The following is a 57,671-nucleotide window of genomic DNA, read 5'->3' as shown; positions in this document are numbered from 1 at the left end:
GTGCTCGGCCTGGCCATGAAGCAGCACCACCCGCCAACGCCCACAAGGATCCACCCCAAGACCTGGCGGATGCGTCCTGGCCGATCGGGTAGGAGCAAGCCGATCATCACGATCAAGAGCGATTGAAAGGTAAGTGCGTAGTAGCCGGGGGTGAGCAACCAGGTGCTAAACTGGACTAATGCCAGGCCGGCGATCCCTGCCGATAGCACCGCCGCATGTGGCCAGCCCGCTGTCCAGAGGCGCCGGATCATAAGGAAGCTGAGAATCCAACCCAGTGTCATGGTAAGCGTGACGTTCGCCATGCGAAGCACTGCGATGTCGCCACCCACCCACTGATATGGCCAGTGATAGACGAAGCCAAAAAGCGTCGGTGGACTATTGATTGTGTAGGCGAAAGGGTTTGCGATGGAGTTGAGGTAGAAGCCTTCGCCGCTGAGACGGAAACCGCAACTACTGTAGTATAGTAGCCAGGCGAAAAGGATCGCTGTAGTTGCGGCGGACAGAGTCAGCAAAGTCCGATCCAGCAAAACTGACAACGCCATTGCGTCGGTAGAGCGGTTATTTCTTGGCATAGGCCCCTTCCAGCTAGCCTCATAGGAGGAGACCCATTCCAATGGATACCTCGACGAGCTCTTAACTGACCTGAGCCCCGCAATCTCCTCCAAGAATTGGTGGAGCCCATCACTAGGTAGGGGATGAACTTGAAGTTGAGCGGGTTCACGGACGAGACTAGATGTTCCGTCCCGATCACCTGATCTATTTGCCGAGCGGCCTGACGATCACGTACCGATTCCATCAAGGGGAGGAAGGTCATGCGCCGGCCTCGATGCCTCGCTGAACTCCGTTGCGAGATGCGGGGTGGACTAGACCGGAAGGCTTGTTCTGGAGGAAACGACGTTGGCGGTGCGCCACCGACTGAGACGACGCGTCGGATCGTCGCCGTTGGTGAAAACTGGTTGGTTCAAGCCTGATCACGTCAAGAGTAATGTTGTGGACCATGCGGACGCCGGCTAACGGTTAGATAGTTTAGCCCATTGCGATCGAGGCGGCTTTGGAGGCCGAGCGCATGCACGCGAGCGACAAGCCGAACAAAGGCGCGTTTTGGATCTGAAGCTGCATCAGGCGCGTTACGAGGCCAATTTGGCAGAACGTCGCCAGGGCGCCTACGATCCCGACAATCGGCTCATGCGAAGTTGTGCTCGTCATTCACTGGCGCGGTGGCCAGCATTGCCTCGCGCAGTGGTTTGATTCCGGCGACGACCGTATATTTCGTCCGCCCGTAGAGGATCGCCCGGATGCCGGCTTCGCAGATCGCAGGCGGCGTGTTGAAATCCGGTTCGGCGTCTTACACCCAACGCTGACCAGCTGTTCATCATAGATGTTTGATCAACATGTCGAACTGTCCGGTTCGATCTTGGCTAATAGACGAGAACGCCTGAAGATTTGGAACCCGCAACCTGTCGACAGAGCGAGGCGCTGCGATTCACCTCCATTCTATCCCGCCCGGCGCATGCGCCGGGTGGTGAATAGGATCGTGCGCTCGGCGACTGCGTCGCCCAAGGCGGAAGTCGGTCAGTTCGCTGTTTTCGGCCGGCGAGATGGCGATTGACCGAGCGCCCGGTTTTTGTCGAAGGCCCGTGTGCCTCCGTTAGCGGACGATCTGCACAGGAGGCCGCTTTAGACGAAATTCGTCTCCCCGGGATGCCTTGCTCGGCAAGCTCGCACGTCATCGCATCTTGCATGAGTTTGTATCGAGTTATTCGATTGGTGTCATCCAGCTGTAGCGTTGCTGGTTTTGAAACTCTCTTGCCCCAACGCATCTCGCGAAAGAAATTCATCCTGGCAGGTAATGGCGCATGGCATGCGTTTTGATCGATAGCATCCGAAAGAATTACGGCCCGACCTCGGTCTTGCGTGGTGTTTCGCTGTCCATAAGGGATGGTGAGTTCCTGACGCTGTTGGGCCCATCGGGGTGTGGGAAGTCGACATTGCTGCGTGTCCTAGCGGGGCTCGAACTGCAGGATGGAGGTTCAATTTCGATCAGCGATGGTGTCGTGGATGGACTGCGGCCGAGGCGTCGAGACGTCGCCATGGTGTTTCAATCCTATGCGCTCTATCCTCATTTGACGGTCGCGTCCAACTTGGCGCTGCCGCTTCGGATGCGCCGGCTTTCCGCCTTTCAGAGGTTTCCTGTTCTCGGCCGCCTGTTGCCAGGAACGACGCGCATCGCCGCCGAGATCGACGTGGAAGTCACGCGCACGGCCAAGTCGCTGGGCATCGGGCACCTGCTGACCCGCAAACCCGGGCAGCTCTCCGGCGGCCAGCGCCAGCGCGTGGCGGTCGGCCGAGCGATGGTGCGCCATCCGGCCGTGTTCCTGATGGACGAGCCGCTGTCCAACCTCGATGCCAAGCTGCGGGTGCAAATGCGCGCCGAGATCAAGGAACTTCACCAGCGGCTCGGGGTCACCTTCGTCTATGTCACCCATGACCAGGCCGAGGCCATGACGCTGTCAGACCGGGTCGCGGTAATGCTCGACGGCGAGTTGTTGCAGGTCGCTCCTCCGCAGGACATCTATGCCGATCCCGACGACCGGCGCGTCGCCGAATTCATCGGTTCGCCCAAGATCAACATGCTCGACGGTGTAGTGCGCGAGCACCGGCTGATCGATGTGGCCGGATCGACGCTCGCGATCGAGACTGATGCACGCGCCGGCGCGCCTCTCACGCTTGGCATTCGCCCGGAGGGTTTTCATCTCTCCGACCACGGCGGGCAGGGCGCACTGACCGGTTCGGTGCGCATAATCGAGCATATGGGCTCCGACCTCTTCGTTCATCTCGATCTGGCGGGCGTCGATCATCCGCTTATCGTGAGGCTGCCAGCCGAGCGGACACCTCATATTGCCCTCGGCCAGACATTGCATGTCGGCGTCAGGCGAGACCGCGTGCTTCTCTTTGCCCGTGATGGGCGGCGTTTGCGCCCGGAAGCGGAATCCAACCGGGCATCGGTTACTCCCTTCCGGGAGGTCGCCCGATGAGCGATCCGCTTGCGCTTTCCAGCGTCTCCGACGGGGTGTCCGTGACCCGTGGAGTTCGAACAGCGCCATCGCCCACGGCTTCACCGGTCCGCAGACGCGCCTTTGCGGAAGTGGCGGCAGCCTGGACGCTGGCCGGGCCGGCAGTCCTCTGTCTGCTCGTCCTGTTCTTCCTGCCGGTGATCGGCGTATTCGTCATCGCGCTCACAGACTGGCAGTTCGGAGCGCGTTCACTGTCCTTTGTTGGTCTCGCCAATTTCCGCGAGGCATTCGCCGACACGGGTTTCAGGACTTCGCTTCTCAACACCGTTATCTACGTTCTGATCGTTGTGCCTGGCACTGTCGTCTTCGGCCTTCTGATCGCGCTTCTGATCGAAACTGGAAAGTCCTGCCGCTCCTTTTATCGCGCCATCCACTTTCTGCCCTTCATGACGACGCTCGCAGCGATGGCGATCGCCTGGGAGGCGCTACTGCACCCCACTATCGGCCTCGTTAACCAGACGCTCGCGGCTATCGGCCTTCCGACTGCCAACTGGCTGCGTGACGAGAATACGGCTCTCTCGGTGCTGGCCGTCATCGGCATCTGGCAGAATCTCGGCTTTGCCATGGTGCTGTTCTTGGCCGGCCTGAAGAGCATCCCGCAAGACCTCTACGATGCGGCCGACGTCGACGGTGCTGATCGTTGGTTCGACCGGCTGCGGACTGTCACCCTGCCCATGCTAGGACCAGTTTCTATGTTTGTTGTTATCGTTGTCGCGCTGAGGGCGTTCGATTCGTTCGACACCGTGAAGGTGCTTACCCAGGGGGGGCCTGGCCATGCCTCCGAAGTGCTGCTCTATACGCTGTACCGAGAGAGCTTTGTGTATCTGCGCACCGGATATGGTGCCGCAGTTGCCGTTGTCTTTCTCGCAATCGTCGTGACGCTCGCACTCGTCCAGACCAGCGTCATGGACAGGAAGGTGCATTACCAATGAGCATCACAAGAAATCGTCCGCATGGGTCCTTCTCCTTCTGGCTGGCCCGCCCAATTCTATGAGACAACTATACGAAGGCGCGGGCGGGCGAGATTTGTGAGCGCCGCGGCAAAGGGGCTGATTGCGAGTTGGTTACACTCAGAGGTCGAGGAAAAAGGGCCACCGAATGTCAGATGATGTCATGGGGCTCGAACGATCTCGGAGCGCCGCGCAGCCAAAAAGAACAACCCCCAAACGGGCGCTTATTCTATCGAGGGCCGGATAATGGGACGAATGCGAAATCTAGCTATCTCCTTTCTATTCCTAACAGTGTTGGCGCCCAGTGCGATGGCCGGCGACATCCCTTCAGCCCGGTCCGACGCCAGTTCGGAAGTCGTGAGCATGAGGCAGCTGACCCAAGCAGAGTATCGCAACTCCATTGCCGATATTTTCGGTAGTGAGGTTGAAGTGCGTGGATTCCTCCAGCCCACGATCCGCATTGGTGGATTGCTGGCAGCCGGCACTTCGGTGCTTTCGGTCACGCCTGTGGGCTTTGACTTCTTCACCAAACTGGCGGACAGCATCGCTACCCAGGTGACGGGCGCGAAATACCGCGTCAAGCTGCCTTGCGCGCCCAAGGCGCCCAAAGAGCCGGATGATGCCTGTACCGCGCAGGTGCTAAGCCACTATGGACGATTGCTGTACCGCCGGCCATTGACCCAGGACGAGATCACAAGCGCCGTCAATCTGAGCAGCGGCTTGGCAAAGTCGCAGAACGATTTCTATGCCGGCTTGCGCTTTGGTCTGGCCAGCTTGCTTCAGGCGCCGGAATTCTTGTTTCGTATGGAAAACGCTGTGCCCGTCGGTAACAAGCAATTTGCGCTGGACTCCTATAGCCGAGCGACGCGCCTCAGCTACCTGATGTGGGATTCAACGCCCGACGCCGAGTTGCTCCAAGCAGCCGAGCGGGGCGATCTGAACACCGCTGCCGGACTTGAGAAGCAGGTCGACCGCTTGATGTCTTCGCCGCGCCTGGACGTTGGGATGCGGGCTTTCTTCAACGACATGCTGGAGCTCGACAACTTCGATACGGTCTCCAAGGACAGCATCCTTTATCCCAAGTGGAACTCAGGAATTGCCGCTTCGGCGAAGGAAGAGACGCTGCGTACCGTCATCGATCTGGCATTGCATACCAATGGCGACATGCGCGACCTGATGACCACGCGCAAGACTTTTCTCAACCGCAGCCTGGCGGCCGATTATCAGCTGCCGTTTCAATTCACGGGCGAATGGACACCGTATGAGTTCGCGCCCGATTCTGGGCGCAGCGGCGTTCTTACCCAAGCCAGCATGCTGGCAATGTTCTCTCATCCTGGCCGCAGTTCGCCCACCAAGCGCGGTGTCGCAGTGATGGATATCCTGCTGTGCGAGCCCACACCCACACCGCCGGCCAATGTGGATTTCTCGGTCGTTAATGATACGAGTGGCCCATTGAAGACCGTACGCGAGCGCCTGACGGCGCATGCGACCAATAGCGCCTGCGCCTCGTGTCACCATCACAGCGATCCGATCGGCCTGTCGCTGGAAGGTTTTGACACAATCGGTCAGCGCCGCACCACGGAGAATGGAGAGCCGGTTGATCTTTCGGCCACGATAAAGGGCAGGCACTTTGTTGGCGCCGCGGGACTTGGGCAATTCCTGCACGACGATCCCAAATACACGGCGTGCCTTGCACGCAAGGTCTACGCGTATTCTCGTGGCGTGAACAGCGATGATGTCCCCGCCTCGGCCTTCAAGGCCGGCTATCAGGCTTTCGCGGACTCCGGTTTTCGCATGCGTTCCCTGCTCGAGAGCATAGTCTTGGACAACGACTACTTCAGCGCACCTCCGCCTTCTCCCGAAGCAACCAGCTCCGCGCCCAACGTCCCGGCCCAGTAGATAGGAAAGTCATGAAGATCGATCGCAGATTTCTGCTCCGGGGCACATGCCAGGGCGCTCTGGCCGTCATGGGGCTGCCGTTCCTTGACTGCTTCCTCGACAGCAAGGGCGAGTCGCTGGCCGCGACGGGAAGGCCGCTTCCCACCCGTTTCAACACCTTCTTCTTCGGCTGTGGGCTAACCCAGCAGTTGTGGATCCCCAAGACGGGCGGCAAGGACTATGAGATGACGCCCCAGCTGAAGCCGCTGGAGCCCTATCGCGCTAAGCTGAACGTGTTCAGCGGGCTGCGGGTCCCGCTCGATGACAATCCTAATATCCAGCATTGGTCCGGCGCGGCGGCTGCCGCCACGGGCATCTCACCCACCAAGCCAAACGAGTTCGGTTCCAAGACCATCGACCGCCAGATTGCCGACGTCATTTCGCACGGGGCCCGGTTCAAGTCGATTTCCGCATCCGCCGCCGGCGATCCGAAGCAAAGCTATTCCAGCTTGGGCGGGGCTAACACTTTGCCGGCTGAGGCTTCTCCCCTTTCGCTCTATACCCGCCTGTTTGGGCCGGGCTTCCAGGATCCCACCAAGGGTGACTGGAAACCGGATCCCCAGGCCCTGATCCAGCAAAGCGTGTTGTCGGCAGTGGCAGACAACCGCAAGCGGGTCATGCAGAATCTGGGTACTGCCGATCGCGCCCGCATGGATCAGTACTTCACCTCGGTGCGCGAGGCCGAATTACAGGTGGCCGCGCAACTGCAGCGTCCTGAAATCCAGGCTGAGGTCGCCATTCCCGCTGCGCCCGCCGAGATGGTGTGCAACAATTCCCTTCCCAACCTTCGAAACGTGACGCCGTTGATGGCGCGGCTTGGCGCTCTTGCGCTCGCAACCGACCAGACCCGGGTGTTCAACCTCAGCATTTCCGAGCCCACATCCTCGATGTTCGTGCCCGGCGACTCCTTGGGGTATCATCAGTCCACCCATGAAGAGCCCATCGATCCAGTACTTGGCTATCAGCCGCAGGTAGCGCAGTACAATTTGGACTCCATGGAGCTGTTCGCCATGCTCTTGAAAGAGCTGGATACGGTTCCTGAAGGCGACGGTACGGTTCTGGATCACAGCTTGGTCTTTGCCTTTAGCGAATCGGGCAATGCCAGAGTCCATGACGCCAACGGTCTTCCCATCTTCCTGGCCGGCGGCGCCAGCGGCCGCATGAAGGCGGGTTATCACGTCGCGGGCGACAGCAGTCCCGTATCGCGCGTCGGACTGACGATCCATAGGGCTATGGGCGTGTCGCTTGACGTCTGGGGCAAGGGCTCCATGGAAATCAGGCAACCGTACACGGATTTGTTGGCGTAAGGGCGTCCGCCAAATCGATGACATCAACGGTGCATCGGCCGGGAGTTGTTGTTCGTATGTTTGCGTTGGGCTTTCGCTGTGTTGCCGCAGGTATGTGTGTAGCAATTGGTCTTGCCGTCCTGGACGCTGCCGCAGGTCCGGCAGAGGTCGCTCAAATCAAGTCCCGCCAGGGCAAGTTCCGTGACATGGGCGGTGCACTAAAGGCGATCAATGACGAGCTGAAGAAGCGAACGATTGATTGGGACAATACGGTCGCGCCTAACGCTCAGACGATCAAGGATCGCAGCGGCTACCTGCCGAACTGGTTTCCGAAAGGGAGCGGTCCGGAGTCCGGAGCCAAGACATATGCGCTCCCGGCCATCTGGCAGAACAGTGATGATTTCGTAACGTTGGGCAAAGTAGCGCAGGTCGAGGCAGCGAAGCTGAATCAGGTTGCGATCAGCAAGGACGCGAACGCACTGAAGGAGGAGGTGGAAGCGATGGGCAAGGCCTGCAAGGCCTGCCATGACAGCTATCGTTCGCCCGACTACGCAAAACAAAACGACGACTAGAGTGGCCTATGACTTCCTCTGAGATGAGCCACATGCAATCGGCCGTCGCCGACACGACGGACCTGCGAGTCTGGGACCTTCCGGTGCGCGCCATGCACTGGCTGCTCGTGATCGGGATCGGGATTTGTTGGTGGACCGGCCTTCACAATGAACTCGAATATCATCTCTATAGCGGCTATGCGATCCTGTGGATCGTGCTGATGCGTCTCTATTGGGGGCTGGTCGGCTCCTCGACCGCGCGCTTCGTCAATTTCGTGAGAGGGCCTAAGGCCGTTCTCGACTATGCCAGCACGCTGCACCGGCGCGATACGCTCCACGCCCACGGCCACAACGCGCTAGGGGCGGTCAGCATTGTTCTGATGGTGGGCTTGGTGCTGGCCGTGTTGATTCTTGGCCTGTTTGCGGTCGATGTTGACGGGCTCTATTCGGGACCCTTGTCCAGCTACGTGACCTTCAAGCAAGGCCGTCATCTCGCGCATTTGCACTACTATTGGTTCACCATTCTTCTGTGGGTGATCGCGCTGCATCTGGCGGCCATGATCTTCTACTTCATCTACAAGCGCCAAAATCTCGTTGCGCCCATGATCTCCGGCAAGCGCCGACGCAATGCGGGCGACACCGAGATGGAGATTGCACCCCTGTGGCGATTTGCGATCGGCGGGGTGATCGCCACAGCGATCGTATGGGCGGTGTCGATCGGCTTCTATTTCTGAGGAATTGAAGGACGGAACAGGTAAGGAAGAATGAAACGCAGTTTTGCTATTGGCTTTATCCTCGCCGAGTTTTTCGCTTCAGCAGGAATTAGTATTGCTGCTGACGCGCCGCCCGCCGCGGCCGCTTCGGGACCAGCCAAGCTGGCCCAAGCCTCTGACAACCTTCCAATGGTGCCGCCGGCCAAGCCGGGGGTTTTTACGGCGCAGAAGAGGGATGACAGCCGGTTTCACCTGGTAGTCGCCGGCCACAAATTCACCACCCGCAGCGATATCGAGAAGTATCTCGCCTATCGCGCCGCCGAGCTAACTATGGAGCAAAAGGCGAGCTGGTTCACACTTGCTGAATCCCGCGCCAATGGCGACACGGCACCGATGCCCAAGCGCGATCCCGCAGGTCTACGCTACAGCTTCCGCATGGACTATTTCCGGCCCGTCTGGCGCTACAAGACCAGCAGCTCCTCGGCTTGGAAGACTTGGAGCCCTTTTGCGGGCGCGGCGTTCATTTCCGATGACGCCAAAAGCATCACCGATTTCGAGGTGAGCGCCGACATCGTGCTTCACAAGGGACAGATGGACGACGCCGACCCCCTGGCTTTTGAAGCCGGAGCGGTCTCTGACCTCTTGATCAACCAAGTATCTCCGCCGGAATAACCGCAAGGACGTTCCAATGAAGATTCATCGTCGTGCCTTTACCGAAATGTTCGCCGGTCTGGCTGTCGTCGTCGCGTCACCCGCGCTGGCCCAAGGCAAGACCGTCGAGGTCTCCATGAAGAACAGTCCGAAGGGCGCGTTCGTGCCCGCGACGGTCAATATCAGCGTAGGCGACACGGTGAAGTGGACAAATCCCGGCGTCATCACCCACTCCGTCACCTTCGATCCGGGCAAGGCGACCACAGCTTCCAACGTCCTTCTGCCGGCCGGCGCGGCGCCATTCGATTCCGGCGACATGGAGGAAGATGCCACCTTCACCCATACCTTCACGGTGAAGGGCACTTACAAATATGTCTGCAAGTTTCACGAGGCAATGGGAATGGTTGGAACAGTCGTCGTGTCCTAGATCCTACCCTTGGGAGGAGAATGTTAATGGCCCCGAAAACACGTCTCATGGTTTGCACAGTGGTCGTAGTCTTGACCGGCGGGACGGCGCTGCCCGTCGCTGCTTCTTCCTGGACTCGCGGTTATGTTGTCGGGACCTACCAATATGCCTTCCGCTATGGCGGGCGGCCTGATTTTACTCGCGGCGCGGAGATCGAGCCGGGCGTTGACTGCCCGCATGGAAGCACCACTAATTTCGCGAATCCTGACCAAACCAGGATCGCGCTGGCGCGCCAGAAGTGGCGTTCCAAGCAGGAGATCGATTGGATCGTTGCCCCCCCTGGGTTGGACCAGGTCCGAGATCCGGGATTCACGCGCTTACTTATCTGGGACCGCGCCATCTCGTATCGCGGCTACAAGCCCGGCATCGAGACCTACGTCAATCCTTGGGCCGCCGATGATCCCGGCCAGCCGGAAGTGACTAGCCGCATTGCTGAAGGTTTCAATCTCGATGGCAAGATCAATCCTACTGATTTTGTCAGTCCCGATGGCGAAAAGGGGATCGACAACGCGCTGTATCGTGCTGGGGGCTGCTATGCGTCCTGGCGCGCGAGGGATCTTACCAACGCATTCTCCGCCGCCCTCCACCAGCGCTATCTGGAGGGGGGCCTCTACACCATGGTGATCCGGATTTCCGGAAACCAGGACCCGATGAACGATAGTGACGCCACCATGGAGATCGGCTATTCGCCGGACAAGATCGTTAAGGATGCCCGCGGCGGCATCGCGGTGGATTATTCTTATCGCATTTTGAAGTCAGCCCAGTATACCAAGCTCAAGGCGAAGATCAAAAACGGCGTGGTGGAAACCGAGCAGGTGGAGCATCTGCACACGCCGCGCATCGCGCGGTACTATCACCAGACCGGCGACACTAACCTTACCAAGGGCAAGATCCGTCTCAACATCGTGCCCAATGGTCTCAGCGGCACCGGTTTGATCGGTGGCTATCGCAACTGGCGCGACCTATATGTCGAGAATTCGTTTCCTTCACCCCGAGGTGCCGGTTTCGCAGACATCCAGCTTCATGAGGATCATATCGCTCTTTACTACGCCTTGCGCCGCAAGGCCGATGGTATGCTGAACCCAAAGACAGGCCAATACGATGGCATCTCGACGGCGTACCGGATCACGTTGAGTTCGGCTTACGTGGTGGACGCCGACAAGTCTGTGAAGATTCCACTACAATCCGATTTTTATCCTCCGGAGTTGTGGCGAAGGAAGGCCTTTGAGTCCCTCAAGGCCAACATTATCAAGGGCATCGAGGCCCGGATCCCGCAGGCGGTGCCGCCCGGCATACTCGAAGCAGGCTACCCTCAGTTGGAGCAAAAATTTCCCGTCGGTCTTCCCGGCAAGGACTTTTTCCTCAAGACGCTGGATCGTCCACACTATCCGGACGGCGTTGGCAGGGACGACGACGGTAACCCGATTGATGACCAGGGTGAGCGCATCGACAGTCGCGGCGACAAGCTGGATGAGGAAGGTGATCCCCTAAAGCCTCCTCAAGCCCGACAGCAAGTCAGCAACGGCGCGCCCGCCACGGCAACCATGGCGCAAGAACAATGATGGTTGGACCAGCGCCCGGATGTCGGTCATGGCTCTGTTGATACCAACCGGCTTGGTCGCAAGTGCAGACATGTCGTTGTGGGCCGCTTCGCCGGAATGGGCTAACGGATGGGCCACGGCAAACTCCGATATGCAGAGCGTTCATGAAGTAATGGCCACGGACAGCACGCCCAGCAAAGCTCTCCACGACACTCCGATCTCTGTCACGGTCTTTGGGGAGGCCAGCTGTAAGACGAAGCCTACGTAACTCAAAGGAATTCGAAATGACACCCGTAATATTTGGCGAGAGTTCGCCAGCAGCGACGCTGTGGACGTCCGTCTGGCGGACAGTGTTAGCGGCTTTGGCCTACATTGTGCTCGTGACGCATACCGCGGTGGCTGATCCCTCACAAACTGGCGGAGATGTTGTCCTCCGCACCATCTCAAGTCGAGCAGACTCAGCGAGTGGTGGCGATGTGCTGATAGAATTGCGCTCTCCGAATTCTTCTACTTGGATTGCTCACTTCAATGGGCGTGATGTCTCGTCATCGTTCCGCCCGACTAAAGCGTCGCACGCCTATGTGGCCCTTTTGGACGGACTCAAGAATGGAAAAAACATCCTTGAGATTCTGGTCGATGGAACAGTCAGGTCGACCCTCGAGATTGTTGGCCATCCTTTGGCTGGTCCCATTTTTTCAGGTCCTCACCAACAGCCGTTCATCTGTGAGACCGATGTGGATGGGCTCGGTCCTGCGATAGACAGGGACTGCAACGCGAAGACCATTGTTCAGTACTACTATAAATCCACGGAACCGGTGTCCCAGAAACCTGATATCCAATTGATACTGGCTACAATCAATCGAACAACCTCCAAAAGCCTTCCGCAAGGATTCAAGCCATACGACACCTCGGCACCGCCTCCCGCGGATATGGCAAAAACTGTTACGTCGGAGGGTAACACGGTCAATTACGTTATCCGACGGGAGTTGGGTGTGATTAATCGTGCAGTTTACGAGATACAATTCCTACATCAACCGGGCGATCCTCTTCCGACGCCGTGGGCGCGGCCGAAAGGCGGGTGGAATGGCAGGCTTGTCTATGAATTCGGTGGCGGATGTTCAGCCGGGTATCGTCAAGGCACGCTGATCCCTTCGGGGGACAATCCGCAGCTTGTTCTTGCTCAAGGATACGCGTTGGCAACCTCTACGCTCAACATCGCTGAAAACAACTGCAATGACAGAGTCTCTGCGGAGACCTTGTCGATGGTAAGAGAACATTTCATAAAATCATACGGTATGCCGGTTCACACCATTGGCTTTGGTGCATCGGGCGGAGCGATACAAGTGCACATGATTGCGCAAAATTACCCGGGCTTGCTCGATGGAATAATCCCGAAAATGAGTTTCCCGGACATGCTAACAACCGATTTGCGGCGTACCGACTGCATATTGCTCGATCGCGCTTTTAGAAACTCTGGGGATGCCTGGTCGGAACAGCAAAAAACCGCCGTATCCGGTTTTGCTACTTGGCACGACTGTCTCGAAATCGCAAGGCGCGCGCCTTCTGAAACCGCAAAAGGCAGATACACTGAGAAATGCGACGCGTCTATCCCACCGGAACTCGTTTATGATCATATCACAAATCCGACGGGCGCACGTTGTGACTACTTTAGCACTGAAAAAAACGTTTTCGGCTTTGATCGTGAGACTGGGCTGGTTCGTCGGCCGCTCGACAACATCGGTGTTCAGTATGGCCTGAGGGCCTTCAACGATGCAAAGATCAGCGCCGAGCAGTTCATCGACTTGAATGAGAACGTCGGGGGAATTGATGGCGATGGACTGATTGTATCTGCGCGAACACGGGCAAACACCGATGCGCTCAAGATTGCATATACCCAAGGGCTCGTCGTTACAGGCGGCGGAGGTCTGAGTCAGATTCCGATCATCGATTGGCGCTATTATGTCGATGACCGCGCGAACCTGCATGACGCCTTTCGATCCTACGCTATGCGTGCCCGCCTTAGCGCTGCGAATGGGGACGCCGACAATCAGGTTATACTTGTCGACCCCGCATTTGATTACTTTCATATTTCTGGAAGGCTGGATCCTAACGATGGTCAGTATTCGCGACGTGAAGGGGAGCTCATTCGCCAGATGGACCGCTGGCTGGACAATGTCTCCGCCGACGCGAGCTCCCGGACGGAGCATGAAAAGGTTGTGGCTAACAAGCCTTCAGACTTGGTCGACGGCTGTTGGACGTTGGAAGGAGAAAGAATTAGTGAGCCTGCGTCCTACGGCGGACACCGCAAATGCAACGATATCTATCCGTCGCATGCGGATCCGCGTATTGCGGCGGGCGGTCCAGTCTCTGATGACGTGTTGAAGTGCCAGCTCAAGCCTATCGACTCGGCTGAATATTTACAACCTCTGACTGCCGATCAGCTCGCCCGACTCAAGGTTGTTTTTCCATCAGGTGTTTGCGACTGGGGTCGGCCGGGCGTGGGACAGGAAATCACGAAGTCTACTTGGCGGTTCTACTGAAACGTTTCGTTTGCCCCGGACAGCAAGGTACATTACCAATGAGCGCCACCAGCAACCACCTGTCGCCGCCCGTCGCCATTCTTCGACATGCCGTGCTGCTCGTCACCGGAGCGCTCGTTCTCGTTCCCTTCATCTGGATGGTGTCGCTGTCTATCAAGCCACCGGGCGAGATATTCCGCGCGTCCTTGTCCTTCTGGCCTGCGCAGTTCTATGGCGTCGAGAACTATACCAAGGCACTGACCGAAGCGCCGCTGCCGCGCTATCTGGGCAACGGCCTGATCGTTTGTTCTTCGATCTTGGCACTGCAGATTCTCGTCGGTGCCCCGTGCGCCTACGCGCTCGCCAAGCTCCGGTTTCCCGGACGCGATCTCCTCTTTGGCCTCGTGCTGATCGGTCTGCTGCTGCCGCATCAGGTGCTCTCGCTGCCGCTCTTCATCCTCGGCTACCAGCTCGGCATCCTCAACACCTATGCAGCGCTCATCTTCCCCTATGTCGTCTCGCCTTTCGGCATCTTCCTATTCCGCCAGTTCTTCAAGACCATTCCCGACGATGTCGTGCACGCCGCCCGCCTCGATGGTCTCTCAGAACTTGCCATTGTCTGGAGGATCATGGTGCCAATGGCGCTCCCGGCTGTCATCGCCTTCTCGATCTTCTCGGTGGTCAGCCACTGGAACGATCTGTTCTGGCCGCTGATCGCGGTGCGCGACCAGTCTCTGATGCCGTCGCCGCTCGGTATCATGGCGTTCAAGAACGAGGAGGCCGGCAACGACTACGGGCCCCTCATGGCCGCGTCTACTCTCGTCGTCCTACCGCTCGTCATCGCGTTCTTCGCTGCACAAAAATGGTTTGTCGAAGGAATGACCGGAGGCGCGGTGAAATAGGAGATGCCGATGCCTCTGACATGCGGAGATGTCCTCATCGAGGGCATCGACTCGGCGGTTTTGCCATCGTCGCGCGCCGCTGCCGCCAGCAAGGCAACATTGAAGATCAGCAACCTAATCAGCTCCAACAATACGACGCTTGATGGACTTAGCGCCCAGCTATCCTCCACAAACTCGATATCGTTCCGGCCGACACAGATAGAGATTGCCGAAATTTTGACTGACGTCATGCGGCAGGTGGTCATCTAACAAAACCGAAGGCCGCATTCGCTGTTATGGCCGAACAGACCCGCAAGCGGCCTATCCCCTGACCACCCGACTAATCACTAGGAAGACACCCATGAACGCGTCGCTTCAGTCGAACGCCCTATTTCTCAACATGAGTGGCAATTTGCCGCCGAAGGTGCCCCACGTCTTTAACGATGCCTATCGCGGTGCCGTTGGAGGGGTGCTCGCCGACTTCGAGCCGAACGACCTCATCGGTGCTCACCAATTCCGCGGCAGCGAGCGCGACCGCTGCGCCGGCGCGCGTTTCGTCGCCCGTCGCCTGTCGGAGATGCCAGCACCTGACCGGATTGTCGTCGCGAACGGCACCCAAAGCATTCTCTTGATGTTGCTCGCCAGCCTCGTCGGTCGGGGCAGGCGACTGGCACTAGAGTCGCTAAGCTATCCCACGCTTCGTTCATTCGCCGACCATCTCGGCTTCGACCTCTCGCCCGTACCCATGGACGAGGAGGGCGCTCTGCCCGACGCCTTCGAAGCGATCTGTCGCGCCGATCGTCCGGCGGCCTACTACGCCATGCCCACGCTGCAGAACCCGACCACAGGGATCATGAGTGTCGTGCGCCGCCAAGCTATCGCTGAAATTTGTCGCCGGTACGGCATTGCCATCATCGAAGATGACATCTATAGCCTGCTGCCTCGGGACATGCCGCTGCCGCTATCAACCTTCGCGCCGGAGCTCTCCTGGTACATTCTCGGCACTGCCAAGTCCTTGGCAGCGGCGCTTAAGGTCGCCTATGTCGTGGCGCCGACCGCTGCTGCTGCGGCGGAGCGGTTCTGGCCCGGTGTACGCGCCACTTACTGGATGTGCGCGCCGATGAACGGCAGCGTCGTGTCGAAGCTTATCGAGATCGGCCACGCTGACCGCATCATCGAGGCGGTTCGGGCGGAGACACGCGCCCGCCAGGCAATCGTTGCCGAGCGCCTCGCCGGTGCCGACCTCCGCACCCGGCCGGACTGCCTGCATGTCTGGCTTTCGCTGCCCGACAGCCGCCCTGCAAGTGACTTTGTCTCGGAGTTGCGTGCTCTCGGCGTCGAGGTGAGCACGAGCAGCACCTACGCAATGGGAGACACGCGCCCGCCTAACGCGATCCGGTTCGGTATGGGCACGCCGCGCGACCGGGCTGATTTCGAGCGCGGGCTGAACACTATCACCAAGGTGTATTTTAAATGAGGAGAAGGGTTCCATGAAGCAGTCGACCAAACAAGCGTCCAAGATCTGGACCGATCTTGATCTCGACGCGCCTGGCAAGCAGGTCGGATATCTTCGACTGCCGCTCGCGGTGCATGATCGCTCAGGTGATGACACAGGATACAACTACGAGCCGATCCCAATCGTAACGATTCGCAACAGCGAAGGGCCAAGTGTCTTGCTGATGGCTGGTAACCACGGCAACGAGTACGAGGGTCAGGTTATCCTCATGAATCTTATCCGCAGCTTGCGCCATGAGGACGTGCGCGGACGGCTCTTGATTCTTCCGGGAGCAAACGCTCCGGCTGTTCGCGCCGATCGCCGTAACTCGCCGCTCGACGATGGGAACCTCAACCGCCAGTTTCCGGGGGACCCGGACGGCGGTCCAACATCGATGATCGCCCATTTTATCGAAAGTGAACTGTTGCCGCGCGTCAACTACGCATTTGATCTGCATTCTGGCAGTCTCAGTACCGAGTATCTTCCTTGTGCCGTGGTCGCACAACCGTCCGATCCAGACCGGCTCGACGCCGTTGTTTCCCTGCTGCGTGTCTTCGGCATGCCAACCGGCATGGTCATTGACCACTCGACCGGCGGTGATAGAGCGCTGATCGGCGCCTGCCGACGTCAGGGAGTCCAACATCTATCGACCGAGTTGGGTGGTGGAGGTTGGGTGAACGCCTCCGCCGTGGAAATGGCCGAACACGGATTGGCTCGGCTTCTCCACCATATCGGGACTACGATCCGCCCTTTAACCGACCGTTCGCCGTCGGAATGTCGCGTGGTGCACCGCGTCCCTACGCCCGACTATATTTACGCCGACACGAGCGAGCGAGGCCTGTTCGAGCCGCTCGTCGGGCTCGGTGATGACGTCGTCGCCGGACAGCTTGTCGGCAGGATTCACTTCACCACTAGCCCTTGGCGTGAGCCGGAAAGAGTCGTTGTCAAAACTGGCGGCATCGTGCTCACCCGCCGGATTCCTGCCCGAACCGGTCGCGGCGACTGCCTCTTTGCACTCGGTCGCGACTGGTCATCGACGGCTTCAACATACAAGAACTGAATAGAAGAGGACGAGCATGAAGACTCAAGATGGAAATCGGACGCGGTCGTGCGGCGGTACCCCGGCTTGACCCAAGGGGGCCCGACCTGCACCCTCCTTGCGCAATCGCTGCCGTCAGCGAGGTGGTTATGGAGACCGTCACAGTGTCATCCGCGCGCGGGCCAACGCGCTTACGCGCTTAGGGCGAACGCGCGAGTGCAATAGGAGCGGATGAGACTGTCATGTGCTTACGAGACTTGCTGTCGGCGTGCACGCTGCTGTTGGCCCTCCCAGTAGCGGCCGGCGTCACGTCAATTGATGTCGCGCCGTTCATTTGTTGATGCCGGATGGCAACATCGCGGGCTTTCGCAAGGAGCATCCTGAGATCGAGGTTCGCAGTCGCCAGCGCACGAGTACGACGATCTGACCAAGTGCCTTGTGCAAGGTGCCGTTATCGGCTCCGTGTCGGACGTGATCTTCCAAGGCTACAACCAATCACGCTTAGCCACTCAACGTGGTGGTCTGCTGGTGTCACTCACGCTACTCCACGCCACTGACAAGGAACTGGGTCAACCAGAACTACCGCGCGATCTCGGACGCACTCTGCCGTCATGACGGCGAGTTCTACGGTCTGCCGTTCATTGTCGCAATGCCGATCATTAATCCGAACCTCGTCCGGGACGCAGCCGGTGATCCGAACGCGTGCCGCACAACCTTGCATTGAAACCCAGCTCGCGACGAAGATCACGCTTCGCCCGGTTGCAACCGAATCGGCGGCTTCTTGGATTACACGGCGCCGGCAATTGACCTTCATACCCATCGCTGCTCTTTTGGTTGGCCGCATGTGCGCGATCTGAAATACTCGGTGAATGTCATCCAACTGTAGAGTGCGAACTCTTCTAAGGCACCGCAAATTACGAACACTCCAAGCGAGATACGCGACCTCATACCGTGCTTGGCAAAGCCTACGTGTTGATTGACAGCATCCAAAAGAATTGCGGTCAGATATCTGTGTTTCCCCTGGGGACACGGGGAGTCAGCAGGATTGCGCATCCCGGCCGGGCTCGAGTCACAGGATGATCGGCCGACACGTTCAGCGACTGGTGCAGCGGGCACCTTTGGCATCGGCTTCGGCAAACACGCCAAAGTAGCTAATCCAACTCGGCTCCCACCACGGAGTCTTGTCTTGGCCAACTTGCTATACGGTCGCTCCGTTCGGCTTTGACTCGAGATAGGTCTCAGGTCGCAAGACAACGGCTGGTCGAACTCCGGTGATCAAGGCCCTTGCCAACGGCGTTACGGCCAATTCGCGCGCGATCTCCGACTGAGTGCCCGCCACAATCACCGAACGCGGAACGAATCATCGCATCCGCGCAACCTCGCATCCAATTATTCGATGAGCGTCATCCAACTGTGTAATTCCAGAGCCAATAGGACGGTCCAACGAGGCTTTGGACCGTTGAGCACGAGGCGGTTCAGTGGGAAAACAGAGGGGCTACAGATGCGAGTGTCGAGTACCGCAGACCGGCGGCGGATCAAGCGCCGCTTTATCGACGCCGCTCTTTGGTTGGCTGCGAGCGTTCCACCGGTGGCGGGGGTGACAGGTGCGCATGCGCAGACGACTGATCTCGGGACTGTCCAGACGTCCGACAGTGCTAGCGATGTCAATTCGGCGGTGTATCAAGCGCCGACGACAACGCCGTTGACGGTGACACAGCCGACCTCCGTCATCGACAAGCATTATATCGAGAACAACATTCCACAGACCGCCAACTTCGATAAGGTCATTAGTGTTGCGCCGAGCGTGATGGTCCAGCCGAGCGGAAAGGGCGGCGACGATGCCACCATCTCGATCCGCGGTTTCCAGAACGGCCAGTTCAACGTGACGCTCGATGGAATTCCGATGCGGTCCTACAGCCAAACCAATCGCAGCGGCACGTTCATCATGACGAACGATCTGGGGCAGGTCTCCGTCGACCGTGGCCCAGGTACGGCATCGAACGTGGGTGACGCGACGTTCGGCGGCACCGTGGCGCTCCAAACCAAGTCGCCAATGTCGACCTCGGCAATAACGGCGACCACGAGCTACGGCAGCTTCAACACGCAGCTCTATGGCCTCCAGCTCGATTCCGGCAAGATCGCAAGTACGAACGGCGCGTCGCTCTTCCTCGACACACAGTTCACAAAGAGTGACGGCTATTACACGAACACTGCCAAGGAGCGGGAAAACGCGGCATTGAAGTTCGTGCAGCCGCTCAGCGACAACACCACGCTTACCTTTGTATCGATCTACAATAATGAGACGCGAAACTATTTTTCGGGCGCGTCGCTCGCCCAGATTGCGGCCTACGGCCCGAACTATGGACTGTCCTCCTCCCCAAACCAGCAGAACTACGCGGGCTACAACTTTTGGAATATCAAGACCGATTTCGATTACCTCGGCCTCCAGTCCGACTTTGGCGACGGCTGGCATCTCGAGAACAAGGTCTACACCTACGGCTATTACCAAGCGCCCTACCTTGTGGGGGCGGATGTCAGTGGCAATTCCGGTCTTGGCACGGTCCTCGGCGTCAACGATGTTCCGGGCAATTCCGGTCCTGTAAACTACCGCTCCTATGGCGATGTGATCGCGATTGCCAAGGAACTTCCTGACGGAGCCGTGAAGATGGGGGCCTGGGCGGAGCACCAGCCCAGCTATCGCGGGTGGTTTAACGTCGACATGACGCTGGCGCAGAAATACATCTCCACCAACTTTAGCCAGAACCTCGCCTTGGACACCGTGCAGCCGTATGTGGAAGGCGACTGGAAGCCGCTGCCTGGCCTGACGATTACGACCGGCGCGAAATATGCCTATGTCAAGCGCAGCTACGATTCGCTCGTCGATCCGAACACCCACGGGCCGCTGGATTACTCCCAGACTTGGGCGAAGGCTCTGCCTTCGCTCGCCGCGAACTACAAGCTGTCGCCCAACTGGTCGGTTTATGCGCAGGCCGCGGAGGGGTTCTTGACCCCACCCGCTGCTTTGCCCGGCAGCGCCAATGTCCAACCGCAAACGACTTGGAACTATCAGGTTGGCACGAGCTATCAGAGTCAGAGTTTCACGCTTGCTGGCGACGTCTATTACATCGACTTCCAGAATATGATCGCATCGCGGAGCATTGGCGGCGTCACCAACTACTTCAACCAGGGGGGGGTAACCTACAAGGGTATCGAACTCGAAGGAACGGTTCACGTCGGCAACGGCTTCAGTGTTTTCGGCAATGGCAGCCTTAACAGTGCCAAGAGCGTCCAGACTGGGCAATGGATTGCACAGGCGCCCAACGCGACCCTTGCAGCCGGCCTGATCTACGAACAGGGCAACTGGCACGCCTCGCTGACGGACAAATGGGTCGGTTCCCGGTTTGGTGACGTCGGGCAAAAGCAACCGCTGTCACCGTTCAATCAGCTCGACATGGCTGTCACCTACAAGGTCAAGAACCCTCTGCCCAATCTGGCAGCGGTGACTGCAAAATTCGGGATCAGCAATATCCTCGATAGTCGAACGATCGTAGATTTCGGCGGCTATTCCGGCAAGTTGCTGACGCCGCTGTTCTACACGCAGATCGGCCGGAACATCTATAGCAGCCTGACCGTGCAGTTCTGACGCCAATCATCATCGAAGGAATTAGACATGACTCTGGATCGTCTCACCGAGCTCGCGGCGCAGTCCGACGGCAATCTCTATGTGATGGCCGTCCTGTTACTAATCGCGCTCACCGTGATTACCGATCGCTTCTGGTACCTTGGCCGGACCATCCGGTGCGGAAAGTACGTCACCAGAACCGTCTCGCGATTCACGCACCTGGACCGGAAGACGCTTGCAGACCTCGTCGAGGAATCGCCACGGCTGCCACACTGTGCCTTGCTAAAAGTGCCGCTGCATCATTCCGAGCTGAAGGACGCGCATCGGCCGACAAATGGGTCGGCAGGCGCTTTGGCGATGTCGGGGAAAAGCCGCCGCTATTACCGTGCAATCAGCTCGATATGGCCATGGCCGTCACCTACAAGGTCAAGATCCCCTTGCCTAATTTGGCCGCAGTGACCGCAAACTTTGGAGTCGACAACATCCTCGATAGTCGTTCGATCGTAGACCTTACCGGTCGTTCCGCCGTATCGCTGACGCCGCCGTACTACACACAGATTGGCTGGAACATCTACAGCAGCCTGACTGTGCAGTTCTGACGCCAATCATCATCGAAGGAATTAGACATGACTCTGGATCGTCTTACCGAGCTCGCGGCGCAGTCCGACGGCATTCTCTATGTGATGGCCGTTATGCTGCTCATCGCGCTCACCGTGATCATCGATCGCTTCTGGTATCTCGGCCGAACCATTCGCCACGGAAAGCGCGTGACGCGCATCGTTGCGAAACTCGCCCATCTTGACCGGAAGTCGCTCGGAGACCTCGTCGAGAAATCGCCTCGGTTGCCGCACCGCGCCTTGCTGGAAGTGCCGCTCCAGCATCCCGAGCTGAAGGATGCGCATCGGTTGTCGGAACTCTTGGAGGAAGCGATCCTCTGGCAGGTGCCCAGCCTGGACAGCCGGTTGTGGCTGCTCGACACCATCGTAACGCTAGCACCGCTGCTGGGCCTGCTCGGCACCATCGCCGGCATGGTCAAGGCGTTTGCGGTTCTCGGCGACGCCGGCAGTGCGCCCGCCCAGATTACTGGTGGCGTGGGAGAGGCACTGATCGCGACGGCGTGCGGGCTGCTCATCGCCATCATCGGTCTCGTCTGCTTCAACAGTCTGCACAACTGGACGCGACTCATCGTCCATCAACTCGAGACCTTGAAGGTTTCGATGGTCAATCGCCTTGACGCACCCCGGGTAACAACTGCGGAAAGGCGCACTTCCGGTCATGCGATCCACCCTGTCGCGAATGTGGGACACTGACCGATGCGTTATCTGGAGATGCGGAAAGCCCGCATAGAAATCATCCCGATGATCGACATCATGCTATTTCTGCTGGTGTTCTTCATCATGATCACGCTGCGGATGATTCCCGCGACGGGCATCGCCTCACAACTTCCTCAAAGCAGCACCACGCAAGACCTGCCCCACCCGAAGATCGTCGTCACGTTGTTTACCGACGGCAGCATTGAGACGGATGGCCAAAAATTGTCCATCGACGAGCTGGCGGCCAAATTGGCCAACGAGCCCGACCGCGAGAAGGCCGCCGTCACCATCGCGGGAGCGGGCACCGCCACGCTGCAGAATGTGCTCGCTGTCATGGATGCATGTCGCAAGGCGGGCATCGTCCAGGTCGGACTCGCGGCCAAGGATGCCCGGTAGGGGTACAATAGTTATGAGCATTGCGACGGCCGATCATTTCAACCCACCACACGAGCGCTCCGCGCTGCCCGTTTCGTTTGCAGCTGCGCTCTTGGTCGAGGGGCTCTGTGTTCTCGCCATCGTGGGCTGGTTGACCCAGCACCCGGCACGGCAGGAGGCGGCAGCGTCGACGATGCAGATCTCGCTCGAGACTGTTGCGCCCACGGCGAGCGAAGCGCCGGCAGATCCGCCTCCCATGGTTTCTGAGGCTCCGCCGGCGCCTGAAGATCCGCTGATCCCTCCACCGCCGACGGAGGTTCCGCCGGAACCGACTCCCCCGCAACCGGAAACGACTCCGCCACCGGAAGCTCCTCGACCGCCTCCGAAGCCAGAGGCACCGGCCGCGCTGCGGACGCCGAAACCGCCGCCGCAGGCCCATCGCAAACCGGCCGCGCGCCCGGCGCAGCAACAAGCAGCGGCTAGCGCGGCGCCGAGCGCGGCCGCGATGTCGAGCTTTCAAGGCCAGCTCCGGCGAGCCGTCGAAAGCGCGCTGATCTATCCGACATCTGCGCGCGCCTCAGGCCAGCATGGTCGCGCGCGCGTGACGTTCGATTATCTGGACGGACGCGTATCGGCGGTCAGCTTGGCCCAATCAAGCGGCTCTCCGGTTCTCGATCAGGCGGCAATAGCTACGGTCAGGAGCGCGCACTATCCGCTACCACCGCCGGAGATGAGCCACCGAACGCTTCATCTCGGCATCTTCGTCGAATTCAAAGGAGGGATGTGATGGCGAGCATAGCATTGAGCGAACGCTGCAGTTTAGCCTTTCGTCGTTGCAATGGCCTGACGCATTTCTGTTGCTTAGTTGCATCGCACGAGAACCCAAGACGATCACGTCGATCTCTTTGGTGACACTGCGACTGAGTATCCATGGGGACAGATCGAGTTCGGCCGGACGCGGAGGGAATCAGCGGACCACAGAGTCGCCGCTCGGCCTGTCGTTTACAATTGTGACGTAGCGCGGCAGGCCGCAACGCGTACAGGATTCAGCGAGCCCACCTCAAGGCAGAAGGCAGCGCGGATGCAGAGCTAAGTTATCGCGCATCATGCACGCGGCCAAACGCAATAGGCAAGCTCATAGCGATGCTCCTGCAAGTTCTGATGAGGACGTTGAAGACGTTGAAGTAACGACGTTGGTATCCGTGTTCATTGACAGCACCCGAATACGCTCGGAAAGTTGCGGTTGTTCTGCCCGCGATCTGCTTATGGGCATGCTGCTCATAGGCCTGCGGCCACGACGGCAAAGCGGCGGACGTTTGCTTTGGTGGGGACGGCGGCAGCGCATATAGCGTCAGTTTATCCTGGTGCAGCTGATCCGTGTCGCGTTGTCACCTGGATGTACCTGTCCACTGCTTAGATTGGAATGATAACGATGCCTGCGTCCGAGCACCGCTTTCTCATCGTCAGCTTCGACGGCCTACGTCCCGACTTGATCAGTCCGGAACTGACCCCCAATCTTTGGCGTCTGAAAGCAGCCGGGGTGACGCTCGAGAACCATCGCACCGTCTATCCGAGCGAGACCCGTTCAGCTTTCCCCAGCCTTGTCACCGGCGCCACGTCGGATCGGCACGGCATGGTCGGTAACAAATACATCGATCGGGCCGTCACACCATCGCGCTACATCGATACCTCTGACGCGGTTTTGCTGCGTCGGCTCGATATCGAGAGCGGCGGCCGGCTTTACTCGGCTCCCTCGCTCGGCGAAATCTTGGCAGCGAGCGGACGGTGCCTCGCCGTGCTCGCCACCAACACGCCGGGTACGACCCGGCTTTTCCACCATAAGGCTGAAGATTTCGGCCATGTCCGCCTCTCGGGTCATTTCCGCGAGGCCTGCACGCCGAACGATCTGCTCGACGAGATTGAAGCACGTGTCAGTCCATTGACTCCTGCTCAGCCAAAGACGGAGCCAGACCGTATCGGGCAAGATTGGATCACGTCGGCCTTCCTCGACGTCGTCTGGCCGAAACATCATCCTGATGTCACTATCCTTTCCTATGGCGAGCCAGACGTCACCTCGCATTTCCACGGCACAGGTGCTGAGGCGACGCGGTCCGTCATCGCCCATTGTGACCGCCAGTTTGGCCGTGTGCTCGACTGGTGGGACACGGAGGGAAGGCGGGCCGGCGTTCAGATTTTTGCGATCTCGGACCATGGCCATATCACTGGCCATACGCGCGTGTCGGTGGCCGACAGCCTGCGTGCGGCCGGTTTCAGTCCCGGCCTCGCGCCGGCTTCCGATGTTGACGTGGTGGTTGTGCCGGGCCAGGTCGGCGCTCTCTATCTCGCCGATCCGCAAGAGGCGAAGATCGCCCGGTTGGTTGCGATTATCACGTCCGAGCCGTGGTGCGGGCCGGTGTTCACGCGTGCGAAGGACGAGGTCAACGGAATCGCGGCCGGAAGTCTCTCGAACCGTCTCGTGTTCGCCAATCATGTCCGAGCGCCGGACGTTGCTTTTTCTTTCCGCGCCGACGATACTATCGACTCCTTCGGCCTCCTAGGCGGCACCTTCTACGACAATGATCGCCGGTCCGGCCTCGGGCTTCACGGCGGGCTGCATCCGAAAGAACTCGCAGCAGTGTGCATTGTCGCTGGATCAGCTTTTCCAAATATTGGATCCGTATCTTTCTCGCCGTCGGGAATTTGCGACGTGACGCCGACGATCCTCCATCTGCTTGGCGTTCACGCGCCGCCAACGATGAGTGGACGGGTGCTTGGCGAGCTTGTACGCCCAACAGCGAGCGCTGAACTTGCCTTTCGAGGCGAAATCTTCGAGGCACGACTCGGTAGCTACGGACAGGTTCTTCGTCGAGTCACGGTAGACGACACCACCTACGTTGAGAGCGGAACGGCAGAGAGCTGACACTCGTGACGCGAGCGCTCCCCTGGCGCCCTCAAGAAGCCAATTCAGGAACGACCGTCGGTGCAAATAAATAAGCTTTCAGGAGATCACTTGATGCGTAATGCACGTAGAACACTGCTTCGGGCCGGCGCTTCCGCGATCGGTCTACTCGCAATTCCAGCAATCAGCCGTGCTGCGAATAACGTAAGGCTGAAGATTAGCCATGGGGCACCGCCCTATGCGAAGATGCTGGCCGAGTTAGGCCAGAGGTTCTCCGGGAAGCACCCTGGGACTGAGGTGGAATTCATCGCAAATGGCGAAGGCTGGGACCCACTCTTACAAAACACGTTTCGCGGAGCAATAATTGGCGACTTGCCAGACGCTACGTGGCAGTCGCTTGCCTATACTCCGATCCTCGCCAAGCGCGAAATCTCACAACCACTCGATGAATTTTCAGGAGGTGTTGAAAGGCTTTCGATGATGGGACTTTCCCGCCCGTTGATCGATGCAACCTTGGTGAGGGGAAAGAACTATTCACTGCCGTTCGGAACGACCATTCCGGTCGTCTACTACAACATGAACCTTTTGAAGCGGGCGGGGTTCTCGAAGCCGGAGTTGCCGGAGTCGTGGGACGAGATCATCCAAATTGGAAAGCAGGTGGCATCCCTCGGCGGAAAGGTCAACGGCGGATATGTCGAGTATACAGCCACGAACGCTTGGATGTTTCAGAACATACTCGGAACGCTTGGCGGGCGCGTGATGAACGCAGAGCAAACGGATATTGCTTTCAATGGGTATGAGGGACTGCTGACGCTCGAGATCCTAGCCAAGTTCGGCCGGACCAGCAATTCCGATATGACGCTGGACCAAGCTCGTCAGGCTTTCAACTCTGGAATTAGCGGCGTTCATATTCGAACTGCCAGCGGCATCAACTCGGTTGCGAAGGCGGCATCAGGCCAATTCGAATTGCAGGTGGGGCAGTTGCCTGTCCCGAGTCCGAATGGGCGGCTCGTCGGAGCAGGCCACGGCTTCTTCATGTTCGCCAAGGATTTGGAGCGACAGAGGCGTGTCTGGGATTTCATCAGTTTCGCGACGGGCCCCGATGGTCAGGCCATCCTGGCCAAGCATACCGGATATTTGCCCATCAACATGATCACGCTGAATGATCCGAAGTTCCTTAAGCAGTATTTCGCGGAAAATCCGTATCACCGCTCGATCGTCGAGCGGCTGCCCATCACCGGTGATCAGTTTTCGTTTCCAACTAACAATACAGTGAAGATCGCCGACATGATGTCCGAAGAGATGCGCAAAGTGGTCACCCAACGATCTGAGCCGAAACAAGCGTTGGCTGAAATGGCTGAACAAACTCGAAAGCTGCTCTAGACCCTATGTTTGCCCTCTGAGGTGACGGGCGGCCCGCCCCGCGGCAAGCTCCTATCGAGGGTTGCGCCGGATGGTCCGGCGCCGAGCCTCAAGCATGGGGAGCGGGCCTGATGAACGATAGCATTTTCGTGGGGCTGGATGTGCACAAGGCGACGATTTCGGTTGCAGTGTCTGAAGCGATGCGCGGCGGGGAAGTTCGTAACTTGGGGATCATCCCTAATCGCGCCGATCACATCGACAAGCTGGCGAAGAAGCTTGGCAAGGGTGACCGGCAGGTAAGTTTTTGTTACGAAGCCGGCCCCTGCGGATATGGCCTGCATCGGCAGCTGACGGGGCTGGGGCACAACTGCATCGTGGTGGCCCCCTCGCTGATCCCGATGAAGGCCGGGGATCGGGTAAAAACCGACCGGCGCGATGCGGCGATGCTGGCCAGGCTGCACCGGAGCGGCGAGCTGACAGCGGTGTGGGTTCCGGATGCGGCGCATGAGGCCATGCGCGACTTGGTGAGAGCCCGCGCCACGGCGATGCGTGTGCTCGGCAAGGCGCGGCAACATCTCCAAGGCTTCCTGCTGCGACATGGGCGCATCTATGCCGGGAAGAAGGGATGGACTCTGGCTTATCGTCGCTGGCTCACCACGGTGCGCTTCGATCACCCGGCGAGCCAAATCGTTCTGCAGGACTACATTCATGCCGTGACCGACGCTGAGGCCCGTGTGGACTGCTTGACCACGCGGATCGAGGAGCTGGCGCCACAATGGTCGATGACGCCATTCGTAGAGGCCGTGCAGGCCATGCGCGGCGTCGCCTTCATCGTTGCCGTGACGGTGGTTGCCGAGGTCGGCGACTTCTCCCGCTTCGACAATCCCCGCCAGTTGATGGCCTTTCTCGGCCTCGTGCCATCGGAGCATTCGAGCGGCGCAACCATCCGACGCGGCGGCATCACCAAGGCTGGCAATGCTCTGGCCAGGCGGGCTCTGATCGAGGGGGCATGGACTTATCGCATGCAAGCCCGCGTCAGTCGCAAGCTCCATGACCGTAACGAGCGGCTGCCTCAAGCTATCCGCGATATCGCCTGGAAGGCTCAGGTCAGGCTGTGCGCCCGCTATCGCCGCTTGTCGGCGGCCGGCAAACCCAAGGTGATCGTCACCACCGCCATTGCACGCGAGATGGTCGGCTTCCTGTGGGCGATCACACGTCAAGTACGACTCAGGCCAGCCGCCTGAAGAGCGCTGCTCGACCATATCGGTGCCCAGGGCAGGAGGCAGGGCGCGGTGGGGAATCCTCGTGGCCTGTTATGAGCCGGCATTGCCGACGCTCGCCCCCTAGACCGAGGCAGCCCCAAGACGAAACCACGGTCATGCGGTACCCAACCCGCGCATGAGAGCTTGATCAACCGTCGTTTTTGGCCCTGCCTCCTACCGTGGGTACCTTCGAAGTCCAGCGTCCGGGCGCTCAGCCGGAAGCGGCTCCGCTTGATCGAGTCCCTTGACAGCAAACATGAGAGCAGGCTGTTGAAAAAGGCGCTCGCCGACGACCGGTGGCCGTGATTCATTGGTTCCGACGAGATTCGGAGATGGTGCGTGCGCGGCGGCGACAATCCAACGGGCGAACTGTTCAGCTACGTCGATCTGGAGGCGCGGGTGCGGCGCGATCATCGCATATTGCGTGAGTTCATATCTAATTATTCAATAGGTGTCATCTAGCCGTAGCAGTGCGGGTTTTGAAACTCTCATCCCCCCAACGTGAGCACACGGCGCCGGATCGTGAGACGTTCGAGTTCGTCCTTGATGCCATCGTTCGGGCATACGATGCGTAAGACCAACGCTTCAAGGCGAGGCTCTGCATGAATTCGCGGCACCAGTCCAGAAACGATCGATCTACCTTTTTTCCACGTGAGCGTTGCTCGAAGATCGAAGACGTCCCGCTCTTGGCATATTGCAGACCGGGAGATGTCAAGAAGCCGCTCGTGCTTTTCCTCACAGGTGGCGGCGTCCTGGCGCGCATCGTCTACGGTCATCCACGGGGCGAGGCGAGCGACTTCCTCGACTACTGGCTCGACAGACAAGGGTGGGGGCTGGTCACCGCTACCTACCCTGGCGACCACCCGGTGCTCGCAACACGGAAGCCGGACCTCCGACTAGAGGAATGGGCATCGGCGCTAGCAGGACTTGTAACGGAAACAGTGGGTGAAAGCGGTAAACGTCCGATCATCGCCTGCGGCTGGAGTATGGGCGGCAAGTTGGTTTTTGCCTTGACCCGTGCACTGCGCCTTCGCGGCCACGCGCTTGAATTCTTCGTCTCCTTCTGCGCGACTCCGCCATACCCGCGGATCGACGGTGGGTTGACGCCACCCGAGAGCCTTCTGTCGAACGGGCTTTGGAATCTTTCGGCTGGAAAGCGGGATGGTTCCGTGAGAGACCAGCGCTGGCTGGAAGAACTTTCCACGATCGCGCAGATGGAAGGGCGCAGCATCGTCGAGCCAGAAGCCTTCCGGGATCTTTATCGCACGAATGCCCCGTCGGGACTGTGGGGGCCCGAGATCGACCCGGTTTTTGAAGGCGAACAGCCGCAAGACCTTTCTCGCGCATTTCGCGCGGCATGCGTCTTTTCCGGCGACGACTATCCGATATGCGCGGCAATCATTCCAGTGGATGCGCTGGACTATCGGCACGCCTTGGCGGATGAGGCGATCTGGGGAGGCATCACGATCAAGGGTCTACTACACAATGTCCTGCCAAAATTGGCGCCATCCCAACTCTCTATCCATGACTGGGTACGCTTGCGCGCCTGCGTTGTCGAAGCGCCGCGACGTCTGACCAGACATCTGCCGGGCGGGCATTTCTTCTTTGTCGGAGCTCGTGGCGCGAGAGCCACCGTGACTCATCTCCTCGAGCTTCGTGACGAGGTGCAACGCCTTGAAGCTTTTTTCACCACACTCAGTGGCCCCGACGTTGCGAAAACAGCGCTTCCACTATAGTGGGTTTCGCGCTGTAGCGGACCCCCGCTCGAACCCCGATGTCCTACGCTTCGCGAACGCCGCCAACGCATGTGAAGCAACGTCGTTGGCCACCAAGCCTTGCCTGCTCCGAATTAGCGGTCTGGACGACTGGATACCGTTACTGCGTAGTCCGCACTGCAGTTGTAAGTTCGGTGCTGTAGGTCACATCTATGGCCCCACAGGCATCACAATGACGGGACAAGATCGACCGTAGCTCGTTGATGATGGTCTCGTTACCGTGTGCGGCCCGTGCCATTTTGAGTTGGATTGTGGATGAAGCGAATGCCTCAAAGCTCTGGGTGGTGAAAGTCCTTGGCCAGTCCCATTTCTGTACCATGACCGTTGAAAATCGATTATCTGAGGCAAGCTCAGCATCGAAGTTGGCGACCGAGTGTCCGCCCTGAGCATCCGCGTATGTGCCTGTTCGATAGCCGGGGACGAACGTTTCGAGGAACAGCTCGAAGGATCGGAAGAAGCCGCCCTCATGTCGCCGCTTGTTCTGCAATATTGCAAGGACACCATTATCTACCAGGACGCGGTGCGCTTCTACGTAGAAGCGCATTCGATCGAAGAGTTGTGCCGCACCAGCAGCCGTTATCAACCCAACGCTTCGATCGCTGAACGGAAGCTGCTCGGCCGGAGATTGGACGAATCGAATTGGCCGAATAGTCTTTGTTACTTCAATAGCGCGCTCGATCATGGTCGAGCTTGGCTCTAGGCCAATGACTTCAAAAGACCGGTCGAGCGCATCGGCCAGCATTCGTGTGAAGATGCCCGTCCCGCAGCCGGCGTCGACTACTCGGCGGGAAAACTGACGCAACGGCAGAGCCTGTGCTGCAATCTTATGAACTGCGCTGATAGGATAACCCGGCCGTTCATTGTCATAGTGCTCGCCAAGCGTCTGATAATGTTCGTATCCAGCGGATTGTGTTGAAACGTCTGTCGCCATCTGAGTGCTCCAAAGAAAGTTTTCGTTCGCTTCGACACCGATCCAAGGAGGGACTTACACAGCGCAGGCTAACTTCTGCGTACTGAGCTAAACCTGAAAGGAGTAGTAGCCTGCGGGACCGGTGCTAGCTTAACGGATTAGGGGTGACGGGACTGTTCGATGACTCGTCTGAAGCGGAAATGGGGTTGAAGGTCCGGCAACTGCCTCTCGCCGCCCATCTGTTCGAATTTGTGATATCGGTAGAAGGAGCTTGCCGTTGTTCGCCCGTTGCACCATACAAGTAGCCCACCACGCTGGCGGATTTCACGTAGACCATGGTCGAGTACCGCACTGGCAAACCCAAGGCGACGAAATTCTGTTGCCGTTGCCATTCCACGAATTCTCCAGCTGCGGCCGGATGACTGACTTCCCTGATCCGAGTCCATGTCTTCGAGCGTAAACGTACCGACGGACGCCAAGACCGATCCATAGTAGGCGCCGACGTGAAACAGGGCCTTGGCGTCAGGATAGGCGGGCACTGGTTTCGGAGGTGCGGGTGCCAATTCCGAAGTCCGGAGATCAAGGCCTGCTTCTTCGGAAATCAGGCAAACGTGCAGGTCGGTATCGTTGGTTGGGAACTGGCCTGTTGCGCGGGCTTGGGGTAATTGGCCCTTCATTGCTGCAACTCCTGATCCGAGGGCGCATCAAGAAGTGATGCAATTACCTTCAATCCGCAAACAAGTTCGCCTTGATCCTGCGGCACGCCCAGACCAATCCGAAATTTGCGGTCGCCTTTTTGATTGTTAACGGCGAATGAATTGCCGGGCCCGACAGCTACTCCAGCTTCAAGAGTCGCCTTGACAAACAGGTTAAGCGGCCATGTGTCGGGCAAGTCGATCCAAAGATGATAATTGAAGTCGCTTGGGGATATCTCGACCCGGGGTAACATCGACGCAGCAACGGCCCGGCGTCTCAAGGTTTCTGCTCGCACCGTTCGCAGTATTTCTGTGCCGATCCCATTCGTGAGCCAATGAGATGAGACCTCCGCCACCAACGGGGCGACCATCCAATTCGTGGTCCGCACTCCCGGCCAAAAAACATCTTGCGAGATGTCGGAATTTGGCCCGACGACATAAGCCACCCGAAGCTGCGCGGCGAGAGATTTGCTAAGTCCTAAAATGTACCAGCTCCGCTCGGCCGCATAGAGAGAAAGTGGAGGAGGAGCCTCTTCTGGCAGCACGCCGTATATATCATCCTCAAAGAGCCAAAGATCATATCGGCGAGCCACTGCCGCAATGTCGTCGCGCCTTGCCTCAGACATCGTTGCAGACGTTGGGTTATGCAGTGTGGGCATGCAATAGAGCGCCCGGGCATCGTTGCCCAGCTCGATGCAGGCTTTGTCAAGACTTTCCGGATCAATCCCCTCGACATCCATCGACACACCGCGGAGCCCGATGCCGAATAGGCTCGAAAGTGGCTTGATTGCTGGATAGGTCAGCTCTTCCGTTAGAAGGACACCGCCGGGTTTGACGAACCGAGCCATTAACATCGCCAGAATGCTCTGTGAGCCGTTTGCGAGTACGACACGCTCCGCATTCGGCTTCTGGCCAAGCCGTTGACTAAGCCACGTTGCTCCCGCTTCTCGGTCGCCTACAGTTCCTGTGAAGCGCGGAAAGCGAATGGCATCCGCGATATTTGCACGTCCAAGATCGGCGAATGCCTCCGTCAAAGCGCGTTGAACCACGGGGCTGGGAGGCGGAAAGTTCCGGCTAAAATCGATCGGTATCGCTTTGGGTGACACAGGTTGCATTTGCCCAATCTTATTCACGTCGTCATTTCGCTCTCGGTGGTCACAAGCTTATGAGTTGGCTTCTGATCCCATTATTGAAGGCCGGATTGGGAAATCATCACCAAAGCGATAGAGCCCGCGATCGCGAAGGCGGTGGCGATCGGGACTGCGGTACCTCGAATGGCCGGAACCCGTATCTCAGTCGCGACATGAAGCAGTGCAAGCAGGATAAAGGCGATCGCCACGATGATCGGAAAGACATCGTCAGGGAGTTGCGGACGTGCAAGCAGGAGAACCGCAAGAAGCGGCGTATCGTACGAAACGGGGATACCCATGAACCGAGCGTCGGTAGTAAGACCCACATTCTCGAAATAGCTGAGTCTGATGGCACCCGCTAAAATGAGAAGTAAACTAGCCAGGAGCGACAGGACAGTTCCTCGACTGATAAGTATGATCACCGCAGCCGGGAAGACGACCCCGTGAAAGAAGTCGGCAAAGCCATCAAAGCTCTTTCCGAATTCCGCAACACCTGGACGGCGAACATGGCTGGTGTTGCGAGCAACATGCCCGTCCCAATGATCCAGAAACCAGGTCCAGAGCATTGCCGCAACGCCTAGCTCTATCTTGCCGTTTAGAGCCAGAAACAAGCCGATGACGGCAAATAGATAGGCGAGGGCGGTTATAGCATTTGCATAGTCGCGCAGATATTCGATCATCGCCTTGCTCCCTGCTGCCAGCGATATTGACGTTACCGTGGGAAGTGCGCGGCCCATCGGCGGTGTGAAAATCTCCTCCGCCAGGCGCACATGATCTTCGCTATCGTTATCAAACCGGCGGATATCGCTGCGATGCGCCGTCGTTCCTGCGGCAAGCATCGCGGCCCGCATACTATTGAGCATTTCAAGGTCTCCTTCTGGTGAGGTTTAGGCGGCGGGTCTCCTGGTCTTCAGACTGTTCAGAGTCTCGACTACCCGTTTCAGTCCGAGCTCCAGCAGGTCTGGGGTAGCGCCGAAGGAGAGACGAAGGCCATTTACGTCGCCAAAGGTGCTGCCGGCAACGGATGCCACACCGGCTTCGTCCAGAAGCAATCGTGCAACGTCGTCGGTCGATCGAAGGCGACCGGTAGCTGGCTGAGCGGAAACAAGCCTACTCAGATCGAGATAGAGGAAGAACGAGCCTTTCGCGCCCGGCGTAGCCACGTCATGTAGACCAGAAAGAAGGAGAAGACCCTTGTTGCGAGCCACGGAAAGGCGCTGATGCATCTCTCGTTCAAAGCTTCCGTCACCAACTTGAAGGTGGTGTAGGATCGCGTGCTGCGCGATCACATTAGCGTTCGAGGTCGTATGGCTCTGCAATTTCTTAGCGGCAGAAACGATCTCCGAGGGTGCCGCCAAGTAGCCCAGGCGCCAACCGGTGATCACCAGTTCCTTAGAGAAGGCATTGACCAGGATTGTCCGTGAACGTACGCCGGGATGCGTCATGACGATCGACTCATGGCGTGTACCGGTGAATACGAAGCTGGAGTAGCATTCGTCGGAAACGATCCAGAGCTTATAGTTGATTGCGAGATCGCCGATAGCTTGAAGGGTCGTTCTATCATAGACTGCGCCGGTCGGATTGTTCGGCGAGTTGATGATAATGACCTTCGTGCGCGGGGTGACAGCAGCGCGGATTGCGTCCATATCGGGAACATATGTCGGGGAGTGAGCATCAACGAAGGCGGGCTTTGCGCCGGCGAGAAGGACCTGATACGGGAATGTCGGCCAGCAGGGGCGGATGATAATAGCCTCGTCACCCGGATCGAGCACGGCCAAGGCAGCGTCGAGCAGGCCTTGCTTTGCACCCGCAGTGATAGCAATTTCATCCGCATTCCAGCTGAGGCCTGTTTGCGCTGACAGCTTCTCGGCGACAGCCTTGCGAAGCGGCATCAGGCCGATGGAATCGGTATAGCGGCTCGTCCCAGCATTGATGGCAGCGATCGCGCCTTCGCGCACGGATGACGGTGGCTCGATGATGACTTCACCGGACGCCAGGTCGATGATCTGGCGTCCCGTCGCGACAGCCGCCGTGGCAGCTTCCCGGGCAGCGGCAGTACCCGAATCAGCAAGCAAAGACATCCGTTTCGCCAACATTTGCGCTACCCCTGAGCTGATTGTCGCGTTTTAAGGTGATCCGAACAGCTTGGCAGCCGCTAGGCGGTCTCAACCCCGACGATGCCGCCAAGTTCACCTGTAGAGATGAGCGCCCATCATTTTGGCTAGGGCGACGCCCAGCGCTTCGACCGGGGCCCTTGGCGAGAAACGTTAACGTTGCATTGCCGAACACCTCCAAGTGACGTTTTGACGAGCGCGAAGCCTCACCAGCAAATCTGTGACATGCTTCTGTCATCTAGATCAATCGCTAGCGTTGGTAGTTGACGGCAGCTCAAATGCTTGCACGTCAAATATAGAAGTGGCGTTCGAGCTGCGGCGACCGTGATTACGATCGTGAGACTCGGATCGCTAGGTTGCAGGAGCTCGGAAGACGCGTCCGTTCGGCCTAGTCAATGAGCCGATCGCGAAGGTCGCTCTGCATTAAGCAGGATTTTTCAGTCTTTCGCGCGTCGTTGGATCCCCTGAAATGGTGATCTCGCATTCGTTCGGAGACGGTGTCAGCGCCGCTGGCGCCGAAGCAGCGATATATTTGGTCACTGACGTGGAAGGGGGCGGGTCGCCATCTTGCACATTTGACGACAGCTCGGTTGAGGGAGACGTTACGCAGGCACGCCTACATCTATGAGCAACTCGCAATGTCGCTCCCGCGGCCTCGTCGATGCTTCCGGGAATGTCTCGGTCGACGCGTGCTCGCTTCAATACCGGGACCGGTCATGTCAACTCACCATCCGCTCAGAAGCCTCGGCGCCAAAATTGCGTCTTGCCGCATCCCAAGTTGCTGAGGGCCGCGCAAAGGAAGGATTACGACCCTGCGCGCGGTCGCAGTCTCAGGGTGAGAGGGCGAGCGTAGCTGAGCTGGATCACAATAACAGCGGACAAGACGGCTCCGTAAATGGGACACCGAACCAATCAAGGCTCCTCCCCGGTTTCACAACATCCGAGCCGCGCTTCTTCGTGCGAGCTGCGGCACGCCACCGAGGTGGTCTGCCCGGCCCCGCCCATCACCAGCTCAATGCTCCGACAGATCGAGAAATGGTTTGCGGAAAGATAGAGGACCTCCGGCAGTTGCGCGTTCCAGAGGATCGTGATCACCAATTCCAGGCCATCGTGATCACTCATTCCAGAGCATCGTGATCACTGTTTCCAGGGGATTGTGATCGCCAATTCCACGGGATCGTGATCGCTATTTCCAGCGGATCGTGATCGGGGACAGCGAGCCGGACACCACTGACAGTCTGCAACCCAGGTAGCTTGGTCTTTTGCCCGACAGCAGAGGATCGAGATGCCGACAGAGAGACTGTCCATGCGCCACATTTGCGAAGTTTTACGCCTGCATTACAGCGTCGGCATGTCGCAGCGCGCCGTTGCCCGCAGCCTCGGCCTGGCCCAGGGCACGGTCAACAAGTACCTCAACCTAGCGCGCCGGGCCGGCCTGACCTGGCCGTTGCCGCCGGAGCTCGATGACGATGGCCGGCTCGAGAACCGCCTGTTTCCGCCACCGTCCGATCTGCCCAGCGATGAGCGTCCGCAGCCGGATTGGGCGCTCGTGCATCGCGAGCTGCGGCGGAGGAACGTCACGCTGATGCTGCTATGGGAGGAGTACAGCGACTCCCGCTCCGACAGTTTCAGCTATTCCTGGTTCTGCGAAGGCTACAAGGAATGGGCCGGCCGCCTCAAACCGACCCTGCGTCAGGTTCACGTCGCCGGCGAGAAGCTGTTCGTCGACTATTCCGGCCACACGCTGGAGGTGGTCGATGGGCTCACCGGCGAGGTGCGCACGGCGCAGATCTTCGTCGCCGTGCTCGGCGCCTCGAACTACATCTATGCCGAGGCCAGCCTCACACAGAGCCTGCCGGACTGGATCGCCTCGCACGTTCGGGCATTTGCATATTTCGGCGGCGTGGCCCGGCAGACGGTGAGCGACAATCTCAAGGCCGGCATCACCCGAGCGTGCTTTCACGAGCCAATGGTCAACCGGACCTATGCCGATCTCGCCCGCCATTACCGTACCGCCATCGTCCCAGCGCGGCCGTATCGTCCGCGGGACAAGGCCAAGGTCGAAGTGGGTGTCCAAATCGTCGGTCGATGGATTCTGGCTCGTCTACGCAATCGCCGTTTCTTCTCGCTCGCCGCCCTCAACGAAGCGATCCACGGGCTTCTCGTCGATCTCAACAACAGGCCGCTCCGGAGCTGGGGACGAAGTCGGCGTGAGCTGTTCGAGGAGCTCGATCGTCTGGCCCTCATCCCCTTGCCGGACGAACCCTACGAGTACGCGGAGTGGAAGCGGTGTCGAGTGAACCTCGACTATCATGTCGAGATCGCCAAACACTATTACAGCGTTCCCCACAACCTTGTGCATCAGGAGGTCGAAGCACGAATCACCGCGCGAACGATCGAGATTTTCTTGCGCGGCAAGCGCGTCGCCTCGCATCTGCGCAGCACCCTGCCGCACCGTCCAACGACGATCGCCGAGCATATGCCGAGCTCGCATCGCCGCTACCGCGACTGGACCCATGAGCGCATCCGCTCCGAAGCCGCTAAGGTAGGGCCCGACGCCGAGACCCTGATCGAGGTCATCCTGCGCTCGCGGCCGCATCCGGAACAAGGCTTCCGCTCAGCCATCGGCATTCTCGGACTGGTCAAACGCTACGGCGAGGAACGTGTCGACGCCGCCTGCGCCCGCGCCCTTTTGCTCAACGCCCGTTCCTACAAATCGGTCGCTGCCATCCTCAAGAACGGCACCGACAAAACCGCGCCTCCGACCCAGGAGGCGCCCATCCTCTTCCACGCCAACATCCGCGGCCGCAATTACCACAACTGATCAGGAGATCATCGTGCTCATTCATCCGACCGTCGAACGCCTACGGGCACTCGGCCTCACTGCCATGGCAGACACCCTCATCGAACTGCAGAACAATCCCGAGGCCGCCGAGATGCCGCACCCCGATTGGCTCGGCCTCCTTGTCGATCGCGAGGTCACCTCGCGCGACAACCGTCGCCTCGTACGGCGCTTGAGCAATGCCAAGCTCCGCCAGGCCGCCGCCATCGAGAATGTCGATTATCGCGCCGCTCGTGGTCTCGACCGTTCGCTGTTCCAAAACCTCGCCACCTGCCAATGGATCCGCGAGCACAACCATCTGGTCATTGTCGGTCCGACCGGCACCGGCAAGTCCTCGCTGGCCTGCGCGCTCGGCAACAGAGCCTGCCGCGATGGCTTCTCCGTCCTCTACAAGCGCGTGCCCCGCTTGTTCGCTGATCTCGCCCAGGCGCGCGGCGAAGGCCGTCTCGCTCGCCTGATTGCCGCGCTGGAGCGCATCAATCTGCTCATCCTTGACGACTGGGGACCCGAACCGCTCACTATCGACCAGCGCCGTGATCTGCTCGAGATCGTCGATGATCGCTACGACAAGGGATCACTGTTGATCACAAGTCAGGTCCCGGTGTCACAATGGCATGACGTGATTGCCGATCCGACGCTCGGCGACGCCATATTGGACCGCATCATTCACAACGCCCACCGCATCGAGCTCAAAGGCGACAGCCTGCGTCGCCGGGCCGACGATAGGACAAAAGCATGACCACCGCGCGCCCGATCGCCCCACCGGCCCACAGGTCCCTCCCGCGCGCGCCGCTGCGTCGCTCGTCGGGGCCACTCCGCGCCGCGCGCGGGGCCCTCCCATGGACCGCCGGAACGATCTCCAAACCCTCCCGCCCGTCTTGACCAGGAAGACCATTTCCAGCACACATCAACACGTCAGTCGTGTTCGCCTCCGCAAGTGATCACCATCGTCTGGAATCCCTGATCGCGATGGCCTGGAATCGCTGATCACCATCCCTGGAATACGCAGGCAGTTATAGGGCACCGGGGTATTATCAAGATCGGGGCTAATTAGCCTGCAACTTGTACGGTAGAACCGAGGAGGGCGAATCTGTGAAAATGCGCTCGGCGATGCGCAGATCCTCTACGCTGTCGATTTCGTACCACCTGAGCCCGTCGCATCTCGCCGCTGCGAGCTGTAGGCCACGCCTTTCCACGAGATAAGCAAGAAGCTCCTCTATGTAGCCCTGCGTTGCTCCAGCCCCGATGATATCGTCCAGAGCTGGAACGATTGTGGTTCTGAGGGTCGGCGCCGAGAGTCGTAGCAGGTTCATCGTCTTGAAAAGGCTTGGGCCGTTCGCGGCAAGGTTTGCCGCTGTTTGTTTCAAGCGGAAACTTGAGATAAATCCATCATCCGACAACAGAACTGCCGACCCTTCCATCAATTCACCGAAGCTAGCTACTGCGGCGATATCCGTCGCTTTGCCGATCGTCAGATAGTGCAACGCGTCCTCCTCGAAGAATACGTCGCCCTCAAGAAGAAAGCAGTCTCCGGAAAGAAGCGCATGGCGTGCCAGCCATAGCGAATATGCGCTCCCGGTACGGTCGAAAACGGTTGACTCGACATAGTTGATGTCCAACCCACTAAAGCGTCTGCCACAGGCATATTGAATCGCGTCCTTGCGGTAGCCGACGACGACCGTTACCTGTTCCACACCGATGGCTTCTAGGTTTCGCAGGGCGTTATAAAGTATCGGAGTGCCGTTGACCTCGACTAGCGGCTTCGGACGCAGGTCGGTGAGCGGACGCAGGCGAGAGCCGCAGCCGGCCGCGAGAATGACGGCGTTCTTGGGAGTATTAGTTGCCATTTCCTTTCCTCTCATCGTCGCAGAAGTGGCCACCGCTGCTCCCGGGCGACGAGGACGCCGACGAGTAGCCTCTGGCTGTTGCAAATAGTTGCGGAAGTGGCGGAAGACCTGCTGAAGCTCTTGAATGCATCCCACGAGCCACGGAGACAAAGACCCGTGGGTCTTCCTTGCAAGAGAAGCGGGCTCGTGTGTTTTTCTCGATATCTGGCGATCTGGATATGTGAATAGATCGGCTTGTGGGGGACGATAGTACGGTACGTTTCGGCCGCGTGAATGCTGTCGCGCATTTCGTTAATCTCCACGCGGACGTTTTAGGTTGCTGTCAGCTGCAAAAGGATCGTCCAGAGCAGCGCTGGGATCGAGACTGAATATGCTATTGTGGGACGAAAACCTATTGTCGTAGATCAGTGGGGTGAGGCAGGTATCGCGCTTCGGCATGGGCGAGTTCGTCGTACTTCAACAGCTCGAACACCTCGTCGAGCGTCGCAATATTTGGCTCAATGCTGGCAGTGCTCTCCTCAGCGAGGATACGATCGCAGACCTGTCGCATTGCCGCCATTGCCGCGCGCATGGAGTGGTTGGCCCAGATCACCGTAGAGATGCGGGATTTGCGATAAGCAGAAACCGGTGTTCGATAGTATTTCGTTGGAACGATCACGACTGGCAACCTGTCCTGCCAGACGCGCGTGAACGCAACGATCTCGTCCGCGGCGGTCCTTCGCGAGTGAATGAGGATCGCATCGGCTCCAGCGTCGGCGTAAGCGTGAGCGCGCAAAATGGCTTCGTCCATGTCATGCCCGGCGATCAACGCCTCGATACGTGCAACGAGGATCAAATCGTCCGCGGTTGAATCCTTTATGGCGCGCAAGCGGCCGGAGAATTCCTCGATATCGGCGAGGGGATGCCGATCACCAACAAACGAATTCATCTTCGGAAAGCAGCTGTCCTCCAATGCGACGCCGGCAGCGCCACGCTGACGGAGTTTGCGTGCCAGTAGGCGAGCATTGTTGAAGTTCCCGAAGCCGCCATCCCCATCAACGAGCACAGGAAGCGTGGTCGAGTCCGCGATGCGTTCAACCACGTCGACGAGTTGGCTCCAGGACGCTTCGTTGGCATCGCGGTATCCGAGGGAGCAGGCAATCGACAGACCCGATGCCCAGAGACCTTTGAACCCTGCGCGCTCGGCGATCGCGGCGGAGAGGCCATCATGCGCTTCCATGAGAAATGAGAGTTCGCTGCTGGAGCAGATCTGAGCGCGTAGCATGTCGGTGAGTGAGCTATCGGCGCGTGGATCAGAGCCACTGGCGGGAACAGATTGTTGTGATTGGTTCTGCATGCCGAGTCCCTGCCGGTGCGTTTGATCGGCCAACGTTTATCGGTCAATAGGTGACATCGTTCTGTCATCTAGATCAATGACCGTGGTTAGTAGTTGACAGGGCGCAAAAATGCTTCGTCTCCAACAGACGAGCAGGAATCATAGCCAAGTCAAAACGATCACAAGCCGGTCAATTGTTGATGGCGGAAATTAAAGGCGCGCGTGGATCCCACACGCCAATTGAGTTCTCCTCTCCTGCATCGTTGATCTTGTATTTTGCGCGGCTAGTGACCGACGGCGAGCCCCAACCCAAAGGAAGCGCTCTTTCTACCATCGGTGGCTGTCACCGCAGTGTCGATGGCGTCTACCAGGCCTCCAAATCCGTTTGCGATCGGCCACCAGATGGGCCAGGCGACACTGGCGACGACTTGCTTGGGGCCCATCGGGACCTTGCGATCACGGTAGAAATGGCCCGTCGCGCAGAGAAACCCAAGCATATAAACAAAGAGAAACGGCGAGGGTGCCTCGGCAAATTCCATAGCTTGCCCTTCTGAGCATAGATGATTGTGGTCGACGACCATGAATTCATTATTCGAGGCGGTACGTCCTGCCGTTGGTGTTCGGGTCGGTGTTGTCGCTTGAGGAAAACATCAGAACGGGCGCGGTTTCATCAATCTCTTTATATAGCCTGTAAAGGCCGCTACCTTTCACCCAGATCTCTTGCGGGTCGCTGTTCGGCGGACCAAGCAGTTTGTTATCTTCGTAAAGCCGCGCCTCCCTGAGGTGACGGAGCGGGTACTTGACCACGATGACATAGGCGTTCCCTTGCCAGCGACGAAACTCGCTATGAAGGCTGCGATCAATCGGTTGCGTAGGCAGCAGGTAAAGAAACCCGCTTGATGCGAGCGCGAACAGAATTGCGGCGCACGTGATGCGCAAGCTGACATTCTCCTCGCTCTCTGCTCTATCCGGCGCACGATCTCCAACTGCGCCGGCTGTCACGAAGAGGCTGTAGGCCTCCGACTGGCCTTGTCCGCGACCGCTATGGTAGCCCGCCGGTAGGCGATGTAGACGCACAGCAGAAGGAGCGCGCCGCCTGCAAAAGGAATGAAAAGAGTAGTCACAACGAACTACCTTTTGATTGCTGCTGAATATTTCAGCGACCCATATAGCCGTTCGCGGCGGTAGGTAAGCTGCGCGCTTCGTCATTGCAGCAGTGTTTTTGATCATTCTTTGTACGTTGCGTACCTATGCGGGAGGCGCTGATACCTGCCCATTTTGAAGAGTTGATCGTGCAGCGCGGTTAGGGTCGGGACGGTGAGTAGGGGCTTGCGGCCGGCGTGACAGACAGCTCATGTCGGCCGCGAACTGCTCAGGGCCGCTTTGGCGTAGCCATCGGTTCGCCATGCACATTCACCTTGGAAGTCGGGACGTTCTTCCCGTCACAGTATTCGCAATTTCAGATTATCAGAACCTCCATGCGGAGAAATCGCGCAAATTGACGGCACTGGAACGGCGCGGGGCTAGAAGGATCTTGGTCTTGGACCAGTCATCATCCTCTCCCGCGCACCCCAATGATCGACACGCAGGCGCACGATTTCCTCGACGCGTTGGCCGGCAGTCATGATCAGTTGCACAGCGCGAGGATAGGAGGGATGAACCGGCGTATCGGGGCGTTCCAGCCAACGATAGAGTTGCACGAACTCTTCCTCGTTGAGCCAGCGCGTGCTCTGGACCTTGGAGTCGGTCGGAATTTCCGAGGCCGGATTGGAGGGGACACGGAAGCGGCGCGGGGACGTATTCCGATAATCGTTGTCGGATTTCATCCCCCAAACTCTAAGCCGCGTGGATGTAACATCCACGTGGTCGGCCACTAGTGGAACTCGAGCCGCCGCAGGATCCGTCTGGCTTCGGCAGGCGGGAACCCAGATACAGGGCGCCGGCGGAGCGGGTCGATAGATTGTCTTGGACGACCTGGGGTCTCGGCGTCGGGATAGTGGATGTCGACGAGTTCGCGCCTGCATTGAGCGCAATCGTCTGCTGCACGTCGCTCAGTGACTTTGACCTTGCGCGAGGGGCAGTGCATCAGCGCGCCCTTGCGGTCGCTATTGGCGCATTTGTGAATTCCTCTGAGACCCGTCAGCTTCTCGAAAGCTAACCCTCCTACCGTGGAAACGTGGAGGTCTGAGGACTCAGACCTGTGAACGTCCCTCAAACTGAGGAATAGGGATGGATCCACTTAACAATATCAACCCATTGGATAATCCAGATTTCGCCCGGACATACGTCAGCAGACCGCGGACGCGCTTAGCTCGCTTGCGCGCGATCACGATTTCCAAAGCCGCCTTTGCGGATGAATTCGTGGCGCGCCCAGTCGGGTAACACCTGTCACAGGAGCATAGATGGGCGGCTGCATTTCACGACTGAGCGTACGGCACGAGAGCTGCCAAGACCATGAACCCGCCCAGGAAACCGAGTTTGCTGCTCACCTTGAGTCCGCGCGATCAAGTCCGCCTCGATCCAGTGTTGAATGGCAGCATTTGCGAGAGCCATCTCGGAACACCGACGTCGGAGACGCGTCGAGCAGTAGCCGCTCTCCACGCATTAACGAGAAACTCGAGTTGCTTGCTCAAGCTCTGGAGCGTGCCGGGCAAGCGGGAATTCCATCCAGTCTGATGGAATACGGTCAGCAGGTAGCTCACCATCTGTCCGCCAACATACAACCTGACGAGAAAATGTTGTCGCTCGACGTCAACAATTTTCATCACCTGGCGGACAGCTACAACAGGCGCTACCCGGACCTTGACCTTAGGCATATGGATTCACCTGCCACGTTTCTTGACGCATTGACTTGCCGGTCATCGGATAGTGCCTGGCGTGCAGTCGTACGGTTGTCAGACGGCGAGAAGCACCACTTTGCCGCCGACGTTCGGACGCGCGCGGGAGCAGCTCCGACCGTTATCGTGATGGAGGGGGCCAATTTTTACACCTTTGTGACCGCCTACTTCAAATTGCGGCGAGAATCGCCACGGCTGCTGGGAACTGAGTCGAAGTGGGCCTTTATCGAGATTGGCGCGCAGAAGTCGGCTGCTGATTGCGTGATATTCGGTTTACAGTTTGCGCTCGCCGCATACCGAATGTCATCGACGTTCGATAGCTGGCATGACAATCTGCGTCAGTATGGAACGATTGCGCACGAAGGTGACTACTCCAGCGACTATATGCCCTCGCCCGACGCCATGCTGGAATATGCTCAAATAAACCTGTTTCACGGGGAGAGGTTCCTTCCAGCGCCTTTTTACAAGCACTCCCACTCCAGCGGCGTGATTGAGGAGGTGGCAGGCCACCAACCTAGCCTCAAAGAAAAAGACCTGAGCACGAGCAGCCGCGATCCAAAAACGGAGTCGTTGGCCAAACGCCTCGAAGCGTTTGCTGTCCAGCGAGGCTCCCTTCAATACAGCGCATCGATCGAGACCTCGAGGGCTACCAAGATCCGGACGGCACTGGACACAATGCTGCGCGACGACTGATAGATTCTCTGTGTTAATTCGAGCGGAAGCTCCAGTTTTTCGCTCGGTACGTGCAATCGGACGCCAAACGCGCCGAGCCGGCCCCTACATCACCCGGCGACTTGGTGATGCGGCCGTGAACGGAGCAAGCAGCGTGCCGAACCGAGGCTGCGCCTACTGCAAGCATCCCCACGCGAGGACCGCCAAGGGGCTTGAAGCTTACGCAGCGTCAAGTTGTACATTCTCAGCCCTAGTGTTCTCCGAGTGAGCAAAATGGGCCGGGAATGGTAACAAGCGCAGGTGATGGACAAGACCGACCGCATACGATGCTCAACTTCGTCACCGAGCTCGGTCCGCTGATCGTCTTCTATGTTATCAACGCGAAATTCCGGCTGTTCGCGGCTACCGCCGCATTCACGGCTGTGACCGTCCTGGCAGGGATTGCATCGCTTGTAGTGAAGGGTCACATGTCGATCATATCGCTGATCACCAGCATCAGCGTGCTGGTGTTTGGTACGCTGACGCTGGTGTTGCATGACGAGAAGTTCATCAAGGTCGATGCAACCATCGTCAGCGGACTGCTTTCGACGCTTCTCGGTGGCGGACTTCTGTTTGACCGCTCCTTCATTGTGGTGATATTGGATCGCATTGTCAATCTGACACCGCAGGGCTGGCGTATCCTCACCTTCAGCTGGGCGATGTTCTTCGCAGGCATGACGATCTTGAACGAGGTCATCTGGCGAACCCAGACCACGGATGTCTGGGTGACCTTCAGGACGTTCGGTGTGACGATGTTGAGTCTGCCCTTCGGTTTCGTTCTGATACCGCTGACCAAGCGCTACCATGCCGCGCCTGTGTCGCGTTCCGCTCAATCATCTTATGTTCAAGTCCACCAGCAATTGCCCGATTCGAAATTCAGGATAGATGTCGAGGGCGTGCCAGTCGAACAAGAGTCGATAGAACGACGCGGCGAACATTGAATCGAGCGGCACACCGTTTAGGCATGATCCAGAGCCTGATCGATCTGGATCGAAAAAAAGGATGCACTGGCCCACAAAGCCGCAAGCGTCGGGCATCACCTTCCCGGTGAAGTTATCGCCCTGCGATCCGCTCGGCATTGTCCGGTCACAGCGATTCGCAGATATGAGACGCGTCAATGCCTGCAATTCGCGGCGGCGTTGCTGACCCAACCGGCACGCAGCGACTTAATGGCTGCTCCTGACTGAACGGCTCCGGCAGAGTGAGCGTCTGCTGGGAGCAGTACACCGGGACGTGCGGGAAGCAGGTCACCTTTAGCAGTCAGCGAAATAATGTGGAGGAGATCGTCAACCATCGCCGTGCAACGGCTGAAATATGGCGATCCGTCGCACTATGAGCGTCTGCCGATGACTTGAGGGCCTACGGGAGGACAATCGCGCCGTGGTCCGTGCCGCCTCGCTGGCCAGCAAGGTGGTCGGTTGGCTTCTGGGCGTCCTGCCGCCCGATGACCAGGCCCATCTCATCATCGACAGGAGGGCGGTATGATCCTCCTGCCGCCGAGATGCGCGAACACCTACTCGCTGACGGCCGTGAGCCTGACACTGACCATGCGCCAGTCGTCGAATTCTTCAACCCGCTCGTGCGCGGGAGTCTGGCTCGCCACCGAGCTCGACTCCAGTAGCGATACTCTGTTCGGCTTGGTCGATCTGGACGAACCCGAACTGGGGGCGTTCGGCCTGGCAGAGATGATGGCGGTCCGCCTGCCGTTTGGCATGGGAATCCATCTCGACCTGCTCTTCGAGGGCATGGTCCCGATCTCGGCCTGGGCCGAAACCGCCAGGACATCTCGTCGGCCTGGGCTGGGAGGTTTCCCAGAAACTCTCCTGGCAGCTCGGCAATCTGCTGCTGTTCCGCCACCTTGCGGCAATCCGATCTTTCTGATCAACGTGCGATGATAGCGAGAACCTGGCTTCGCGTGGAAGCCCGCGAGCAGAGGCGTGAGACCCGCCGGTCAGCTTGTTGTCAGCTTGGCTGTCTAACATTCTCCAGGGCCGAACCGGCTCGAACTCCATGCGAGAGAACAATCGCCGACAGGAGCGCCGCTCACCATGCACAACCGGACGATCAGCTCATCGAGTATTGAGCCGCAATCGGACGCATGGGAGGTTGATGAAACGAGACGCTCAGTAACCAGTGACGCGCAGCCTGATCCAAATGCCGACCGGTTTGCGGAAATGCTTGCAGGCGTTCGGTTGACACCGGATTCGAACGCTAGCTCGTCTTCGGCGGCTGAGCGGCCGTACTCCCTCGTTGGCCGACCTCCCGTGATCGAGATCAAAAGCTCCTCATTCAAGCAAAAAATAAAAGATTTTCATGGCGCCGAAATCAAGCATATCGCCGCGAACTCACAAGAGTACTCGCCTTTCGTATCCTCGAAAGCCAAACGTACAGCAAGTCTGGCTGAAGGCTCCGGGACCGCCAGAAGACATACCGACGACGCGCGATATTTCAGCTATGAGTTAGGCAACGTAAGTGTCGGGCTTCTAAGAACAGAATCCGGATTTCGCTTGAGTGATGTGTTCGAGGGAGAAAAGTGGCGAGAACTGTTGCCCGGGCGAACTGAAATCACATCCACCACAGTTCTTCGGATTACTCATCCGCTTGTCGACAACGCAGGCGATATTCTGCTGGAACATCAACTTCGGCTGGACGGCGAACGACCATTAATCAATTCCACTCCAGCCAGCCTCGAGGCGCAATCCCGCCTCGCAGCGATGGGTTTTGTTGAGGTGGATGACGCGAACATGGTGCTTGACCCTACCCAGCATCCCGAAAAGTGGACGAAGAATAGCGACGGTGAATGGCAGCGTGCAAACAAGCCTGCATTTTATCTTTTTAAAATTCGGGACGGCAAGGACAGCGATGCCGAGAGTGCAGCAAGTATCTCGACCGATTCGTGCGACGATGATTTTGATATAGACCGGCTCACTCACGCGCTCGACGATATTCTCGCTGAACAATAGATCGCTGAAGGCGGGTCGTCCCGGCCTATAGCGCGGCAAACTGGTTGACGCTCCACTTCCATCGAACTGCCGGAGCTTGCCGACATTGAGCCGGATCGCGGTGATGTCGAAGCGGGCTGGTCCGGCATGCTGAACCCATCAGCTTCCGGCCTTGCCGCCAATCGCCTCGTTCTGGAACGCTCTCCCGGAGATATTCAGTTGGCTCCACGGCCAGGTTGCGGCGCCGGTCCTGCCGACAATGGTGCTTATCGGTGGCGCGACCGCCGAAATCATCCGCGAGCGCATCGTCGGCCTTCCGGCAGGATAACGTGGCCAGACCTTCATCGAGACCACGGTTCGCCGCCGCCAACCGGCCACTCGTCAACCTTGATTGTCGAGCCTGAAGGGCAAGCGGTCGACGCGCACAATCGAAGCCAATTCGCTTCGCCGATCCCGCGCCAGCGATGTTCTGTTGATGGCGGTTCGCGTGGATAATGGTCGGTCGCGCAGCTATCACGTCGACAGCATCCGGGGGGCTCCTCAACACAAGCCAGCTTTTGCCTCGTTGTCCGCTCGAGCTGATGCCGACCGGCCCGCAATCGATCCCGCCAACATCGCGCCCCGCTGGAACTGTGGTGCCGCGAATCTCGACACATCGCCAATCGCGGCACGAGCGATCGCATAACTTATGTCTTTCGCTGCGCGGTTTGTGGCAAGCCTTTCGAACTCAAGAACGATGACGGGACGCCGCGAGCCCGTGAAAGCGGGACGGCTACTAGTGTTGCGGTGGGTATGCGACGCATGTTCGGGCCAGATATCAGCTCTGGAAGCGCATCAGCAGATTTCAAAAGGCATTTGCGCTTCTTGGCTGGTCGTCTTGCGAACATCTGCGTGAGTGAGAGGTTTTGCGCGCCCGGCAACAAACGAGCCGTCTATTGCGAATCTGAAAAAGCGAGTTTTACAGACACGATGAAAAAGAGTGGTTCTTGGACTCGCAGGATCGTTTTGTCTCTGAGAGTATTGAACGTCAATCAATGGTAATTGAGAGAAGGGAGCCCTGATGATTTGCAATATTCTCGTCGATGAGGCGGGAAGTTTCTGTGCGCTGGCGATGTCCTGTCGTGCAATGCACGCGTCACTCTGTTGACGATCTCAATCCTCCGTTCCTGCGCTCACACCGCAGATCGCGAATAGATCTTTTGCGTCTGGCCTGGCGTCGAATCCTGGCAGTCGCGCGGCGCTCTTCTCGAGCAGCGGGCGAATGCGACGCGCTACCTGCTTCAAGCTGCCGACCGTTCCATTCCGGCCAATTTACGAGGTGACAGCATGACCACGAACAACAACCCTGTTAAGTTCGCCTACTGGGTCCCGAACGTCTCTGGCGGCCTTGTCATATCCTCGATCGAGCAGCGCACCAGCTGGGACATTGACTACAATCGCAAGCTTGCGCAGATCGCGGAGAAGGCCGGCTTCGACTACGCCTTGAGCCAGATTCGGTTCACTGCAGGCTATGGCGCCGACAAGCAGCATGAATCCGTCAGCTTCTCACATGCACTGCTTGCCGCAATCGAAAAGCTCAAGGTGATTGCCGCTCTTCTTCCCGGGCCCTGGAATCCGGCCTTGGCTGCAAAGCAGATCGCGACGATCAGTCAGCTCACCAATGCGCGGGTCGCGGTCAACATTGTCTCGGGCTGGTTTCGCGGTGAATTCCATGCCATTGGCGAGCCTTGGCTCGATCACGACGAGCGCTACCGCCGCTCGGAAGAGTTCATCAACGCGTTGCGCGGCATCTGGACCGAGGAGACCTATACCCTCAAGGGAGACTTCTATCGGTTCACCGATTATTCGCTAAAGCCCAAGCCGCTCGACCCGCTTCCCGAGATCTTTCAGGGGGGCTCCTCGCGTGCCGCTCGTGACATGGCTGGTCGCGTGTCTGACTGGTATTTCACTAACGGCAACACGCCTGATGGCCTGAAGGCACAGGTCGACGATATCAGGACCAAGGAAAAGGCCTTCGGCAAGAGCTGGCGTACCAGGATCGGTATCAATGCATTCGGCATTGTCAGGCAAACGGAAAAGGAAGCCAAGGACGTCCTGCAGGAGGTCCTTGATAAGGCGATCCCGGAAGCGGTGCACGGCTTCCACCATGAGGTCCAGAATGCCGGCAATGCCAGCCCCGAGCGTGCAAGTCTACCTTTCAGGATCTCGTTCAGTACAATGATGGCTTCCGCTCGAACCTGATTGGTACGCCAGAGCAGGTCGCCGAACGCATCATCGAGCTCAAGCGCGCCGGCGCCGACCTGATCCTGCTCGGCTTCCTGCATTTCCAAGAAGAGGTCGAACATTTCGGTAAGCACGTGATCCCGCTGGTGCGCGAGCTCGAAGTAAGCCGGTCGCCGCACGTTCTGGCGGCAGAATAGGCCGGGGCGAGGGCGACGCATGAGCCTGATTGCGACATCGGGCGGCGACGCCCTGATCCTGGCGCGCGCGCCTGAGCGTGCTGAGGCCACGTGGGAGGCGGGCGCGACGCCTCCCACGGCTGAGGTGGTGCTGGCGACCGGCCTTGCCGTGCCGGTCCTGCGTCTTGAGGGCATCTGCCTCAGCTTTGACGGGATCACTGCGCTGGACGGCATTGATCTTGCAGTCGGGGACGACGAAATCCGCGCCATCATCGGTCCCAACGGCGCCGGCAAGAGCTTTCGCGGTGCCGTCGGCGATCTTGCGGCCGTAGTCGAGAACCGCGATCCGGTCGGACATGCCGATGTCGTGCTCCATCCTGATCGCAGGGCAGATCGATGGTGGCGCTGAGCTACGCCGACCGCGCCGTCGTGCTCGACGGTGCTGGCCGGAGACGCGGCCGATCTGCGCGGGGGTGTCGAGATCAGGGTGCTCTACCTCGGACGTCCCGAGAAGACCACGGCGCATCCTTCAGTGTCGCGTGCTCCTCACCAACCGATCACGCCGCCGCCTGAACAGTTTCATCGGATAGACGGAGGAGAATGGCAATGAGCCAGGACAGTCTCGCGCTGCTCGCACCGGATGACCTTTATTCCCGGCTCGATGCCGTCATCGAGACCACGGTCAGCCAGCATGCCGAGCGCAATGATCTTGAAGGCCGGTTTCCGCGAGAAAATCTGCAGGCGCTGGCGGCCGCGGGCTGGACCGGGGTCTTGAGCGCGCAGCGTTTCGGCGGGCTCGGGCTCAGCCACAGTGACTTCGCGGAAGCCGCCTATCGGATCGGCCGGCAGGATGCCTCGACCGGTCTCGTCTATGTCATGCATGTCGGCGCCGCGCAGACCATCAACCTGTTCGGTAACGAGGATCAGAAGGAGCGCTGGCTGAAAGCAAAGGGCGGCAGCCTTCTGGGCACCTATTCGACCAGCGAGCGGGCGAGCGGCGGGCATTGGTGGTATAATTTCTCCGAAGCCGCACGTGACGGCGAGGACTATGTTCTCAACGCGGAGAAGTCGTTCACGACGAGCTCGGGCCAGGCCGACTTCTACGTGGTGCAGACGCGCTCACCAGGCGCCAAGGACCAGGCCGATATTTCCTTCTTCATCGTCGACGGCAAGGCATCTGGAATCTTGCCCGGCCGCTGGGACGCGCTCGGCGTCAAGGCAAACCACTCCGGACCGATCCGATATGCGGGCGTCAAGGTTCCGAGCCGCGATCGGCTCGGCGCCGAAGGGCAAGGCAAGGAGCTCATCTATGACGGCGTCTCGCCGGTTTACCTCATCGGTCTTGGTGCCGTATGGGAAGGCGTCGCGCGCGGCGCGCTGAATGCGGCGGTCGCACATACCTTAAGCTTTGTGCACAAGGACAGGAACAAGAACCTGTCGGATTACCAGGCGATCCGCCAGGAGCTTGGCGCTGCCAAGGTGCTGGTGGAAGCCTTGCGTCCATGGCGCAACGAGCTTGCCGCCAGGCTGGACGAGCTGTGGCGCGCCGGCAAGCCGCAGAGCGAGATCTTGATTCCGCTCACCGAGTTCAAGGTGCACGCCGCCGAGGTCGCCAACAAGGTGGCGGCAACAGCCTTGACCGTGACCGGCGGTCACGGCTATCGGCGCGGGCCGATCGAGCGTTCATTCCGCGATGCGCGCGCCGCGATCGCGATGGGACCGTCGAACGTGATCGCGCGGGACTGGATTGGAAAGTCGTTGGTCGGCTTGCCGCTCGAGCTGTTCTACGAGGGCGGGGAATAGGTCGGGCTCTGTGGCTGACCCGTGGTTGGGCTCGTTACCGTGGCGTGCCCGATCACGAGAGCTTTTCGCAGTCGAATTCGCGCTCTTTGCGAACCATCTGCTCCAGAGCGGGGCCGTCGGCATCAGCGGCGCGGGTGCAAACCCGGTGATTTGCGCTGGCGCTCGTTCTATCGTCGTCATACCATTGCGCTAAGCCCTACAGGAGTGAACGAAACCGCATACGAGCCCCGAGTTCACTCATCCAAATGTCTATCCCGCTACACGCTGACACATGATCATTGTCGAGGGATTGAGGGCGTTCGAATGGTCGATTCCGAATTGGCAGCCCTGTTGCGCGCGGTTCTGGACGAGGTGTGCGAGGGTATATCGCGTCATGAGACCGGCGCTCGAACTCATGTCGCCTGCAAACTCCTGGAAGCCGCCACCCGCGAAGAGACGTCGGTCGATGACCTAAGGCAAATTGGCCGAGCGGCGTTGGCCAGTGCGCCCACGATGAGGCGTTAGTCTTCCCCAGCCGATTCCGACCGCAGAGTTCTATGAAGGCGTAGTTCTGCGGGCGAGCGACCGCAGGTACGGTCTGTACGTTTCGTACAAATATCGCGCTTTAACTCATTGCCGTTTGGGCTAGCTTACACAGCTAGCTGTGCGGTTTCCTCACTCAAACAGATGAGTGTCTGGAGATTGATCGTCGTTCGGTAAGAATCAATGGCGGGGTCAAAAGACCTTATGCGTTTTCTTCCGTTCATGGTTGTTGTCGCATTTTCCGTCTTGGTCGGCCTTGCATCGGGAGCGACCGCAGCCGCGCAAAACCGCTCAAAGCACATGCCGCCGCCTCCACCAGACCTTTACTGTCTGCAAGGGCGGAGCTGGGGCTATCCAGGCAATTGCCAGTTCTCAACCTACAGACAATGCCTGGCCACAGCATCGGGCACGTACGCATATTGCGGCATCAACCCCACCTATGCTTTCGAGCATGGATGGCGCCCGCGCTGATGGGGGGCTTTCTGCGGCCTGCGTCAACTCGGCCGCGAAGACACGAGGTCGTCGGCTGCTCGATCGCAGCGCGCACTATGCCAAGCGCGGAGAATTGTCATCAACGTCGTCTTGCGGTGCTTCCTGCGGCCCCGACCAGCCGCAGGATTGATCGTTACGCGGCCATCGAGACTCAGGGCAGAGCTTCGCGCGCTGCAGGCAAATGCCCCTCTTGGTTGGCATAATACCACCCAACGCCAACGCGGCAATCAACGCGAATTGCTGTCTGCCGCCGGTAGGTCCCGCTTAAACGAAGTCAGAGCCTGGGGCCGCTCTAGCAAAGGCGGGCTGGCTCGAGCGGAGCAGCGCGAAATAGACGATGCCCCTACTGTTGGAGCAAGCACGCTCACGGCCGAATGCCATGCCTGCCGAACCTTCGTTGAGCCTGATCGATCTCGCACCGCCTGGCCGTTTCATTCAGCTTGGTACTGAGGCTATCCGCATGCGGGTCAGCTCAAACTTTCGGTCTATTGGAGCACTAGATCGGTACGCAACGGACAGAAATGGTCTTTAATTCATAAGCGGTCCAGGCCTCAACAATGAGTCCGTCGCGCCATGCTGCGGACGCGAACTCATAGGTGTTGGCAGGCGGTCGGTACAATCAAGAGTTTATCTTTTGTCAAAGATTTGCCGCGAACCTCCACCGCTGGCGCCAACGTCGAAGCCAGCCTTGCGGGGTCCAAGAATGATGGCATATCTGAACTCCTATCTTTCGAAGCTGATAGCCGGAGACCTGGCGGCATTCGGCGGGCCGACCACCGATGAAGCGGTCGCAGGATACATTCGTGCCGAGCAGCTCTCCCTCGTGTTGGGCCATTCGCTGGCCATCATGCTGGCCAACGCCTGCAATGCGACCGTGCTCGCAATTGCCCTTTGGCATTCGCCCGACCGAAACTTCGCTTTGGTCTGGGCGGTGACCGTCGTCTGCGGCGCGCTATCGATCGGCCTGAAGGCACGTTCATCACGACGGATGACGAAGCCGCAGTTCGTGTCGCGCCAGGCCATGCACCGGCTCGTACGGAATGCGTTGGTTCTCGGAACCGCCTGGGCGATCGTTCCAGTGGCTTTCTTCGCGAACGCCTCCAATGGCGGGCAGCTCGTCATAACATGTCTGTGCTCTGGGATGCTTGCTGGTGGCGCGTTCGCCTTCGCGACGATTCCGGTGGCGGCGGTGGCATTCACGGCTCCGATCTTTGTCGGTACGGCAATCTGCCTCGGCAGAAACGGCGATTTCGTCTATCTGCTCGTCGCTATCCTGGTTGTGGCCTATGGCTTCGTGCTCCTGCACGGCGTTTTCGCCCATTCTTTCGAATTTACCAGGCGCACCATCGCTCAACTTGAGGCCGAAAGGAGGGGCCGGCGGGATCCCCTGACCCAACTTCCGAACCGTTTCGCCTTCAATGAGAGCCTCGAAGGCGCGCTCAACAGGCTCGCCCGCTCGGGCGAGGAATTCGCGCTTCTTCTTCTCGACCTCGATCGCTTCAAGGAAGTGAACGATAGGTTCGGCCATCCCGCCGGCGATGAATTTCTGGTGCAGGCCGCCTCGAGACTGCAGCGATGCGTACGGCAGATTGATACTGTTGCGCGCATCGGCGGCGATGAGTTTGCGCTTGTCATGACCAATCTGACCAAGCTGGAAGACGCGTTGGAAGTCGCCGAGCGGTTTGTCGGCGCCTTCGCCGAACCGTTCCCGATCGAGAAATGTGAGATCGCGGGGGCGACCAGCGTCGGAATTGCAGTGGCCCCGCGCGATGGCGACGTGCCTCATGAACTGTTGAGGAATGCCGACATTGCGCTATATCGCGCCAAGCAAGCGGGGCCGGGAACGATCCGCTTCTTTGAGACCAGCGATGACGAATCAGCGCGCGAGCGCAGGGCGCTGCTGCGGGATCTGGAACTCGCGGTCGACAGAGACGAGCTGTTCCTCCTCTACCAACCCTTCTTTGATATTCGCAAGAACCGGGTCACCGGCTTTGAGGCCTTGCTGCGCTGGCGGCATCCCGTCCGTGGAGTCATTTCCCCGACCGAGTTCATTCCAATCGCCGAAGAAACCGGATTGATCCACGGAATCGGCGAGTGGGTGGTCCGTCGCGCCTGCTCGACGCTGTCGAACTGGCCGTCGGACCTCAGGGTCGCGGTAAATTTTTCGGCAGCCCAATTCCATAACGCCAGCATTCTGCAGACAATCGTGCAGGCGCTCTCCCAAGCCAGAGTTGCTCCTCATCGTCTCGAAATCGAAATAACCGAGTCGATGCTGATTTCGAAGTACGCGCCGGCGTCATCGATCCTGAACTCGCTCCTGCAATTGGGCGTGACGGTGGCGCTTGACGATTTCGGAACGGGATATTCGTCGCTGACCTATCTGCTGAAACTGCCTTACACTCGCATCAAAATCGATCAGTCCTTCATTCGGGACATGCTGAGGCGACCGGATAGCGCGGCGATCGTAAAATCAATCATCGCACTGACGCGGGATCTGCAGATCGGCGTGGTCGCCGAAGGCGTCGAAACCGCCGAGCAACTTGACTATTTGCGTCAAACCAATTGTGATGAAGTGCAAGGATACCTCGTCGGTCGGCCGGTCGCGGCCGACCACGTCTTCGCTCTGCTCGATCAAAACAAGCAATGGTCGACGTCCGCGGCTTGAAAGGCGAGGTCGCTTCGCAAACGCTACTGCGGGATCTGGTGCCCTGAAGAGCCATCGCTGCTGAGAAGCGTCGATCCCGATCTATGCGGCACGCCGGGGAGCGCAAAAAACAAGATCGTTTCGAATTTGTATCGTGTAGATTCGGCCGCTTAGGTCGGGACAATCTATCCGCTCACTGAGCGGAATGCGGCTTATCCCAAAAATGCGGCTTATCCCAAAATGGTGTCGATTACAGTCGTTGAACCTCCGGCGGGTCGTGACGGTGCTATCTACGCTGGAATGTTTTACCCCAAATGGGACTGGCGCTTCCCCACGCACGACAGCACAGTTGGTGGAATCAGGGCGCTGGTTTCGGTAGCAGGGGCTTTATCAACGATCGTAATCGCGGGACGTGGTAGCTGTGACGAATGCATGGAGCGTCATCAGATAGTGTGCTCCTGATTGCCGACACAGCCTGTTGGCTGCCGATCGTACTTGCGGTTCGAGGGGGCGATGGCGGTTCATTCCAAGGCTGTGCTCGCGTTGGCGAAGGCATGCGCGATTAAGGCGAAGCGGGCGGATATTCGACTAGCCCTTACACCGCGGTATTCGGTGCGTTGGCTTCTCGTTCTTGCGTTGGCAGTCAACCTCGGCTTGTGGGTCGGCATAAGTTGGCTGATCCAGAGGCTTGTTTGACATGCGCCGTGAAGCCGCGCCGCGGGGACGGCCAAGCGATCGACTGTCGTGTGATGTTCCGACGTGACCTATGGCGAGGGCAAAATGACCGATCGTGTTGCGGAAGCTCGACGACATGGCCGGCGACAAACGAGATTATTCGTGCGTGAAGTCGTGTACATGGCGGACCTAATCGCGCAGGTGCTGATGCGCCATGAGCCGAACGAGCCCGGTGTTTGGAGATCTCCGTGACTAGTTCAATGAGGCCAATCGTCTGCAAAGCATCCGGGGTGGCCGCCGCAGACGGGAAGCCGCTAGCCGGTCTTCCGACGAGAGCCGATGAGCGCGCCCCAGCAAACCCCCGCGCCAGCAGGCCGCCCCTGTTATGACCGACCGCGTGCCCGCCGTCCAAAAGGCGACTGATGCCTCCGCAGATGCAACTGTCAAGCAGGTGTCAAGAAAGTGGCCGGCGCTGCGTCCTAACGCTCGAGTTTCTATCAAGAACGCGATCCTGGCGAGGATTTCTCTGCAAGATCTCGCGGCAATGGGCTCGCTCCTGGAGCCGATCGTCCTGAAAAAAAACGCATGGTTTTGCAGGAGCCGAAGAAGTGTCCCGATCACGTCTACTTCATAGAATCGGGCCTCGTCTCGCTGAGGCTTGTTGCGGAGGGCAGCATCCTTGAAACAGCGCTGATTGGTCATCGCGGCGCGGTCGGTGCTTCGCCGCTAATGGAAGGACATCTTTCGACGCATCAGGCGGTCGTGCTGGTTTCCGAAACCGCGCACAGGATCCGTTTCGAGGATCTGCATCGGCTGATGAATGAGCGCCCCGCATTCGGGAGCATTTTTTCAGTTCGTTCAAGCACGGATCTTGCATTGCCTTCAAACGGGATTATGCGGGATCCGGCACGATCGCGAAAGCGACTTGCAAGCTCGTTGTGTTTTGCGAGCGACGCCTTCGGTGCTCATGTTCTTCCAGTGACCCATGACTACATTTCGTCCGCCCTGGGACTGCGCCGCGCTGGCGTCACGCAGACCTTGATCCGATTCGAAGAACAAGGGCTGATTCGCAAGACGCGCGGCGTCTTGCAGATCGATGACCGCAGGTGCCTCGAGCAAAGGACGTGCTGTTGTTGCAAATTGATCTCAGCCGCCTACGAGTCCGTCAGACCCACAAGGGATCCAGCCGGAAAGCAGACTCGTCCAGCCATTCCTAATGAAAACGATTTATAGGACGCTTTTGTGCGAAACGCTCTGATCTGTTGTGAGGACAACACGCGGGACTGGTGAGTGAGATTGTTCGTGCGCTGTGTACAAAAGTCGACGGCCTAACCTCCCCAGCTTAAGCTTAGCCTCTGTGCTGAGCGCGCTCCCATTTTTTTATATGCACTTACTTGGGCGGACAAAGGTGCGGCATGGATCACGCGGCTAGGACTCGCCATGAAGGATCGGTCATGACGGACGAACAACGCGAACTCGAGCGCTACAAGCAAGAGATTGCGCGTCTCAGACGGGTGCTTGTGCAGCTTTCTGAAATTGTTTTACGGAACGCTGTAGAAGACGCCAAGGGCCGAAAATCGGAATGCGCGTGAGTCTCTCGGCGGCCTGCCAAATCGTAGGTCAGCGGAAAACGAACGTTGAACAGCCCGCTGAAATTCGCAGCGCAGTTCGCAGCTAGGGGGCAGGGGGCAGCAGCCCCGCCCGGTCTCCGGGCGGGGCTGCTCCTTTCAAGTCGATTCTTGAGTGTTCGAGGGCCGGCAATTGTGGATGTGGGCTTCCGCGGTTCGCCGCGATACCCTCGGTTCATGCAGCTTTCGGCGTCGTTTCCGATTTCCCTGTCCCACTTGTTGGCTCACTGCCGCCCCAATGATCTCCGCATTCGAAACTGCAATGAAACGACCTGGTTGCCGAAATCACCTCGCCCGCGCAAGATTGGTTCCTTCAGATGCGGTTATCGATCTCCTGGATGAGACCGCTTCAAACTGTTGCCTTATGGGCAAAGCCGGTAATGGGGAGCTGGCGGCAATTTGATCGCGCTCCTGCACCAATCACCGCCAACCCCACTCTCCATTACGAGGTAC

General features: G+C 58.7%; 45 protein-coding genes and 7 pseudogenes (1 of these 52 running past the window's edge). 40 read left to right on the top strand and 12 right to left on the bottom strand.

Translation table 11 applies throughout. The annotated features are described in order from the left end of the window. Positions 1 to 572: the 5' end (the start) of a hypothetical protein gene (locus tag FBZ93_RS38065; RefSeq protein ID WP_146992713.1), read on the bottom strand. Its footprint begins 1,297 nt before the window's first position; only the first 572 of its 1,869 coding nucleotides appear in the window; the start codon lies at positions 570 to 572; the stop codon falls past the left edge of the window. 458 nt (positions 573 to 1,030) lie between these two features. Here FBZ93_RS38065 and FBZ93_RS41575 point away from each other — a divergent pair. The 25 genes and pseudogenes from FBZ93_RS41575 to FBZ93_RS37940 all read left to right on the top strand — a co-directional run. Beyond that, positions 1,031 to 1,188: pseudogene (locus tag FBZ93_RS41575) on the top strand (recombinase family protein); the annotation flags it as partial. Between the two features lie 734 nt (positions 1,189 to 1,922). Next, positions 1,923 to 2,381: pseudogene (locus FBZ93_RS42055) on the top strand (ABC transporter ATP-binding protein); the annotation flags it as partial. Further along, complete coding sequence (locus tag FBZ93_RS42050) at positions 2,379 to 3,035, top strand: ABC transporter ATP-binding protein (RefSeq protein ID WP_433995481.1); 657 nt, start codon at positions 2,379 to 2,381, stop codon at positions 3,033 to 3,035. The pseudogene FBZ93_RS42055 and the gene FBZ93_RS42050, both read left to right, overlap by 3 nt. Further along, on the top strand, positions 3,032 to 4,006 hold the full coding sequence (locus tag FBZ93_RS38045) for a carbohydrate ABC transporter permease (RefSeq protein WP_146992709.1): 975 nt from the start codon (positions 3,032 to 3,034) through the stop codon (positions 4,004 to 4,006). The genes FBZ93_RS42050 and FBZ93_RS38045 overlap by 4 nt, the downstream gene beginning before the upstream one ends. A gap of 381 nt (positions 4,007 to 4,387) precedes the next feature. Further along, entirely contained in the window at positions 4,388 to 5,923 is a 1,536-nt protein-coding gene (locus FBZ93_RS38040; protein WP_167529419.1) for a DUF1592 domain-containing protein, read from the top strand. 11 nt (positions 5,924 to 5,934) lie between these two features. Then, positions 5,935 to 7,269 carry a DUF1552 domain-containing protein gene (locus FBZ93_RS38035; protein WP_146992705.1) on the top strand — a complete coding sequence of 445 codons (1,335 nt, stop codon included), beginning with the start codon at positions 5,935 to 5,937 and terminating at the stop codon, positions 7,267 to 7,269. 56 nt (positions 7,270 to 7,325) lie between these two features. Further along, a complete protein-coding gene (locus FBZ93_RS38030) occupies positions 7,326 to 7,820 on the top strand; it encodes a c-type cytochrome (protein ID WP_167529418.1) in 495 nt (164 codons plus the stop codon). An 8-nt stretch (positions 7,821 to 7,828) separates the two neighbouring features. After that, positions 7,829 to 8,533 (top strand): cytochrome b/b6 domain-containing protein, encoded by a 705-nt coding sequence (locus FBZ93_RS38025; RefSeq protein ID WP_146992701.1) that lies wholly within the window; start codon positions 7,829 to 7,831, stop codon positions 8,531 to 8,533. Positions 8,534 to 8,563: 30 nt separating this feature from the next. Then, positions 8,564 to 9,184 carry a CC0125/CC1285 family lipoprotein gene (locus FBZ93_RS38020; protein ID WP_146992700.1) on the top strand — a complete coding sequence of 207 codons (621 nt, stop codon included), beginning with the start codon at positions 8,564 to 8,566 and terminating at the stop codon, positions 9,182 to 9,184. 16 nt (positions 9,185 to 9,200) lie between these two features. Continuing rightward, a complete protein-coding gene (locus FBZ93_RS38015) occupies positions 9,201 to 9,590 on the top strand; it encodes a cupredoxin domain-containing protein (protein WP_146992698.1) in 390 nt (129 codons plus the stop codon). A 26-nt stretch (positions 9,591 to 9,616) separates the two neighbouring features. Beyond that, on the top strand, positions 9,617 to 11,191 hold the full coding sequence (locus tag FBZ93_RS38010) for a hypothetical protein (protein ID WP_146992696.1): 1,575 nt from the start codon (positions 9,617 to 9,619) through the stop codon (positions 11,189 to 11,191). A gap of 263 nt (positions 11,192 to 11,454) precedes the next feature. After that, positions 11,455 to 13,710 (top strand): DUF6351 family protein, encoded by a 2,256-nt coding sequence (locus FBZ93_RS38005; RefSeq protein ID WP_146992694.1) that lies wholly within the window; start codon positions 11,455 to 11,457, stop codon positions 13,708 to 13,710. A gap of 38 nt (positions 13,711 to 13,748) precedes the next feature. Next, positions 13,749 to 14,591: a carbohydrate ABC transporter permease gene (locus FBZ93_RS38000; protein ID WP_146992692.1), complete on the top strand. Its 843-nt coding sequence runs from the start codon at positions 13,749 to 13,751 to the stop codon at positions 14,589 to 14,591. Between the two features lie 3 nt (positions 14,592 to 14,594). Next, positions 14,595 to 14,840: a hypothetical protein gene (locus FBZ93_RS37995; protein WP_167529417.1), complete on the top strand. Its 246-nt coding sequence runs from the start codon at positions 14,595 to 14,597 to the stop codon at positions 14,838 to 14,840. A gap of 91 nt (positions 14,841 to 14,931) precedes the next feature. After that, positions 14,932 to 16,047, top strand: coding sequence for a PLP-dependent aminotransferase family protein (locus FBZ93_RS37990; protein ID WP_146992688.1), 1,116 nt, complete (start codon positions 14,932 to 14,934; stop codon positions 16,045 to 16,047). A gap of 13 nt (positions 16,048 to 16,060) precedes the next feature. Then, a complete protein-coding gene (locus FBZ93_RS37985; RefSeq protein ID WP_146992687.1) occupies positions 16,061 to 17,125 on the top strand; it encodes a succinylglutamate desuccinylase/aspartoacylase family protein in 1,065 nt (354 codons plus the stop codon). A gap of 1,480 nt (positions 17,126 to 18,605) precedes the next feature. Beyond that, on the top strand, positions 18,606 to 20,747 hold the full coding sequence (locus tag FBZ93_RS37980) for a TonB-dependent receptor (RefSeq protein WP_167529416.1): 2,142 nt from the start codon (positions 18,606 to 18,608) through the stop codon (positions 20,745 to 20,747). Between the two features lie 386 nt (positions 20,748 to 21,133). After that, positions 21,134 to 21,325, top strand: a complete 192-nt coding sequence (locus tag FBZ93_RS37975; protein WP_146992683.1) for a hypothetical protein — start codon at positions 21,134 to 21,136, stop codon at positions 21,323 to 21,325. A 27-nt stretch (positions 21,326 to 21,352) separates the two neighbouring features. Then, on the top strand, positions 21,353 to 22,036 hold the full coding sequence (locus tag FBZ93_RS37970) for a MotA/TolQ/ExbB proton channel family protein (RefSeq protein WP_146992681.1): 684 nt from the start codon (positions 21,353 to 21,355) through the stop codon (positions 22,034 to 22,036). 3 nt (positions 22,037 to 22,039) lie between these two features. Then, on the top strand, positions 22,040 to 22,435 hold the full coding sequence (locus tag FBZ93_RS37965; protein WP_146992679.1) for an ExbD/TolR family protein: 396 nt from the start codon (positions 22,040 to 22,042) through the stop codon (positions 22,433 to 22,435). Positions 22,436 to 22,448: 13 nt separating this feature from the next. After that, on the top strand, positions 22,449 to 23,201 hold the full coding sequence (locus FBZ93_RS37960) for an energy transducer TonB (protein WP_146992677.1): 753 nt from the start codon (positions 22,449 to 22,451) through the stop codon (positions 23,199 to 23,201). Between the two features lie 645 nt (positions 23,202 to 23,846). Further along, on the top strand, positions 23,847 to 25,334 hold the full coding sequence (locus FBZ93_RS37955) for an alkaline phosphatase family protein (protein WP_146992675.1): 1,488 nt from the start codon (positions 23,847 to 23,849) through the stop codon (positions 25,332 to 25,334). 93 nt (positions 25,335 to 25,427) lie between these two features. Next, complete coding sequence (locus FBZ93_RS37950) at positions 25,428 to 26,696, top strand: extracellular solute-binding protein (protein ID WP_146992673.1); 1,269 nt, start codon at positions 25,428 to 25,430, stop codon at positions 26,694 to 26,696. Between the two features lie 110 nt (positions 26,697 to 26,806). Continuing rightward, positions 26,807 to 27,919 (top strand): IS110 family transposase, encoded by a 1,113-nt coding sequence (locus FBZ93_RS37945; RefSeq protein ID WP_146992671.1) that lies wholly within the window; start codon positions 26,807 to 26,809, stop codon positions 27,917 to 27,919. Positions 27,920 to 28,539: 620 nt separating this feature from the next. Then, a complete protein-coding gene (locus FBZ93_RS37940) occupies positions 28,540 to 29,673 on the top strand; it encodes a hypothetical protein (protein WP_146992669.1) in 1,134 nt (377 codons plus the stop codon). A 139-nt stretch (positions 29,674 to 29,812) separates the two neighbouring features. Here the strand turns inward: FBZ93_RS37940 and FBZ93_RS37935 are convergent, their stop codons facing one another. From FBZ93_RS37935 to FBZ93_RS37910, 6 genes are all read right to left on the bottom strand, one after another. Further along, positions 29,813 to 30,643, bottom strand: a complete 831-nt coding sequence (locus FBZ93_RS37935) for a class I SAM-dependent methyltransferase (protein WP_146992667.1) — start codon at positions 30,641 to 30,643, stop codon at positions 29,813 to 29,815. A 137-nt stretch (positions 30,644 to 30,780) separates the two neighbouring features. Next, positions 30,781 to 31,299: a GNAT family N-acetyltransferase gene (locus FBZ93_RS37930; RefSeq protein WP_146992666.1), complete on the bottom strand. Its 519-nt coding sequence runs from the start codon at positions 31,297 to 31,299 to the stop codon at positions 30,781 to 30,783. Continuing rightward, on the bottom strand, positions 31,296 to 32,450 hold the full coding sequence (locus FBZ93_RS37925; protein WP_146992663.1) for a PLP-dependent aminotransferase family protein: 1,155 nt from the start codon (positions 32,448 to 32,450) through the stop codon (positions 31,296 to 31,298). Before FBZ93_RS37925 ends, FBZ93_RS37930 begins: the two co-directional genes overlap by 4 nt. A 53-nt stretch (positions 32,451 to 32,503) precedes the next feature. Beyond that, complete coding sequence (locus tag FBZ93_RS37920) at positions 32,504 to 33,310, bottom strand: CDP-alcohol phosphatidyltransferase family protein (RefSeq protein WP_246667814.1); 807 nt, start codon at positions 33,308 to 33,310, stop codon at positions 32,504 to 32,506. A gap of 24 nt (positions 33,311 to 33,334) precedes the next feature. Beyond that, positions 33,335 to 34,543, bottom strand: a complete 1,209-nt coding sequence (locus FBZ93_RS37915) for a pyridoxal phosphate-dependent aminotransferase (RefSeq protein ID WP_146992661.1) — start codon at positions 34,541 to 34,543, stop codon at positions 33,335 to 33,337. A gap of 930 nt (positions 34,544 to 35,473) precedes the next feature. Then, the gene (locus FBZ93_RS37910; protein ID WP_146992660.1) at positions 35,474 to 35,683 is read right to left on the bottom strand and encodes a hypothetical protein; all 210 of its coding nucleotides are present in this window, start codon (positions 35,681 to 35,683) and stop codon (positions 35,474 to 35,476) included. 163 nt (positions 35,684 to 35,846) lie between these two features. On the opposite strand from FBZ93_RS37910, the gene istA reads away from it, so the two are divergent. Together istA and istB are read left to right on the top strand one after the other, a co-directional pair. Further along, positions 35,847 to 37,385, top strand: a complete 1,539-nt coding sequence (gene istA, locus FBZ93_RS37905) for an IS21 family transposase (RefSeq protein WP_167529415.1) — start codon at positions 35,847 to 35,849, stop codon at positions 37,383 to 37,385. A gap of 13 nt (positions 37,386 to 37,398) precedes the next feature. Continuing rightward, positions 37,399 to 38,142, top strand: a complete 744-nt coding sequence (gene istB, locus FBZ93_RS37900) for an IS21-like element helper ATPase IstB (RefSeq protein WP_146992656.1) — start codon at positions 37,399 to 37,401, stop codon at positions 38,140 to 38,142. Between the two features lie 307 nt (positions 38,143 to 38,449). On the opposite strand, the gene FBZ93_RS37895 is transcribed toward istB, so the two are convergent. The 5 genes and pseudogenes from FBZ93_RS37895 to FBZ93_RS37875 all read right to left on the bottom strand — a co-directional run. Beyond that, positions 38,450 to 39,250: a phosphocholine cytidylyltransferase family protein gene (locus FBZ93_RS37895; protein ID WP_146992810.1), complete on the bottom strand. Its 801-nt coding sequence runs from the start codon at positions 39,248 to 39,250 to the stop codon at positions 38,450 to 38,452. Between the two features lie 391 nt (positions 39,251 to 39,641). After that, the gene (gene aepX / locus FBZ93_RS37890) at positions 39,642 to 40,514 is read right to left on the bottom strand and encodes a phosphoenolpyruvate mutase (protein ID WP_146992808.1); all 873 of its coding nucleotides are present in this window, start codon (positions 40,512 to 40,514) and stop codon (positions 39,642 to 39,644) included. Between the two features lie 335 nt (positions 40,515 to 40,849). Continuing rightward, positions 40,850 to 41,104: a hypothetical protein gene (locus FBZ93_RS37885; RefSeq protein WP_146992654.1), complete on the bottom strand. Its 255-nt coding sequence runs from the start codon at positions 41,102 to 41,104 to the stop codon at positions 40,850 to 40,852. Between the two features lie 49 nt (positions 41,105 to 41,153). Continuing rightward, positions 41,154 to 41,504 carry a hypothetical protein gene (locus FBZ93_RS37880; RefSeq protein ID WP_246667813.1) on the bottom strand — a complete coding sequence of 117 codons (351 nt, stop codon included), beginning with the start codon at positions 41,502 to 41,504 and terminating at the stop codon, positions 41,154 to 41,156. Positions 41,505 to 42,055: 551 nt separating this feature from the next. Continuing rightward, positions 42,056 to 42,439: pseudogene (locus tag FBZ93_RS37875) on the bottom strand (site-specific integrase); the annotation flags it as partial. 747 nt (positions 42,440 to 43,186) lie between these two features. Here FBZ93_RS37875 and FBZ93_RS37865 point away from each other — a divergent pair. From FBZ93_RS37865 to FBZ93_RS40960, 13 genes and pseudogenes are all read left to right on the top strand, one after another. Next, a complete protein-coding gene (locus tag FBZ93_RS37865) occupies positions 43,187 to 44,095 on the top strand; it encodes a YopJ family acetyltransferase (RefSeq protein WP_283810883.1) in 909 nt (302 codons plus the stop codon). A gap of 282 nt (positions 44,096 to 44,377) precedes the next feature. Continuing rightward, positions 44,378 to 44,952, top strand: a pseudogene (locus FBZ93_RS37860) (inner membrane-spanning protein YciB); the annotation flags it as partial. A gap of 511 nt (positions 44,953 to 45,463) precedes the next feature. Next, positions 45,464 to 45,598, top strand: a pseudogene (locus tag FBZ93_RS41565) (antirestriction protein ArdC); the annotation flags it as partial. Further along, a complete protein-coding gene (locus tag FBZ93_RS41560) occupies positions 45,595 to 46,008 on the top strand; it encodes a DUF2958 domain-containing protein (protein WP_433995477.1) in 414 nt (137 codons plus the stop codon). The pseudogene FBZ93_RS41565 and the gene FBZ93_RS41560, both read left to right, overlap by 4 nt. A gap of 153 nt (positions 46,009 to 46,161) precedes the next feature. Then, entirely contained in the window at positions 46,162 to 47,076 is a 915-nt protein-coding gene (locus FBZ93_RS37845) for a hypothetical protein (RefSeq protein WP_246667811.1), read from the top strand. Between the two features lie 1,305 nt (positions 47,077 to 48,381). Continuing rightward, positions 48,382 to 49,475, top strand: a pseudogene (gene sfnG, locus FBZ93_RS37840) (dimethylsulfone monooxygenase SfnG). 124 nt (positions 49,476 to 49,599) lie between these two features. Continuing rightward, positions 49,600 to 49,752: pseudogene (locus FBZ93_RS41555) on the top strand (ABC transporter ATP-binding protein); the annotation flags it as partial. 308 nt (positions 49,753 to 50,060) lie between these two features. Then, positions 50,061 to 51,257, top strand: a complete 1,197-nt coding sequence (locus FBZ93_RS37830) for an acyl-CoA dehydrogenase family protein (protein ID WP_146992650.1) — start codon at positions 50,061 to 50,063, stop codon at positions 51,255 to 51,257. Between the two features lie 303 nt (positions 51,258 to 51,560). Continuing rightward, entirely contained in the window at positions 51,561 to 51,761 is a 201-nt protein-coding gene (locus FBZ93_RS41550) for a hypothetical protein (protein ID WP_146992648.1), read from the top strand. A 222-nt stretch (positions 51,762 to 51,983) separates the two neighbouring features. Continuing rightward, positions 51,984 to 52,250, top strand: coding sequence for a DUF3551 domain-containing protein (locus tag FBZ93_RS40965; RefSeq protein ID WP_167529413.1), 267 nt, complete (start codon positions 51,984 to 51,986; stop codon positions 52,248 to 52,250). A 724-nt stretch (positions 52,251 to 52,974) separates the two neighbouring features. Continuing rightward, a complete protein-coding gene (locus FBZ93_RS37815; RefSeq protein WP_146992646.1) occupies positions 52,975 to 54,936 on the top strand; it encodes a putative bifunctional diguanylate cyclase/phosphodiesterase in 1,962 nt (653 codons plus the stop codon). 1,239 nt (positions 54,937 to 56,175) lie between these two features. Continuing rightward, positions 56,176 to 56,823 carry a Crp/Fnr family transcriptional regulator gene (locus FBZ93_RS37810; protein ID WP_246667810.1) on the top strand — a complete coding sequence of 216 codons (648 nt, stop codon included), beginning with the start codon at positions 56,176 to 56,178 and terminating at the stop codon, positions 56,821 to 56,823. 221 nt (positions 56,824 to 57,044) lie between these two features. After that, on the top strand, positions 57,045 to 57,182 hold the full coding sequence (locus FBZ93_RS40960) for a hypothetical protein (RefSeq protein WP_167529412.1): 138 nt from the start codon (positions 57,045 to 57,047) through the stop codon (positions 57,180 to 57,182). The last annotated feature ends 489 nt before the right edge of the window (positions 57,183 to 57,671 follow it).

The sequence above is a fragment of the Bradyrhizobium macuxiense genome (assembly GCF_007993935.1).
Classification (GTDB): Bacteria; Pseudomonadota; Alphaproteobacteria; order Rhizobiales; family Xanthobacteraceae; genus Bradyrhizobium; species Bradyrhizobium macuxiense_A.
This window is presented reverse-complemented; position numbering and strand designations above follow the sequence as displayed.

What these genes read in the sequence shown, in the direction of transcription:
- FBZ93_RS37845 (WP_246667811.1), top strand. Translation starts at nt 46,162, where the DNA reads ATGCACAACCGGACGATCAGCTCATCGAGTATTGAGCCGCAATCGGAC.
- FBZ93_RS37960 (WP_146992677.1), top strand. Translation starts at nt 22,449, where the DNA reads ATGAGCATTGCGACGGCCGATCATTTCAACCCACCACACGAGCGCTCC.
- FBZ93_RS38035 (WP_146992705.1), top strand. Translation starts at nt 5,935, where the DNA reads ATGAAGATCGATCGCAGATTTCTGCTCCGGGGCACATGCCAGGGCGCT.
- FBZ93_RS42050 (WP_433995481.1), top strand. Translation starts at nt 2,379, where the DNA reads ATGGACGAGCCGCTGTCCAACCTCGATGCCAAGCTGCGGGTGCAAATG.
- FBZ93_RS38020 (WP_146992700.1), top strand. Translation starts at nt 8,564, where the DNA reads ATGAAACGCAGTTTTGCTATTGGCTTTATCCTCGCCGAGTTTTTCGCT.
- FBZ93_RS37815 (WP_146992646.1), top strand. Translation starts at nt 52,975, where the DNA reads ATGATGGCATATCTGAACTCCTATCTTTCGAAGCTGATAGCCGGAGAC.
- FBZ93_RS37810 (WP_246667810.1), top strand. Translation starts at nt 56,176, where the DNA reads ATGGTTTTGCAGGAGCCGAAGAAGTGTCCCGATCACGTCTACTTCATA.
- FBZ93_RS37985 (WP_146992687.1), top strand. Translation starts at nt 16,061, where the DNA reads ATGAAGCAGTCGACCAAACAAGCGTCCAAGATCTGGACCGATCTTGAT.
- FBZ93_RS37885 (WP_146992654.1), bottom strand. Translation starts at nt 41,104, where the DNA reads ATGGAATTTGCCGAGGCACCCTCGCCGTTTCTCTTTGTTTATATGCTT.
- FBZ93_RS37930 (WP_146992666.1), bottom strand. Translation starts at nt 31,299, where the DNA reads ATGAAGGGCCAATTACCCCAAGCCCGCGCAACAGGCCAGTTCCCAACC.
- FBZ93_RS37950 (WP_146992673.1), top strand. Translation starts at nt 25,428, where the DNA reads ATGCGTAATGCACGTAGAACACTGCTTCGGGCCGGCGCTTCCGCGATC.
- FBZ93_RS38010 (WP_146992696.1), top strand. Translation starts at nt 9,617, where the DNA reads ATGGCCCCGAAAACACGTCTCATGGTTTGCACAGTGGTCGTAGTCTTG.
- FBZ93_RS37980 (WP_167529416.1), top strand. Translation starts at nt 18,606, where the DNA reads ATGCGAGTGTCGAGTACCGCAGACCGGCGGCGGATCAAGCGCCGCTTT.
- FBZ93_RS38045 (WP_146992709.1), top strand. Translation starts at nt 3,032, where the DNA reads ATGAGCGATCCGCTTGCGCTTTCCAGCGTCTCCGACGGGGTGTCCGTG.
- FBZ93_RS38000 (WP_146992692.1), top strand. Translation starts at nt 13,749, where the DNA reads ATGAGCGCCACCAGCAACCACCTGTCGCCGCCCGTCGCCATTCTTCGA.
- FBZ93_RS37975 (WP_146992683.1), top strand. Translation starts at nt 21,134, where the DNA reads ATGGCCGTCACCTACAAGGTCAAGATCCCCTTGCCTAATTTGGCCGCA.
- FBZ93_RS38040 (WP_167529419.1), top strand. Translation starts at nt 4,388, where the DNA reads ATGAGGCAGCTGACCCAAGCAGAGTATCGCAACTCCATTGCCGATATT.
- FBZ93_RS37995 (WP_167529417.1), top strand. Translation starts at nt 14,595, where the DNA reads ATGCCGATGCCTCTGACATGCGGAGATGTCCTCATCGAGGGCATCGAC.
- FBZ93_RS37955 (WP_146992675.1), top strand. Translation starts at nt 23,847, where the DNA reads ATGCCTGCGTCCGAGCACCGCTTTCTCATCGTCAGCTTCGACGGCCTA.
- FBZ93_RS41550 (WP_146992648.1), top strand. Translation starts at nt 51,561, where the DNA reads ATGGTCGATTCCGAATTGGCAGCCCTGTTGCGCGCGGTTCTGGACGAG.
- FBZ93_RS37910 (WP_146992660.1), bottom strand. Translation starts at nt 35,683, where the DNA reads ATGAGTGATCACGATGGCCTGGAATTGGTGATCACGATCCTCTGGAAC.
- FBZ93_RS40960 (WP_167529412.1), top strand. Translation starts at nt 57,045, where the DNA reads ATGACGGACGAACAACGCGAACTCGAGCGCTACAAGCAAGAGATTGCG.
- FBZ93_RS37895 (WP_146992810.1), bottom strand. Translation starts at nt 39,250, where the DNA reads ATGGCAACTAATACTCCCAAGAACGCCGTCATTCTCGCGGCCGGCTGC.
- FBZ93_RS37940 (WP_146992669.1), top strand. Translation starts at nt 28,540, where the DNA reads ATGAATTCGCGGCACCAGTCCAGAAACGATCGATCTACCTTTTTTCCA.
- FBZ93_RS37830 (WP_146992650.1), top strand. Translation starts at nt 50,061, where the DNA reads ATGAGCCAGGACAGTCTCGCGCTGCTCGCACCGGATGACCTTTATTCC.
- FBZ93_RS37945 (WP_146992671.1), top strand. Translation starts at nt 26,807, where the DNA reads ATGAACGATAGCATTTTCGTGGGGCTGGATGTGCACAAGGCGACGATT.
- FBZ93_RS38030 (WP_167529418.1), top strand. Translation starts at nt 7,326, where the DNA reads ATGTTTGCGTTGGGCTTTCGCTGTGTTGCCGCAGGTATGTGTGTAGCA.
- FBZ93_RS38005 (WP_146992694.1), top strand. Translation starts at nt 11,455, where the DNA reads ATGACACCCGTAATATTTGGCGAGAGTTCGCCAGCAGCGACGCTGTGG.
- FBZ93_RS38025 (WP_146992701.1), top strand. Translation starts at nt 7,829, where the DNA reads ATGACTTCCTCTGAGATGAGCCACATGCAATCGGCCGTCGCCGACACG.
- FBZ93_RS41560 (WP_433995477.1), top strand. Translation starts at nt 45,595, where the DNA reads ATGATCCTCCTGCCGCCGAGATGCGCGAACACCTACTCGCTGACGGCC.
- FBZ93_RS37990 (WP_146992688.1), top strand. Translation starts at nt 14,932, where the DNA reads ATGAACGCGTCGCTTCAGTCGAACGCCCTATTTCTCAACATGAGTGGC.
- FBZ93_RS37935 (WP_146992667.1), bottom strand. Translation starts at nt 30,643, where the DNA reads ATGGCGACAGACGTTTCAACACAATCCGCTGGATACGAACATTATCAG.
- FBZ93_RS40965 (WP_167529413.1), top strand. Translation starts at nt 51,984, where the DNA reads ATGCGTTTTCTTCCGTTCATGGTTGTTGTCGCATTTTCCGTCTTGGTC.
- FBZ93_RS38015 (WP_146992698.1), top strand. Translation starts at nt 9,201, where the DNA reads ATGAAGATTCATCGTCGTGCCTTTACCGAAATGTTCGCCGGTCTGGCT.
- FBZ93_RS37965 (WP_146992679.1), top strand. Translation starts at nt 22,040, where the DNA reads ATGCGTTATCTGGAGATGCGGAAAGCCCGCATAGAAATCATCCCGATG.
- FBZ93_RS37920 (WP_246667814.1), bottom strand. Translation starts at nt 33,310, where the DNA reads ATGCTCAATAGTATGCGGGCCGCGATGCTTGCCGCAGGAACGACGGCG.
- istA (WP_167529415.1), top strand. Translation starts at nt 35,847, where the DNA reads ATGCCGACAGAGAGACTGTCCATGCGCCACATTTGCGAAGTTTTACGC.
- FBZ93_RS37970 (WP_146992681.1), top strand. Translation starts at nt 21,353, where the DNA reads ATGACTCTGGATCGTCTTACCGAGCTCGCGGCGCAGTCCGACGGCATT.
- FBZ93_RS37915 (WP_146992661.1), bottom strand. Translation starts at nt 34,543, where the DNA reads ATGTTGGCGAAACGGATGTCTTTGCTTGCTGATTCGGGTACTGCCGCT.
- aepX (WP_146992808.1), bottom strand. Translation starts at nt 40,514, where the DNA reads ATGCTACGCGCTCAGATCTGCTCCAGCAGCGAACTCTCATTTCTCATG.